The organism is Acinetobacter bohemicus ANC 3994 (assembly GCF_000367925.1).
Classification (GTDB): Bacteria; Pseudomonadota; Gammaproteobacteria; order Pseudomonadales; family Moraxellaceae; genus Acinetobacter; species Acinetobacter bohemicus.
Genome location: NZ_KB849168.1, coordinates 52,850 through 110,520, shown reverse-complemented (window position 1 = coordinate 110,520; position 57,671 = coordinate 52,850). Strand labels below are relative to the sequence as shown.

Annotated in this window: 56 protein-coding genes (1 of these 56 cut by a window edge); 31 read left to right on the top strand and 25 right to left on the bottom strand. The window is 40.3% G+C overall.

The window, feature by feature from the left end; all coding sequences use genetic code 11:
• The 8 genes from pilW to F994_RS08220 form a co-directional block, all read left to right on the top strand.
• Positions 1 to 535, top strand: partial view of a type IV pilus biogenesis/stability protein PilW gene (gene pilW, locus F994_RS08255; RefSeq protein WP_004649837.1) — the 3' portion only. The gene continues 245 nt to the left of window position 1, outside the view; the window shows 535 of its 780 coding nt (coding positions 246-780); the start codon falls outside the window, past its left edge; its stop codon occupies positions 533 to 535.
• Positions 526 to 1,314: a helix-turn-helix domain-containing protein gene (locus F994_RS08250; RefSeq protein ID WP_004649836.1), complete on the top strand. Its 789-nt coding sequence runs from the start codon at positions 526 to 528 to the stop codon at positions 1,312 to 1,314. The genes pilW and F994_RS08250 overlap by 10 nt, the downstream gene beginning before the upstream one ends.
• 24 nt (positions 1,315 to 1,338) lie before the next feature.
• A complete protein-coding gene (gene ispG, locus F994_RS08245; protein WP_004649835.1) occupies positions 1,339 to 2,454 on the top strand; it encodes a flavodoxin-dependent (E)-4-hydroxy-3-methylbut-2-enyl-diphosphate synthase in 1,116 nt (371 codons plus the stop codon).
• A gap of 7 nt (positions 2,455 to 2,461) precedes the next feature.
• A complete protein-coding gene (gene hisS / locus F994_RS08240; protein ID WP_004649834.1) occupies positions 2,462 to 3,757 on the top strand; it encodes a histidine--tRNA ligase in 1,296 nt (431 codons plus the stop codon).
• A 30-nt stretch (positions 3,758 to 3,787) separates the two neighbouring features.
• Complete coding sequence (locus F994_RS08235; RefSeq protein ID WP_004649833.1) at positions 3,788 to 4,489, top strand: YfgM family protein; 702 nt, start codon at positions 3,788 to 3,790, stop codon at positions 4,487 to 4,489.
• The gene (gene bamB / locus F994_RS08230) at positions 4,489 to 5,637 is read left to right on the top strand and encodes an outer membrane protein assembly factor BamB (protein ID WP_034696953.1); all 1,149 of its coding nucleotides are present in this window, start codon (positions 4,489 to 4,491) and stop codon (positions 5,635 to 5,637) included. Before F994_RS08235 ends, bamB begins: the two co-directional genes overlap by 1 nt.
• Before the next feature lie 169 nt (positions 5,638 to 5,806).
• Positions 5,807 to 7,216, top strand: a complete 1,410-nt coding sequence (gene der, locus F994_RS08225) for a ribosome biogenesis GTPase Der (RefSeq protein ID WP_004649831.1) — start codon at positions 5,807 to 5,809, stop codon at positions 7,214 to 7,216.
• 89 nt (positions 7,217 to 7,305) lie between these two features.
• Positions 7,306 to 7,953 carry a 4'-phosphopantetheinyl transferase family protein gene (locus F994_RS08220; protein ID WP_004649830.1) on the top strand — a complete coding sequence of 216 codons (648 nt, stop codon included), beginning with the start codon at positions 7,306 to 7,308 and terminating at the stop codon, positions 7,951 to 7,953.
• Positions 7,954 to 8,156: 203 nt separating this feature from the next.
• On the opposite strand, the gene F994_RS08215 is transcribed toward F994_RS08220, so the two are convergent.
• Positions 8,157 to 8,930, bottom strand: a complete 774-nt coding sequence (locus F994_RS08215) for an SDR family oxidoreductase (protein WP_004649829.1) — start codon at positions 8,928 to 8,930, stop codon at positions 8,157 to 8,159.
• Positions 8,931 to 9,051: 121 nt separating this feature from the next.
• Here F994_RS08215 and mazG point away from each other — a divergent pair, with 121 nt between their 5' ends.
• The 9 genes from mazG to yjgA all read left to right on the top strand — a co-directional run bounded on the left by mazG (position 9,052) and on the right by yjgA (position 15,705).
• A complete protein-coding gene (mazG, locus tag F994_RS08210; protein WP_004649828.1) occupies positions 9,052 to 9,813 on the top strand; it encodes a nucleoside triphosphate pyrophosphohydrolase in 762 nt (253 codons plus the stop codon).
• 61 nt (positions 9,814 to 9,874) lie between these two features.
• Entirely contained in the window at positions 9,875 to 10,231 is a 357-nt protein-coding gene (locus tag F994_RS08205) for a ComEA family DNA-binding protein (RefSeq protein WP_228128045.1), read from the top strand.
• Between the two features lie 136 nt (positions 10,232 to 10,367).
• Positions 10,368 to 11,828, top strand: coding sequence for a polynucleotide adenylyltransferase PcnB (pcnB, locus tag F994_RS08200; RefSeq protein ID WP_004649826.1), 1,461 nt, complete (start codon positions 10,368 to 10,370; stop codon positions 11,826 to 11,828).
• Positions 11,825 to 12,313 (top strand): 2-amino-4-hydroxy-6-hydroxymethyldihydropteridine diphosphokinase, encoded by a 489-nt coding sequence (gene folK, locus F994_RS08195; RefSeq protein WP_004649825.1) that lies wholly within the window; start codon positions 11,825 to 11,827, stop codon positions 12,311 to 12,313. Before pcnB ends, folK begins: the two co-directional genes overlap by 4 nt.
• Before the next feature lie 39 nt (positions 12,314 to 12,352).
• The gene (gene panB / locus F994_RS08190) at positions 12,353 to 13,162 is read left to right on the top strand and encodes a 3-methyl-2-oxobutanoate hydroxymethyltransferase (RefSeq protein ID WP_004649824.1); all 810 of its coding nucleotides are present in this window, start codon (positions 12,353 to 12,355) and stop codon (positions 13,160 to 13,162) included.
• A 2-nt stretch (positions 13,163 to 13,164) separates the two neighbouring features.
• Positions 13,165 to 14,010 (top strand): pantoate--beta-alanine ligase, encoded by an 846-nt coding sequence (panC, locus tag F994_RS08185; RefSeq protein WP_004649823.1) that lies wholly within the window; start codon positions 13,165 to 13,167, stop codon positions 14,008 to 14,010.
• Positions 14,011 to 14,048: 38 nt separating this feature from the next.
• Complete coding sequence (rapZ, locus tag F994_RS08180) at positions 14,049 to 14,900, top strand: RNase adapter RapZ (RefSeq protein ID WP_004649821.1); 852 nt, start codon at positions 14,049 to 14,051, stop codon at positions 14,898 to 14,900.
• Positions 14,897 to 15,166, top strand: a complete 270-nt coding sequence (locus tag F994_RS08175) for an HPr family phosphocarrier protein (protein ID WP_034696949.1) — start codon at positions 14,897 to 14,899, stop codon at positions 15,164 to 15,166. Before rapZ ends, F994_RS08175 begins: the two co-directional genes overlap by 4 nt.
• Before the next feature lie 2 nt (positions 15,167 to 15,168).
• Positions 15,169 to 15,705 (top strand): ribosome biogenesis factor YjgA, encoded by a 537-nt coding sequence (gene yjgA / locus F994_RS08170; RefSeq protein WP_004649819.1) that lies wholly within the window; start codon positions 15,169 to 15,171, stop codon positions 15,703 to 15,705.
• A 90-nt stretch (positions 15,706 to 15,795) separates the two neighbouring features.
• On the opposite strand, the gene F994_RS08165 is transcribed toward yjgA, so the two are convergent.
• Complete coding sequence (locus F994_RS08165; RefSeq protein WP_004649818.1) at positions 15,796 to 17,439, bottom strand: acyl-CoA synthetase; 1,644 nt, start codon at positions 17,437 to 17,439, stop codon at positions 15,796 to 15,798.
• Between the two features lie 649 nt (positions 17,440 to 18,088).
• Between F994_RS08165 and thrS the strand changes: the two genes are divergently transcribed.
• Together thrS and infC are read left to right on the top strand one after the other, a co-directional pair.
• The gene (thrS, locus tag F994_RS08160; protein WP_004649817.1) at positions 18,089 to 20,011 is read left to right on the top strand and encodes a threonine--tRNA ligase; all 1,923 of its coding nucleotides are present in this window, start codon (positions 18,089 to 18,091) and stop codon (positions 20,009 to 20,011) included.
• A gap of 5 nt (positions 20,012 to 20,016) precedes the next feature.
• The gene (gene infC / locus F994_RS08155) at positions 20,017 to 20,568 is read left to right on the top strand and encodes a translation initiation factor IF-3 (protein ID WP_081399747.1); all 552 of its coding nucleotides are present in this window, start codon (positions 20,017 to 20,019) and stop codon (positions 20,566 to 20,568) included.
• 112 nt (positions 20,569 to 20,680) lie between these two features.
• On the opposite strand, the gene F994_RS08150 is transcribed toward infC, so the two are convergent.
• Complete coding sequence (locus F994_RS08150) at positions 20,681 to 21,139, bottom strand: Hsp20 family protein (RefSeq protein ID WP_004649815.1); 459 nt, start codon at positions 21,137 to 21,139, stop codon at positions 20,681 to 20,683.
• A 309-nt stretch (positions 21,140 to 21,448) separates the two neighbouring features.
• On the opposite strand from F994_RS08150, the gene F994_RS08145 reads away from it, so the two are divergent.
• From F994_RS08145 to F994_RS08135, 3 genes are all read left to right on the top strand, one after another.
• Positions 21,449 to 22,072, top strand: coding sequence for a glutathione S-transferase N-terminal domain-containing protein (locus tag F994_RS08145; RefSeq protein WP_004649814.1), 624 nt, complete (start codon positions 21,449 to 21,451; stop codon positions 22,070 to 22,072).
• Between the two features lie 108 nt (positions 22,073 to 22,180).
• Complete coding sequence (locus F994_RS08140; protein ID WP_004649813.1) at positions 22,181 to 22,465, top strand: hypothetical protein; 285 nt, start codon at positions 22,181 to 22,183, stop codon at positions 22,463 to 22,465.
• 15 nt (positions 22,466 to 22,480) lie between these two features.
• A complete protein-coding gene (locus F994_RS08135) occupies positions 22,481 to 22,906 on the top strand; it encodes a YqaA family protein (protein WP_004649812.1) in 426 nt (141 codons plus the stop codon).
• Between the two features lie 33 nt (positions 22,907 to 22,939).
• On the opposite strand, the gene F994_RS08130 is transcribed toward F994_RS08135, so the two are convergent.
• Entirely contained in the window at positions 22,940 to 23,686 is a 747-nt protein-coding gene (locus tag F994_RS08130) for an energy transducer TonB family protein (protein WP_034696946.1), read from the bottom strand.
• Positions 23,687 to 23,789: 103 nt separating this feature from the next.
• Positions 23,790 to 25,049 carry an MFS transporter gene (locus tag F994_RS08125; protein WP_004649809.1) on the bottom strand — a complete coding sequence of 420 codons (1,260 nt, stop codon included), beginning with the start codon at positions 25,047 to 25,049 and terminating at the stop codon, positions 23,790 to 23,792.
• A gap of 236 nt (positions 25,050 to 25,285) precedes the next feature.
• Here F994_RS08125 and rpmI point away from each other — a divergent pair, with 236 nt between their 5' ends.
• Both rpmI and rplT read left to right on the top strand, forming a co-directional pair.
• Positions 25,286 to 25,480, top strand: a complete 195-nt coding sequence (rpmI, locus tag F994_RS08120) for a 50S ribosomal protein L35 (protein WP_004278281.1) — start codon at positions 25,286 to 25,288, stop codon at positions 25,478 to 25,480.
• An 11-nt stretch (positions 25,481 to 25,491) separates the two neighbouring features.
• Positions 25,492 to 25,851, top strand: a complete 360-nt coding sequence (rplT, locus tag F994_RS08115; RefSeq protein ID WP_004649808.1) for a 50S ribosomal protein L20 — start codon at positions 25,492 to 25,494, stop codon at positions 25,849 to 25,851.
• 288 nt (positions 25,852 to 26,139) lie between these two features.
• Here rplT and F994_RS08110 read toward each other — a convergent pair whose 3' ends face one another.
• From F994_RS08110 to lgt, 3 genes are all read right to left on the bottom strand, one after another.
• Positions 26,140 to 26,658, bottom strand: a complete 519-nt coding sequence (locus F994_RS08110; RefSeq protein WP_004649807.1) for a tetratricopeptide repeat protein — start codon at positions 26,656 to 26,658, stop codon at positions 26,140 to 26,142.
• A 714-nt stretch (positions 26,659 to 27,372) separates the two neighbouring features.
• Complete coding sequence (locus F994_RS08105; RefSeq protein WP_034696944.1) at positions 27,373 to 27,759, bottom strand: hypothetical protein; 387 nt, start codon at positions 27,757 to 27,759, stop codon at positions 27,373 to 27,375.
• Positions 27,760 to 27,954: 195 nt separating this feature from the next.
• Positions 27,955 to 28,767, bottom strand: coding sequence for a prolipoprotein diacylglyceryl transferase (gene lgt / locus F994_RS08100; protein ID WP_004649805.1), 813 nt, complete (start codon positions 28,765 to 28,767; stop codon positions 27,955 to 27,957).
• Between the two features lie 93 nt (positions 28,768 to 28,860).
• Here lgt and F994_RS08095 point away from each other — a divergent pair, with 93 nt between their 5' ends.
• Positions 28,861 to 29,643, top strand: a complete 783-nt coding sequence (locus F994_RS08095; protein ID WP_004649804.1) for an NRDE family protein — start codon at positions 28,861 to 28,863, stop codon at positions 29,641 to 29,643.
• 43 nt (positions 29,644 to 29,686) lie between these two features.
• Here F994_RS08095 and F994_RS08090 read toward each other — a convergent pair whose 3' ends face one another.
• The 4 genes from F994_RS08090 to F994_RS08075 form a co-directional block, all read right to left on the bottom strand.
• The gene (locus F994_RS08090; protein WP_004649803.1) at positions 29,687 to 31,705 is read right to left on the bottom strand and encodes a PhoX family protein; all 2,019 of its coding nucleotides are present in this window, start codon (positions 31,703 to 31,705) and stop codon (positions 29,687 to 29,689) included.
• Between the two features lie 214 nt (positions 31,706 to 31,919).
• Positions 31,920 to 32,690, bottom strand: coding sequence for a twin-arginine translocase subunit TatC (gene tatC, locus F994_RS08085; RefSeq protein WP_004649802.1), 771 nt, complete (start codon positions 32,688 to 32,690; stop codon positions 31,920 to 31,922).
• A complete protein-coding gene (gene tatB / locus F994_RS18000; RefSeq protein ID WP_004649800.1) occupies positions 32,687 to 33,127 on the bottom strand; it encodes a Sec-independent protein translocase protein TatB in 441 nt (146 codons plus the stop codon). Before tatB ends, tatC begins: the two co-directional genes overlap by 4 nt.
• Positions 33,128 to 33,139: 12 nt before the next feature.
• Positions 33,140 to 33,358 carry a Sec-independent protein translocase subunit TatA gene (locus F994_RS08075; protein ID WP_004649799.1) on the bottom strand — a complete coding sequence of 73 codons (219 nt, stop codon included), beginning with the start codon at positions 33,356 to 33,358 and terminating at the stop codon, positions 33,140 to 33,142.
• A gap of 154 nt (positions 33,359 to 33,512) precedes the next feature.
• On the opposite strand from F994_RS08075, the gene F994_RS08070 reads away from it, so the two are divergent.
• Positions 33,513 to 34,388, top strand: coding sequence for an AEC family transporter (locus F994_RS08070; RefSeq protein WP_034696979.1), 876 nt, complete (start codon positions 33,513 to 33,515; stop codon positions 34,386 to 34,388).
• 141 nt (positions 34,389 to 34,529) lie between these two features.
• Here the strand turns inward: F994_RS08070 and rdgB are convergent, their stop codons facing one another.
• The gene (gene rdgB, locus F994_RS08065; RefSeq protein WP_004649797.1) at positions 34,530 to 35,159 is read right to left on the bottom strand and encodes an RdgB/HAM1 family non-canonical purine NTP pyrophosphatase; all 630 of its coding nucleotides are present in this window, start codon (positions 35,157 to 35,159) and stop codon (positions 34,530 to 34,532) included.
• 128 nt (positions 35,160 to 35,287) lie between these two features.
• Here rdgB and F994_RS08060 point away from each other — a divergent pair, with 128 nt between their 5' ends.
• Positions 35,288 to 35,752: a GNAT family N-acetyltransferase gene (locus F994_RS08060; RefSeq protein ID WP_004649796.1), complete on the top strand. Its 465-nt coding sequence runs from the start codon at positions 35,288 to 35,290 to the stop codon at positions 35,750 to 35,752.
• Between the two features lie 13 nt (positions 35,753 to 35,765).
• Here F994_RS08060 and F994_RS08055 read toward each other — a convergent pair whose 3' ends face one another.
• The 10 genes from F994_RS08055 to F994_RS08010 form a co-directional block, all read right to left on the bottom strand.
• Positions 35,766 to 36,353 (bottom strand): tetratricopeptide repeat protein, encoded by a 588-nt coding sequence (locus F994_RS08055; protein WP_004649794.1) that lies wholly within the window; start codon positions 36,351 to 36,353, stop codon positions 35,766 to 35,768.
• Positions 36,350 to 36,943, bottom strand: a complete 594-nt coding sequence (gene metW, locus F994_RS08050; RefSeq protein WP_004649793.1) for a methionine biosynthesis protein MetW — start codon at positions 36,941 to 36,943, stop codon at positions 36,350 to 36,352. Before metW ends, F994_RS08055 begins: the two co-directional genes overlap by 4 nt.
• The gene (metX, locus tag F994_RS08045; RefSeq protein WP_004649792.1) at positions 36,943 to 38,103 is read right to left on the bottom strand and encodes a homoserine O-succinyltransferase MetX; all 1,161 of its coding nucleotides are present in this window, start codon (positions 38,101 to 38,103) and stop codon (positions 36,943 to 36,945) included. Before metX ends, metW begins: the two co-directional genes overlap by 1 nt.
• 102 nt (positions 38,104 to 38,205) lie before the next feature.
• Positions 38,206 to 39,903 (bottom strand): 2-isopropylmalate synthase, encoded by a 1,698-nt coding sequence (gene leuA / locus F994_RS08040; protein WP_004649791.1) that lies wholly within the window; start codon positions 39,901 to 39,903, stop codon positions 38,206 to 38,208.
• 285 nt (positions 39,904 to 40,188) lie between these two features.
• Positions 40,189 to 41,292 (bottom strand): alpha-hydroxy acid oxidase, encoded by a 1,104-nt coding sequence (locus F994_RS08035; RefSeq protein ID WP_004649790.1) that lies wholly within the window; start codon positions 41,290 to 41,292, stop codon positions 40,189 to 40,191.
• Positions 41,289 to 41,972, bottom strand: a complete 684-nt coding sequence (locus F994_RS08030) for a Fe2+-dependent dioxygenase (RefSeq protein WP_004649788.1) — start codon at positions 41,970 to 41,972, stop codon at positions 41,289 to 41,291. The genes F994_RS08035 and F994_RS08030 overlap by 4 nt, the downstream gene beginning before the upstream one ends.
• Before the next feature lie 114 nt (positions 41,973 to 42,086).
• Complete coding sequence (locus F994_RS08025) at positions 42,087 to 44,321, bottom strand: catecholate siderophore receptor Fiu (RefSeq protein ID WP_004649787.1); 2,235 nt, start codon at positions 44,319 to 44,321, stop codon at positions 42,087 to 42,089.
• A gap of 379 nt (positions 44,322 to 44,700) precedes the next feature.
• Positions 44,701 to 45,384, bottom strand: coding sequence for a Fe2+-dependent dioxygenase (locus F994_RS08020; protein ID WP_004649786.1), 684 nt, complete (start codon positions 45,382 to 45,384; stop codon positions 44,701 to 44,703).
• A 103-nt stretch (positions 45,385 to 45,487) separates the two neighbouring features.
• The gene (locus tag F994_RS08015) at positions 45,488 to 47,788 is read right to left on the bottom strand and encodes a TonB-dependent receptor (protein ID WP_004649785.1); all 2,301 of its coding nucleotides are present in this window, start codon (positions 47,786 to 47,788) and stop codon (positions 45,488 to 45,490) included.
• Between the two features lie 214 nt (positions 47,789 to 48,002).
• The gene (locus F994_RS08010) at positions 48,003 to 50,246 is read right to left on the bottom strand and encodes a TonB-dependent receptor domain-containing protein (protein ID WP_004649784.1); all 2,244 of its coding nucleotides are present in this window, start codon (positions 50,244 to 50,246) and stop codon (positions 48,003 to 48,005) included.
• 281 nt (positions 50,247 to 50,527) lie between these two features.
• Between F994_RS08010 and tig the strand changes: the two genes are divergently transcribed.
• The 4 genes from tig (at position 50,528) to F994_RS07990 (ending at position 54,888) form a co-directional block, all read left to right on the top strand.
• On the top strand, positions 50,528 to 51,862 hold the full coding sequence (gene tig, locus F994_RS08005) for a trigger factor (protein ID WP_004649783.1): 1,335 nt from the start codon (positions 50,528 to 50,530) through the stop codon (positions 51,860 to 51,862).
• A 191-nt stretch (positions 51,863 to 52,053) separates the two neighbouring features.
• Entirely contained in the window at positions 52,054 to 52,659 is a 606-nt protein-coding gene (gene clpP / locus F994_RS08000) for an ATP-dependent Clp endopeptidase proteolytic subunit ClpP (RefSeq protein ID WP_004649780.1), read from the top strand.
• Between the two features lie 27 nt (positions 52,660 to 52,686).
• Positions 52,687 to 53,997, top strand: a complete 1,311-nt coding sequence (clpX, locus tag F994_RS07995; RefSeq protein WP_004649779.1) for an ATP-dependent protease ATP-binding subunit ClpX — start codon at positions 52,687 to 52,689, stop codon at positions 53,995 to 53,997.
• 177 nt (positions 53,998 to 54,174) lie between these two features.
• Positions 54,175 to 54,888: a DUF2846 domain-containing protein gene (locus F994_RS07990; protein WP_004649778.1), complete on the top strand. Its 714-nt coding sequence runs from the start codon at positions 54,175 to 54,177 to the stop codon at positions 54,886 to 54,888.
• Between the two features lie 5 nt (positions 54,889 to 54,893).
• Here F994_RS07990 and F994_RS07985 read toward each other — a convergent pair whose 3' ends face one another.
• Together F994_RS07985 and F994_RS07980 are read right to left on the bottom strand one after the other, a co-directional pair.
• Complete coding sequence (locus tag F994_RS07985) at positions 54,894 to 55,442, bottom strand: DUF2059 domain-containing protein (RefSeq protein WP_004649777.1); 549 nt, start codon at positions 55,440 to 55,442, stop codon at positions 54,894 to 54,896.
• Between the two features lie 108 nt (positions 55,443 to 55,550).
• Positions 55,551 to 57,077: a fumarate hydratase gene (locus tag F994_RS07980; RefSeq protein WP_004649776.1), complete on the bottom strand. Its 1,527-nt coding sequence runs from the start codon at positions 57,075 to 57,077 to the stop codon at positions 55,551 to 55,553.
• Between the last annotated feature and the right edge of the window lie 594 nt (positions 57,078 to 57,671).

Here is a 57,671-nt window from a genome sequence, read left to right as displayed (position 1 = left end):
TATGGATAAAGCAGAAGCCTATTTTAAGCGTGCAATTTCTGCTGATCCTCAAAATGCACAAGCCCGTAACAACTATGGTACTTATTTGTATCAAGTTGAGCGTTATAATGATGCCATTGAGCAGCTTAATGTGGCAGGGACTACACTGGGCTATGATCAGCGTTATAAAGCTTTGGAAAATGTAGGGCGAATTTACTTAAAATTAGGCGATGTTGCGAATGCTGAAAAATCATTCAAACAAGCCCTGCAAGTGAATCGTGATTCCTCTATTTCAATGTTAGAGTTGTCAGAAATTTTTTATTTGAAACAACAGACCGCTGCTGCGACACAATTGTATGAACAATTCGTGCGCGCAGTCGGTCAGAAAAATCAAGGTGCGCGTGCGCTTTGGATTGGTATCCGGATTGCACGCGCAAATAGCGACACGATGGGAATGCAGGAGCTTGTGAATCAATTGCGAGCACTGTTCCCAGAAAGTCCAGAATACCAACGTTATCTGCAATTAAAGTACAGTACTGAGGCCGTATGGAAGTAAATCCTAATTCACAGCAATCGAATGGTTCAAGCGTAGTACCCAATGCATTAGGAAATATTCAGCGTCCAGGTGAGTACTTACGTCAAATTCGAATTGCACAAAAGCGTGAATTAAATGACGCTGCCAAAGATTTGAATATCCCGTTGAAAACTTTGACAGCTTTAGAGCAAGATGACTATAAGGCTTTACCTGAAGCAACCTTTATTAAAGGTTACTATCGCACCTATGCAAAATATTTAAAGGCAGATGCAAGCAGTATTATTCAGCGTTTTGATGAGATTTATCAAAATGATACAGGCTTGTTGCCCAACCACGCTTTAAACAATTCACCAATTAAAATTATGGGTAAACTCTCAGGTTCTAATAGTGATCGTAATAAAAAGTGGTTAAAGCGCTTGGTGATTGCTGGCGTGATTTTGGTGATTTTGGCTGTTGCAACGATGGCCATACAAAATTGGTCAGCCAGCAAAAGTGATAGTCGTGATGTTGCTCCAGCCGAATCAGATGTAGAAGTATTGAATTTAGATAATTCGGCAGCTGTATCTGGTGATCAATTGGAGCTAGAGTTTAGTCAACCAACCTCTGTTCATATTGTCGATTCGACTGGTAAAGTGCTCGCAACAGGTCGTCAATCTGCGACAGTGAAATTGAATGGTGAAACACCGTTCCAAATTCGCCTTGATGATGCATCGGCTGTAACCTTAACCTTGAATAATGAAAAAATTGCCTTGTCACCTTATACAGTGAATGGCAAAGCAGACTTCCGTTTGTCACGTTAATGGGTCAAGAGAAGAGCGATATTTATGATTCAAAATCCAATTAAACGTCGTCCCACGCGTAAAATTCGTGTTGGTTCAGTCTACGTGGGTGGCGATGCACCGATTAGCATCCAAAGTATGACCAATACTGAAACTTGTGATGTGGCTGCAACCGTTGCGCAAATTCAACGTTGTGCCGATGCTGGTGCAGACATCATGCGTGTTTCTGTGCCTTCAATGGAAGCAGCGGCCGCTTTTGGTGAAATTCGTAAGCAAGTGACGGTTCCTTTGGTTGCGGATATTCATTTTGACTATAAAATTGCTTTAGCCGTCGCGGATGCAGGTGCGGATTGTTTACGTATTAATCCGGGTAATATTGGTTCTGAAGCAAAAATTCGTGAAGTGGTTGCAGCAGCAAAATATCATGATATTTCCATGCGTATTGGTGTTAATGCGGGTTCACTGGAAAAAGATATTCAGAAAAAATATGGTGAGCCAACGGGTCAAGCATTGCTTGAGTCGGCAATGCGTCATATTGATATTTTAGATCGTTTGAATTACCAAGAATTTAAAGTCTCGGTTAAAGCATCAAATGTGTTTTTAACCATGGATGCCTACCGTCTGTTGTCTCAACAGATTGATAATCCGTTGCATTTGGGTGTCACCGAAGCAGGGATTTATCGTACTGGTTCAGTGAAATCTGCAATTGCATTAGGTGGTCTATTGATGGAAGGCATCGGTGATACGATGCGTATTTCATTGGCTGCTGACCCTGAAGAAGAAATCAAGATTGGTTTTGATATTTTAAAATCGCTGAGCTTGCGTTCCAATGGCATTAACTTTATTGCTTGTCCAAGTTGTTCACGTCAAGAATTTAACGTGATTGCTGTGATGCAAGCTTTAGAAGAACGTTTAGAAGATATTCGTACCCCAATGGACGTATCTGTGATTGGGTGTAAAGTGAATGGCCCGGGCGAAGCCAAAGAAGCCGATATTGGCGTTGTGGGGGCTGCACCGCGTTCACTGGTCTATCGTAATGGTGAAAAAAGCCATTTAATTGATACTAATCAGTTGGTTGATGAAATCGAAACGATGGTTCGTCAACGTGTAATAGAGCTTGAAGAAGCTAAATCTAAAGAAATTATTCGCACAAGTTTTTGAGTAGTTCATGAGTTCAATTGTCGCAATCAAAGGTTTTAATGATGTTCTGCCAACGCAAACTGCTGCGTGGAGACGTCTTGAGCAACATTTAGCATCACTTATGGATGCGTATGGTTATCAGCAGATTCGTTTGCCTATCGTTGAACAAACCAATTTGTTTAAACGCTCAATTGGTGACGCGACGGATATTGTCGAAAAAGAAATGTATACGTTTCTGGACAAAGGTAATCCACCTGAGTCTTTGACTTTACGTCCAGAAGGAACAGCGGGCTGTGTTCGTGCCATGCTTGAGCATAATTTGCTTCGCGGTGCGACCCCGCGTGTGTGGTATATCGGTCCAATGTTCCGTTATGAAAAACCACAAAAAGGACGTTACCGTCAGTTTCATCAGTTTGGTGTGGAAACATTTGGTGTGGCTACGCCTGACCAAGATGCTGAATTGATTCTGATGACCGCACGTTTGTGGAAACGCATGGGTGTTGCCGATAAAGTTCAGCTTGAACTGAATACTTTGGGTGAGTCGGACGAACGCGCAGAATACCGTGCTGCACTGGTTGAATTCTTGAATCAGCATAAAGCTGAATTAGATGAAGATTCACAGCGCCGTTTAACCACCAATCCACTGCGTATTTTGGATTCTAAAGACGCGCGTACACAACAAATCCTTGAAAATGCACCAAAATTGCATGACTTCATGGGTGAAGACAGCATGAATCACTTTGCGACCTTACAGCAGTATTTAACTGAAGCAGGCGTAGAGTTTGTGATTAACCAAAAATTGGTACGTGGTCTCGACTACTACAACAAAACAGTTTTTGAATGGACGACGACACATTTAGGTTCACAAGGCACCATCTGTGCAGGCGGTCGTTACGATGGTCTGGTGGGTCAATTGAAAGGCAAGGCCGATCAATCTGTACCTGCTGTTGGTTTTGCCATGGGGATGGAGCGTTTATTGCTTCTACTTGAGCAAGTTGAAGACCAGACATCAGTACGTGATTGCGAAGTGTTCTTATTGTCAGATGCTGCATTGCAAGGTAAGGCATTGGTTCTTGCAGAACAAATTCGTAACCAACTTGAAGCAGAAAATAGTCATATTCGTCTGAAAGTGGGTTCACAAGGTTCGATGAAGAGCCAAATGAAAAAAGCAGATCAGTCCGGTGCTATTTTTGCTGTGATTGTCGGTGAGCGTGAGTGGGAAGCGCAGCAATTAACCGTGAAAGAATTGGCGACTGCCGAGCAAACTGAAGTTGCTGTGGTAAATGTTGTACCATTCTTCATTCAAAAATTTTCTTCAAAATAAGCTTAAAAAACATAAGGAAAAGGTAATCACATGAACGCATTGAGTGATGATGAACAACTTGATAGCTTAAAATCTTTCACTAAAAAATATGGTTCTGCCATGATTAGTGGGATTCTAATTGCGTTGATTGCCTTTTTCGGTTGGGAATATTGGCAGAAGAAAAATTTGGCTGAATCACAAATGGAAACAGCTAAAGTTCAACAGTTGATGGATGACGCGAAGAATGCACAAGGCAATGCCAATGTATTTAATGCACTATCTGCAACTGCGGACAAAATTGTCAAAGACGCGCCCGATTCTGCACAAGCTATTCAAACGCAATTGCTCATGGCGAAATTGGCTTATGACAAAGCGGATTATGCACATGCAGAACGCGCATTGAAAAAAGTTGAAAATTCTAAGCTAAATGATACTGGCTTGGTTCAAGTGGTTAAATTGCGCTTGGCGTATGCTCAGCTTGCTCAAAACAAATATGATGAGGCCATTAAAACTTTATCTTTGGTGACCGATCCTGCTTTTAAAGCGACAGCCGATGAAGCACGTGGTGATGTGTATGTTGCTAAAAATGATATCGAAAATGCGAAAAAATCTTATCAAAGTGCATGGGATGCACTGGTTGAACGCCAACAAGAACGTCAAATTTTACAAATTAAACTCGAAAGTGTCGGCGTTTTAGTTGATGATCCTGAAGTTGAACGCCCAATTTTAGAAACACAAGTGGATGAGTCATGATGGATAGAAAATATAAAATACCTTTTGCGCTAACAATTTTAACCTTTGCACTTGTTGGCTGTTCAACAAATAAAATTAAAGTGGAGAAGGTTAAACCCAATCCATTACCAAAACTCGCCCAAGCAAAAAGCCTTGTTCCTGTATTTTCTCAGAGTGTTTCTTCAACCAGTGAAGAAGACCCATTACGTCTGCGTTTAGATGTGGACAATGGGGTGGTTTTCGCCCTTGATCCTAAAGGTGAAGTGAGCGCTTACCAAGGAAAACAACGTCTATGGGAAAAACAAGTTTCTAAACAGGGCTTAAGCTCTGGTGTAGAAGCAAGTGAAGGGACGGTTGTTGTTGGTAACAAAAAAGGTCAACTCTTTGCACTTGATCAAGCCACAGGTGAGCAAAAGTGGACAGCGCAGTTGTCAGGTGCGCTATTGTCGGCTTCATTGATTCAATCTGGTCGCGTGATTAGTGTCACCAATGACGGTACTGTTTATGCTCATGATCTGGCGACAGGTCAGCAAGTTTGGACATACAACTTGCCGAATGTACAATTTAGTTTGCGTGGCATGGCATCACCTGTTGCACTGGATTCGCGTACAGTCTTGATTGCTTCATCCAATGCTTATGTTTATGCGCTTGATGTGTTAAGTGGCATTCCGCGTATGCAGCGCCGCGTTGCCGTCAGTGAAGGTCGTTCAGATATTCAACGTCTGAATGATATTGATGGTGATCCAGTGGTTGCAGGACAACTTCTGGTGACGACCAGTTTTCAAGGACAAGTCACTGTGACTGACTTAGCTTCACAGCAAGTGGTGTGGAGTGAAGATGCGAGCAGTATTTTACGTCCAGAAGTGTTTAATAACACCGTTTATGTTGCTCAAGCCGATGGCAAAATCACAGCTTATGCACTGACAACGGGTGAACAATTATGGCAAAACGACAGTTTGCTGAATCGTCAATTAAGTAATCCTGTTGTACTTGGACAAGACCTTGTAGTGGGTGATTTAGATGGTGTATTACACTTAATCGATCCGACTTCTGGACAACTGATTGGTCGTTCAAAAACCAGTGGTGAAGTGCGTTCATTACGTGTAATTGATAATCAGCTGTATGTTTCCACTCGAAAGGGTGCGTTAAGCGTTTGGCAGAATCGTTAATTTTGTTCTAGCTTATGTTAAACTAGGCGAAATCCGTATTTTTTGAACACGGGGTATTTGAAAATTTTCAATGCCCCGTGTTTTATTTAGTTATTTATATTTTATTTTCTTCCATTGTTTCTGATGTTCAGACCAGTCTCACTGGCTGATTTTGAATAAAGGTTAATCTATGAAACCCGTAATTGCGCTCATTGGTCGTCCGAACGTCGGAAAATCAACGTTATTTAATCAGATTACCAAGAGCCGTGATGCACTCGTTGCTGACTTTGCCGGTCTTACCCGTGACCGTAAATATGGCGATGCCGTTTTCCAAAATAAATCATTTATTGTTGTCGATACTGGTGGTATTGGCGAAAGTGAAGCTGGTATTGATGCCTATATGGCAGAACAGTCTAAAACAGCCATCAATGAAGCCGATATTATTGTTTTTGTTGTCGACGCACGCGCAGGACTACTTGCATCTGATGAACAGATTGCCCGTGAAATTCGTACTTTAGGTAAAAAAGTTTACCTCGTGGCGAATAAAGTCGATGGCGTTCATGCTGAAGCTGCTGTGGTTGAGTTTTATCAACTTGGCTTTGGTGAGCCATTACACGTTGCGGCCAGTCATGGTCGTGGTGTGGCGCAGATGCTTGAGGAAGTGCTTGAAGACGTTCCTGAAGATGCTGATGAAGCTGAACACGATAAAGCAACAGGTTTACGTTTAGCGGTCATTGGTCGCCCTAACGTCGGTAAGTCGACTTTGGTGAACCGTTTACTGGGCGAAGAACGTGTTGTAGTTTTCGACATGCCTGGAACCACGCGTGATTCTATTTATATTCCGTATGAACGCAATGAAAAGAAATATACCTTGATTGACACTGCGGGTGTGCGTCGTAAAGGTAAAGTAGATGAAATGATTGAGAAATTCTCAATTGTTAAAACTTTACAAGCGATTAAAGATGCGCATGTTGTGGTGGTGGTCTTGGATGCACGTGAAGGCGTGGTTGAGCAAGATCTCCATTTAATCGGTTATGCTTTAGAAGCCGGCCGAGCAATGGTGATTGCCATCAATAAATGGGACAACATGTCGGACTATGACCGCAAGCAATGTAAGCTTGACGTTGATCGTCGTTTTGACTTTATTCCATGGGCAAAAGTGCATTTGATTTCTGCATTGCATGGTACGGGTGTGGGTGAGTTATATCCTTCAATCCACCGTGCTTATGATTCTTCGCATTTAAAAGTTTCACCTGCGAAAATCACGCAAATTTTGAATGATGCGACTGAAGCACATCAACCGCCTATGATTAGCGGTCGTCGTATTAAAATGCGTTATGCGCATATGGGTGGACAAAATCCACCAACGATTGTGGTGCATGGTAATAAGGTGGATAAAACCCCAGCAGATTATCGCCGCTATCTTGAAAACGTATTCCGTAAAGTCTATAAACTTGAAGGGACACCAGTTCGAATTGAGTTTAAAACGTCTGAAAATCCATTTGAAGGTCGTAAAACGCAAATTGATGAACGCGTGGCAGCACGTAAACGTCGTTATGTGCAGAAATTTAAAAAGGCTGCTAAGAAATATAAAAGCTAATTGATCTGCTCTGGATTGAACAAAGCCCGAAGTTTACTTTGGGCTTTGTTCTTTTAAGATGTGATTCTATTTTTGATCAGGTGATTCATATGACCAGACTGATACGCGTAGATGTGGATACACTGGAACATATTGTACCGTTATCTCAAACATTGGATCGTAAGGCTAAAATTCAGCTGCAAAAGCAGGCCGTCTATGATTATCGCAATCAATTGTTGTCCAAGCAATTACATATTGTGCTGCAACAAGATGATTTTTCTAAGACCGAGTATGGCAAACCGTATTTAACCAATTTCCCCAAATTTTATTTCAATCATAGTCATAGTCAAAAACATTATGCTTTGGCAAGCAGTACGCAGATGCACGATTTAGGTGTGGATGTTGAAGACTTAGACCGCAAAGTGCGCTTTGAAGCTTTAGCAGAGCATGCTTTTCATGCCAATGAATTACAACACTGGCATGCGCTAGAACAAGACCGAAATTATTGGTTTAAGGTCTGGACCACCAAAGAAGCGGTCTTAAAAGCCGCAGGCCTAGGGGTGCGTTTGAACTTAAAGGAATTAGAAACGCGGGTACATCCAATCCATGATGGTGGATTATGTCATCATCCCTTAATTGGTACATTTGCCTATCAAAACTTCCATTTAGCTCAGGTCATGCTTACGGTTGCATGGCGTTCTGAAGCATCCTGTCAAGGCTTTGCTTTTCCCAAAATTCAAATTATTTCTGCGCTATAGTGTGTTAATCATCATTTAAATGGGATGGTTGTTAAAATGTCTAATCGAAAAAGATGGAAACGATGCAGAAGTAAATTATTGCAATGTTAAATATGATGTTGGTTGTGTGTTGCTAAAGATGAAGTTTATTGCATAGGGTTTTGTTGACTAAAGTTTTATAGAATACAAAAGCCTATCGAAAGACAGGCTTTTTTTGATGGAACTTATTTTCTTTTGGCCAGTATACGATTGCCGATTCGATTGACAAACTGCGGACTCATGCCAGACAGTGTAAAGAGCAGTTTGCTTTTCAAGCCTACAGGCTGGTGCGTTGGTGTAAAGAGGTTATCTTGGCGTTGCACCAATTGATAAATCTGTTCTGCGACATCATGGGCACTTAAATGCACGCCCATATTTTGAATACTGCCGGCATCCATATCTTTCACCATGGCTGTTTGTACAAACAGCGGCATTACATCCAAAACGCGGATGCCATATTTTTGCCATTCAATGTCTAATCCTTCGGTAATACCACGCACGGCAAACTTACTGGCAGAATAAGATACCAAATCGGCTTGTCCATAAATGGCCGAAGCAGAAGAGAGATTAATCACCCGAGCAAACGAGGCTTGTTTTAAAAAGGGCAAGGCCGCATGGCAACCATTTAAAACCCCTTTGACATTAATGTCGATGGTACGATGATGCGCAGCAATATCGGTCTGTTCAAAAGCACCTGAATATAAAATTCCTGCATTATTGACCAACACATTAATTTCACCTGCCCAAGCCTGAAATTCGTTTAGGGCCTGTTGCCATTGGCTATAATTGGACACATCAAGTAAACCTGCTTTTGCCTGTGGTCCCAATTGTTGCGCCAGTTTTTGCGCTTGAACAGCGTTAATATCATAAATGCCCACTTTGTAGCCATGCTGATAAAACAGCGTTGCAATTGCAGCGCCAATGCCTTGTGCTGCCCCACTAATAAATATACTGTGCATGTCATTTTCCCTGTTTATTTTGTTTTTGTTGCGCTTTGGTTTTTCATTTATTTGGCTTGAGCATAACAAATATAAACAGTGAAAAGCTAAGTTTATATAACGTGATTGGAGTGATAAAAACGTGGATGAATTATTGGCAGTGATGCGTGAGTTACGTGAAAAATGTCCATGGGATCAACAACAAACACCCCAAAGTTTAACCAAATATGCCATAGAAGAGGCTTATGAAGTGGAAGCCGCAATTCGAGAGGGCAACGCCGATGAAATTCGAGATGAACTTGGCGATCTGTTGTTGCAAGTGGTTTTTCAAGCGCAAATGTTTAGCGAGCAGGGGGCATTTAATTTTGATGATGTCGTACAGGCGATTACTGAAAAATTAATTCGCCGTCATCCACATGTCTTTCAAGCAGAACAATTTTCACAATTGAGTTCGGCAGATGTTGCGGTGCTGTGGAAACAAATTAAACAACAAGAAAAACAAGGCAAACTACAATCTCGCTTAGATGAGATTAAACATGGGCCTGCGCTTCAACAAGCGGATGAAATCCAAAAAAATGCAGCACAAATTGGTTTCGATTTTGCTGCTGTTGCCGGCGCTTATGGAAAATTAAATGAAGAATTGGCCGAATTACAGCAGGCCATGCAAAAGCAAAATTCCGACGAAATATTCGACGAATTTGGTGATTGTTTATTTTCACTGATCAATGTTGGACGTAAACTTGGCGTGTCTAGTGAAATGGCACTTTTAAGTACCATTCATAAATTTAGAACACGTTTTGCTTTCATTGAAGATCAGGCTCGGCAACAACAGCAAAAAATTGAAGCGCTCTCTTTAGCAGAAATGGATCAATTGTGGGAGCAAGCGAAACAACAATTAAAATAATAGGTGTCCAATGAAAAAAATAAAACAGCTGCTTCAGCGCATTTTTCATTTGTGTATATTCATGTCATTGTTGGGCGGATCGACTCTGTATGCGCAACAATTTGACCAACAATATTTAAAATGGAAGGCTGAACAAGATGCCCAAGATGCACGTTTAAAAATTCCACGCGTCTCCACCAGCAAGAATCATTATTTGGCCAAACCTGCTTTACAACCATCCAGCGCTACTAAAATAAGTTTAAATCAAGCCACGTTAGCGCAATTACAAGAATTATCTGGCATTGGGTTAAAAAAAGCAGAAGCGATTATTGCCTATCGTCAAAAAAATGGAAAATTTAAAAACATTGAGGAATTGCAGCAGGTGAAGGGCATTGGGCCTGCTTTATTTGCCAAGAATAAAGACCGATTAGCGCTGTAATTTATGCTTTAAGCGACTAAGACGGGCTGAACAATCTATCCAGCATTGAGATAATCAAATTGCCCTTTGATTGTGTTAGATATATGATTAGCGTCATCTTAGATATTTTACGTTCAGACGTAGGAGACAGCGTCTTTTGCAAACTTTGCACGCGTCAAAATGTGGTTTATCAACCGCTCAATTACCTTCTTACATCCTAGATGTTATCGATGCCTTAACCAAGGCAGGCTTTGAAGCGTATATCGTTGGTGGTGGTGTTCGTGACTTAATGTTGGGTCTAAATCCTAAAGATTTTGATGCCGTCACCAATGCGACACCTGCTCAAGTGAAAGAAGTTTTCGGACGACGTTGTCGTATTATTGGACGACGTTTTGAGCTTGCTCATGTTTATTCCGGTCGAGAACTGGTCGAAGTTGCGACTTTCCGTGCGCCACCGAAAAAAGCGGTCACCTCTGCTTCAGGCATGATTTTACGAGATAATAATTGGGGCACGATTGAGCAAGATTTTGCTCGCCGTGATTTTTCGATTAACGCGATGTATTATCAACCGCGTAAAGGCATCGTGCTCGATTTTTGTCATGCCATTGATGACATAAAAAATAAAACTTTACGCTTATTGGGCGATCCAACTTTACGGTTTGAAGAAGATCCCGTGCGTATGCTGCGTACTTTACGCTTTGCAGCAAAATTGAATTTTAGTATTGCACCTGACATTTTAGAGGTTTTTACCCCTGAAATGACCCAGTTGTTACGTGATATTTCTCCGCATCGTTTATATGATGAATCGCAGAAATTATTCACCATGGGGCATTTGAATCGTGTGCTGCCGATGCTGATCGATTTTGATATTTGGCGTCAGCTCTTTGCAGACATCGACCCAAAGATCTCGACATTTATTGAACGTGCGGCCATCAATACCGATCAACGTATTCAAATTGGTAAAACCATCAATCCTGCATTTTTTTATGCCGTTTTGTTATGGAAACCTTTTTTAGAGCGTTGTGAATTTTATTTAAATAAAGGTATGGTTGCTGCGGAAGCGCGTGCACAAGCGGGTCTAGATGTTTTAAAACGTCAAGCCACGCGAACCATTATTCCACGTTTTGCTGAAACCTTTATTCGTGAAGTTTGGGAAATGCAAACTCGTTTGCTCAGCCCTAAACCACAGCAAATTCAAGCCTTATCTACCCATGCACGTTTCCGTGCCGGATTTGACTTTCTGTTGCTGCGTGAGAAGTCTGGTGATCACAGCACACAAGGTATGGGAACGTGGTGGGATGCGTATCAGCTGATGAGCACCGATGAAAAAGAACGTGCCATTAGTCAATACAACCGCCAACGTGCAAAAAGCCGTCGTAAAGCCCACACAGATGATGTCCTTGAGCCTAAATCGGTGTCTGTTGATATTGAGCCTTTGGTTCAAGAGACGGCACCACGCAGTCGTCGTGAGCGTGAACGCAAGGACAGAAGTCGACCTGAAAGACCTGTTCAAATGGTGACTTCAGGGGGTTCTGAGATTCGCGCAGATCACCCGATTTTAAAACGTAAACGAGTCAAACGTGATTTAAACCAAGTGGTTTTTGGACCGACACAATGACCACAGTAACCTATATTGGCTTAGGCAGTAACTTGGGTGATTCACGGCAAATTTTAATTGAAGCTGTGCAAAAACTGGCGACACTTGGAACAGTGAAAACATCGAAGTTATATCAAAGCCCACCAATGGGACCACAAGACCAACCGAATTATTTAAATGCGGTGGTGCAGTTGCAAACCGATTTAGCCCCTTTGGCTTTATTAGATCAATTGCAAAGTTTTGAACAAGAGTCTGGTCGAGTACGTTTGCGCCATTGGGGTGAACGGACTTTAGATTTAGACTTATTGGTTTATGGTCAGCAACACATACACAATGCGCGTTTAACGGTGCCACATGTTGGACTGTTTGAGCGTGATTTTGTGGTGATACCTTTGCTAGACTTAGATGCAAATATAGAAATTAAAGCACAACGATTAAAAGATTTACCCGTGGTACAACATCCGACAGTTGCTGTTTTGGATGATGACTCTTGGTCAAATATTTAATTTAGACATGTTCTTGGAACGTGTTAGAGGAACATCTTGATGATTAGTCTCAGCGACTTAAGACAATTTAAAACCAATGGCCGCAAATTTTCTTGTTTGACTTGCTACGATGCCAGTATGGCAAAAGCAATGGAACTTGCAGAAGTTGACACTATTTTAATTGGCGATTCTTTGGGGATGGCGATTCAGGGACGTGATTCAACGTTACCTGTGACTGTAGAAGATATGGCTTACCATACAGCAGCAGTACGCCGTGGTAATCAGCATGCTTTTATTATGACTGACTTGCCATTTATGAGCTATGCCACTTTAAATGATGCTTTAAGCAGTTCAAAAACTGTGATGCAAGCGGGTGCGCAAATGGTCAAAATGGAAGGCGGTGCATGGTTAAGTGAAACCGTCACTGTTTTGACCCGAAATGGTATTCCAGTCTGTGTACACTTAGGTTTAACCCCACAATCGGTGCATGTCTTTGGTGGCTATAAATTACAAGCACGTACCCGTGAAGCCGCGGATCAATTGATTGCCGATTGTAAAGCGGTGGTTGAAGCCGGTGCTGCTTTATTATTATTAGAATGTGTGCCTGCACAATTAGGCAAAGAAATTAGTGAATTGTTCCCTCATGTTCCCGTGATTGGCATTGGGGCGGGTGTGGATACGGATGGTCAAGTACTGGTTGTTCAAGATATGCTTGGCTTGACCTTTGGTCGCGTGGCTAAATTTGTGCGTAACTTTATGAAAGAACAAGCGGGAGAAACTGCAATTTTGGATGCTTTTAAAGCCTACCATGCTGCGGTGCTAGATAGCTCTTTCCCTGCTAAAGAACAAACTTTTCAAGTCGAGCTGTAAACATGAAAACAGAAACCACCATTCAAGGATTATCGGCTTCACTGACTCCAGCTCGATCAGCGCGAAAAATTATTGGTTTTGTTCCGACCATGGGGAATTTACACGAAGGTCATTTAAACTTGGTGCGTGAAGCACGTAAGTTATGTGATGTCGTGGTGGTCAGTATTTTTGTCAATCCCATCCAATTTGGCCCAAATGAAGATTTTGAAAATTACCCGCGTACTTTAGAGCACGATAGTCATTTGTTAGCCGATGTTGGTTGTGACATTGTTTTTGCGCCTAGCGTTGAACAAATGTATGGCAACAAACCACGTTTCACCAATATTAGCGTGTCTGATATCACCAATGATTTATGTGGTTTACAGCGTCCGGGTCACTTTGATGGCGTGGCAGTGGTTGTGACAAAATTGTTTAATATTGTACAGCCGAATTTTGCGTTCTTTGGCCAAAAGGATTATCAGCAACTGGCGGTGATTCGTCAGTTTGTACGTGATTTGAATATTCCTTTAGAAGTGATTGGTGTGCCGATTACGCGTGCAGAAGATGGTCTGGCACTCAGTTCACGTAATGGCTATCTAACTGAAGAACAGCGTAAAATAGCACCGAGCATTTTCCAAAGCTTAAAAGCGGCTGAACAAGAACTTCACAATGGTGTTAGTCTGGTCGAAGTGTTAGAAAATATTCAGCATACGTTGACACAAGCTGGTTTTATTGTGGATTATGTGGAAGCACGTACACCTGAATTGCAAAAAATAGAAGCATTTAATCAAAATGTTATTCTATTTGTTGCAGCTAAATTAGGGACCACTCGACTGATTGATAACGTGCAGGTTAAATACACTGCATAGTTTTAAGCAAACAGCATAAGCTAAAGGACAGCCTTGCCATGAAGCGTATTTTAATCGTTACAGGACAATCTGGATCAGGGAAATCATCTGCCTTGCAGGTGCTTGAGGACCTAGGTTACTACTGTATTGATAATTTACCTCTGGCCTTGCTGCCTGAAATCGTGGCTAAGCTGGATCGTGAAAATAATCTAGAGCAATTGGCTTTAGGGGTGGATGTCCGCAGTACTCGCGCAGATTTGCAAGAATTTGACCACGTTTTTGAACAATTGCAGAAACATGGTTCGGTTGATATTATTTATTTGACCACGCAAGACCAAGAATTGATTTCTCGTTTTAGTGCATCACGGCGTCCACATCCTTTGGCCAGTCGTTTTAAAAGTTTGACTGAATGTATTCAGGAAGAAAAAACATTATTACTTCCGATACAATTACGTTCAACAGTACATATTGATACCACCGATAAAAGTGTGCATGATTTAAAGCACACTTTATTGTCCAAACTTGGGCAATCGGATAACTTAATTTTAATTTTACAATCTTTTGGTTATAAACACGGTATTCCACTTGATGCTGATTATGTGTTTGACGTACGTCATTTGCCTAATCCACATTGGGATTTGGAATTGCGAAAATATTCAGGTTTAGACTTGCCTGTACAACAATTTTTGCTACAAAGTGAACAAACCAATGAGATGTTCCAAGATATTTACCATTTTTTAGATAAGTGGTTGCCTGCCTTTGCCGAAGGTCACCGTCACTATATGACAGTGTCGATTGGATGTACGGGAGGGCAGCACCGTTCAGTATATATCGTGGATAGACTTAAAAAAGCCCTTGAGGAAAAATGGTCTATTCAGGTCTTACACAGGGAAATGAAGCACTGGTCATGATTGACACAACTGTTGACGTAATTAATAAACTAGGTTTACATGCGCGTGCGTCTGGAAAGCTAATCGAAGTCACCACCAAATTTCGTTCATCGATTCAAATTGGTAAAGGTGATAAATTGGTTGATGCAAAAAATATTATGTCCTTGCTCATGCTTGGTGCAGGCAAGGGCACAACTTTACGTTTAGTGCTTGATGGTGCAGATGAAGAACAAGCTTTATCTGAAATTCAGGCATTATTTGCAGCAAAATTTTACGAGGCAGATTAATCGTGGCACGTCGACCGCAACAGCGTTTTACTGAAGATGACTTTGACACTTTAGAAGGGCGTGCAAGCAAAACCGAACAAAAAAAAGCAGTGCAACGTATGGCTGCTTTAGGTGAACAATTGGCTGAATTGAGCCTGAAACAAATTCAGAAACTTCCAGTGGAAGAGCGTTTAATTGATGCTTTGTTGGATGTGCGTAGTATTACTTCACATGAAGCACGTCGTCGCCAATTTTTACGTATTGGTAAATTGTTGCGTAATGAAGATGAAACGGTGATTTTATCTTATTTAACGCCACAGCAAGGTGCGAAAAAAACAGCACAATTGAACCGTTGGGTAGATCGTATGATTGCTCAGGGTGATCCTGTGATTAAAGAATTTATGAAAGCGCATAATGCGGCAGAGCATCATCCAATTCGTCAGCATATTTTGCGTATTCATCGTGATATTGCAAAACAATTGCCGGAAGATGAATTGGCAGCGTCGAAGCTCAAATTGTTTAATTACATTCAACAAGTGGCTTTAATTTCAGACAATTAATTTGTTTATCTTTAAAGTAAAAAAGCGGCTCTTGTGAGCCGCTTTTTTTATCGCTAAAAACCGTCTTTATGTGCTGAAGGTTGTAGAGAATTAATTAAATTCACTGACGGCACGTTCTTTTGCCCAATCACGTAAGATGAATTTTTGTAGTTTCCCTGTCGAGGTTTTTGGAATTTCGGTAATGATAATATCTTTCGGTACTTTAAAACGTGCTAAATGCTGCTTGCAGAATTCAACCAGTTCTTCAGGCGTTGCTGTTTTACCGTTTTTAAGTTCTACAAAGGCACAGGGAACTTCTTGCCAGCGTGGATCAGGTTTAGCAACCACGGCGACAGTGAGTACGGCAGGATGTTTATATAATATTTCTTCGACTTCAAGTGACGAAATATTTTCACCTCCTGAAATAATCACGTCTTTGGAGCGATCGGTAATTTTGGCATAACCATCGGGTTGGCAAACAGCCAGATCACCAGTATGGAACCATCCACCAGCAAAGGCTTCCGCTGTTGCTTCGGGGTTCTTTAAGTAGCCTTTCATCACAATATTGCCACGGAACATAATCTCGCCCATGCTTTGTCCATCATGAGGTACTTCCTGCATGGTTTCAGGATCAAGTACTTTCATGCTGTCTTGCAGCGGATAAGGTACGCCTTGACGTGAATGGAGTTGTGCTTGTTCCTGAATGGATAAATCACTCCAGCCTGCCTGTGAGGCACAAAGTGCAGAAGGACCATAGGTTTCCGTTAAACCATAAACGTGAGTCACATTAATACCAATATTCCGCATGCCTTCAATGGTGGTTGCAGGGGGTGCCGCTCCTGCAACCATGACCTCGACACGGTGGTCAAAGGCTGCTTTTTTATCTTCTGGGGTATTAATGAGCATAGATAAGACAATAGGTGCACCGCAGAAATAATTGACTTTATGTTCAGCAATTAATTTGAAAATGAGCTCCGCATCGACTTTGCGTAAACAGACATTGGTGCCACCGTTGGCTGCCATGGTCCATGCAAAGCACCAGCCATTACAGTGGAATAGGGGAAGGGTCCATAAATAGGTTGCGCGAGGCGTCATACCGCAAGCAATGATATTACTGGCTGCGTTGATGTAAGCACCACGGTGATGGTAAACCACACCTTTTGGATTGCCTGTGGTTCCAGAGGTGTAACTTAAACTGATCGCATCCCATTCATCTTGAGGTAAATGCCATTCAAAATTTTCGTCGCCGTCAGTCAGCCAGTCTTCATATTCAATTTGACCAATCGGGGTCGAAAATCCATACTCATATTCAGCATCATCGACATCAATCACATAGATGTCTTGTGGAACCAGTGCAAGCGCTTCTGTGGCAACTGCGGCAAATTCAGGGTCGACCAATAACACTTTAGTTTCCGCATGTTCCAGCATGAAAGCTAAAGTCTTGGCATCTAGACGTGTATTTAAGGTATTGAGTACAGCACCCGCCATAGGGACAGCAAAGTGCGCTTCAATCATGGCCGGAATGTTGGGAAGCAGTGTAGAAACGGTATCATTTTTACCGATGCCGAGTTTTTGGAGTTGGCTAGCAAACTGGCGGCAACGATTATATGTTTCACGCCAAGTAATACGGCGCTGACCATAAATAATCGCATGTTGATTTGGATAGATATATGCCGCACGATCAAGATAGCGTAACGGTGACAACGCTACAAAGTTTGCGGGAGTACGCGGTAATTCATCGTATGCGCTAACCATTTTTAAACTCCATTCTATATTTATTTTAAAACCCTGCTGAAAAGATATGCACTTCTAAAGTGTCTTGCATTTAGGCTTTAGTCGAGTGTTTTTTTAAAACTTATAAGATATTGAATATTAATAAAATTATTTTATTGTACTTGGTCTTTTTGAACGCACGGGTTCCCACCTTTGCTTTTTTAGTTATTTTACTCTAATCGGGAAATTAAAGTGAGATCAGTCGATGAATAGTAGTGAAAATATAATAGGCGAATAAAAGATGAAGCCATGGGGCAGAAGGTCAAAAAATATTCGTCTCTAATTTTCTAAGCTAGATATGTGTTTGACTGACAAAAATAGTGCAATCACCGATATAAATTCGTACCGTCGGGCTGGTCATTCGTTTGGTGCAGTTGTAAGCCCAAATAAAAAATCAGTTTTAAGCAGGGTTGCCACTGTTTTAGGCAGCAGTGACTAGGCAAAAAATGACAAATCTATCCCAGATCGAGTTTTTTCCTGCGAAAAGGTTTAATCGAAGGGTTAAGACGTGTAAAATTCTAATCGATTTTTATTTATCCACCGTTTTTATCTTTTGAGGTTCTCCTCGATCATAATCTCGCGGTGATATGCCCCATGGTACGGGGCATCACTCCTTAAGGATTTTTTATATATGCCAATTATCACTTTGCCAAATGGCGATCAAAAACAATTTGATCAAGCCGTATCTGTGATGGACGTTGCGTTAAGCATTGGTCCGGGTCTTGCTAAAAATACAGTAGCAGGTCGTGTAAACGATCGTCTAGTCGATGCATCAGACTTGATTACTGAAGATGCAACCATACAAATCATTACACCGAAAGACGAAGAAGGTGTAGAGATTATTCGTCACTCTTGCGCGCACTTGGTTGGTCATGCTGTTAAACAATTGTTCCCAGAAGCAAAAATGGTCATTGGTCCAGTCATTGAAGAAGGTTTCTACTATGACATCTGGATGCCACGTCCATTCACTTTAGATGACATGGCCGCGATTGAAGAGCGCATGAAAAAGCTCATCGATCAAGATTATGATGTGGTGAAAAAAATGACACCGCGTGACGAAGTGATTGCAGAATTCACCGCACGTGGCGAAGAATATAAATTACGCTTGATCGCAGACATGCCTGAAGAAACACAAATGGGCTTGTACTACCATCAAGATTATTTGGATATGTGCCGTGGTCCGCACGTACCAAACACTAAATTTTTAAAATCATTCAAGCTGACTAAAATCTCTGGTGCTTACTGGCGCGGCGATGCGAAGAATGAACAATTACAACGTATTTACGGTACAGCTTGGTCAGACAAGAAACAACTTGCGGCGTATATCAAACGTATTGAAGAAGCGGAAAAACGTGATCACCGTAAAATTGGTAAAGCTTTAGACTTATTCCATATGCAAGAAGAAGCACCGGGTATGGTGTTTTGGCATCCGAATGGTTGGACCATTTACCAAGTGCTTGAACAATACATGCGTAAAGTTCAACAAGACAATGGTTATCAAGAAATTCGTACACCGCAAGTGGTTGATTTCACCCTTTGGGAAAAATCAGGACATGCTGCAAACTATGCAGATAACATGTTTACTACACATTCGGAAAACCGTAACTATGCGGTAAAACCAATGAACTGCCCTTGCCACGTGCAAGTCTTTAACCAAGGTTTAAAATCTTACCGTGATTTGCCTATTCGTTTGGCTGAGTTTGGTTCATGTCACCGTAACGAACCATCGGGTTCATTACACGGCATTATGCGTGTGCGTGGCTTTACCCAAGATGATGCGCATATTTTCTGTACCACTGAACAGATTGGTAAAGAAGTTGCTGATTTCATTAAGCTCACTTTAGATGTGTATAAAGATTTTGGCTTTGAAGAAGTGCAAATGAAATTATCAACACGTCCAGAAAAACGTGTTGGCGATGACAAACTTTGGGACATGGCGGAAAAATCTTTGGCAGATGCTTTAGATGCAGCAGGTCTGGCTTGGGATTTACAACCGGGCGAAGGTGCATTCTACGGTCCAAAAATTGAATTCTCATTGAAAGACTGCTTAGGTCGTGTATGGCAATGTGGTACTATTCAGTGTGACTTCAATTTACCAGAGCGTTTAGACGCCTCTTATGTGACTGAAGACAATGATCGTGATCAACCTGTTATGTTGCATCGTGCAATTCTTGGCAGTTTCGAACGATTTATTGGTATACTAATTGAACACTACGCTGGCTTCATGCCACCTTGGTTAGCACCAGTACAAGCGTGTGTAATGAATATTACAGATTCACAAGCTGAGGCATGTGAGTCAGTGGTCGCAAAACTTAAAGAAAGCGGTATCCGCGCGATTTCAGACTTGAGAAATGAAAAAATCGGCTTTAAGATTCGTGAACGCACTTTAGAGCGTATTCCTTATTTATTGGTTCTTGGGGACCGAGAAGTAGAGGAAGGTACAGTCAACGTACGTACCCGCTCAGGAACAAATTTAGGTACTATGTCAATCGATGCCTTCGTTGACTTAGTGAAAGCAGCCGTAGCCGAACGCGGCCGGTACATTGTGGAGTAACAGCGATTAAACAGCCTGACCGTAATCAACAGGGCGGTAATAAATCAAACCGTCCTGCTTTGAATGATGAAATTCGTGCAAAAGAAGTCCGTCTTGTAGACGAAAATGGCGAACAAAAAGGCATCGTAAGCTTGGCTGATGCCTTACGTGCTGCTGAAAGCGTTGATCTTGACTTGGTTGAGATTGTTGCAAATGCAGAGCCACCAGTTTGTAAAATCATGGACTTCAACAAGCATTTGTTTGATCTTAAGCAAAAGCAAAAAGAAGCGAAGAAAAAACAGCATCAAGTCCAGGTGAAAGAAATCAAGCTCCGCCCTGCGACTGATGTTGGTGATTACAACGTAAAATTACGTGCAATTATCAAGTTCCTTGAAGAAGGCAACAAGGTAAAAATCACCTTGCGCTTCCGTGGTCGTGAAATGGCTCACCAACAATTAGGTCTTGCTCAATTACAAAAAGTTGAAGCAGATGTAATTGAATACGGTACAGTCGAACAAGCACCAAAAATGGAAGGTCGTCAAATGGGTATGCTACTTGGACCGAAACGTAAAAAGTAAGCACTCATTGATCAAAAAAGCACTGCATATGCAGTGCTTTTTTATGTCTGTTTGTTGATGGGACTGATATTGGAAGTTAAAAAAGACCAGTCGATGACTGGTCTTTTTTAACTTACTTCGCTTCGGGTGAAGCAAGCCGTTGTGTTGCTTTTTGGCCAATTGGAATATGCCGCGGTAATTTTTCTTCAGGAATAATACGCTGCAAGTCTATTTTCAATAAACCATTTTCATAATCAGCGCGTTGTACCTCAATATGTTCATCTAAGCGTAAAGACAGTTTGAATGAACGATTGGCAATGCCTTTATGCAAAAATTCAACGCTGGTATCCGATTTTTCTTCAACCGATTTACCCGTAATGGTGAGGACTTGATTTTCAAGATGAATCTCAAGTTGATCTTGATTAAATCCAGCGGTTGCAACGACTATGCGATAGTTATTGTCACCGGTTTTTTCAATATTATAGAGCGGATAATTCGGTGTATCGCTTTGCATTGCATAATCGAATAAGTCATTGAGTCGGTCAAAACCAATGCTACGACGGAATAATGGACTAAGACTGAAGTTGCTCATTGATAGAACCTCCTGAAATTAGCAAAGTTTTATAAACAAGTTTTTGATTGCTGTATTCGCAGTATCTTAAGCAATTTCCTTAAAAGATCATTGCTGTATCTTAAATATAGGATTGCTTTTGTAGATTTCAACAATAAAATTTAAAAAAAAGTAAAAAATCTTCATTTGATAATTGCTTGCAAAATTTTGTGTTCAATCAGGGTATTTGCTACATGAAGTTGTACTGTTTGTTGCCATAAAACATGCTATAACTAGGGGTAAATCTCAATAATGTGATGTAAAAAATGAGAAAGGTGGAAGGTAGATAACATGATTGATCTATATTATTGGGGTACACCCAATGGTCATAAAATTACAATAGCATTAGAAGAAATGGAGTTGGATTATCAAATTTTCCCCATTAATATTTTGGAAAATGATCAGTTTCAACCCGACTTTTTACGTATTTCTCCCAACAATAAAATTCCAGCCATTGTGGATCAAGACGGCCCTCGTGGCGAAGCGATTTCAGTGTTTGAGTCAGGCGCAATTTTACAATATTTGGGACGTAAAACAGGTTTGTACTACCCAACGGATGAACAGCAACGCGTTGAAGTAGAGCAATGGCTGATGTGGCAAATGGGCGGTTTAGGTCCGATGCTGGGTCAGAATCATCATTTTAATAAATTTGCACCTGAAAAAATTCCGTATGCGATAGATCGTTATATGAATGAAACCAAACGGCTTTATGGTGTGTTGAATAAACAACTAATCGGTCAAAAGTATGTGGCAGGTGAATACTCCATTGCCGATATGGCCATTCTGCCGTGGATATTACGTTATGAGTGGCAGCAGATTCAGTTAGACGATTATCCCTATGTAAAAGAATATATTGAGCGTTTAACCGCACGTCCCGCAGTGCAACGTGCATTAGCGCTTAAAGTGGTAACTTGATTGCAAAAAATAGCGCATGTTTTTGTGCTAACATCTCGTGATTATACCGCTTAAATTTCGCAGAAATAAACCACCCATTGCGGTGGTTTTTTATTGGATGACATGATGATGAAAGATTTTTTCTTAAATTTAACGCGTATTATTGAAACCAATGCGAAGATTTATTGGGCGATTATCTTTGGTATTGCATGTTGTTTGTTGCTTTATATTGCTGAAATAATTCATATGCAATCTTTGGCGGAAATGCTAAAAGCGAGTGCAGCATCGGCATCGGGCGAAGTCTTTGGCGTAATTGCACGACGTTATAATTTAGCCCGTGGATTGGTGATGGTGTTATTTATTGTTTGGTCTGTCTATGAGTATAAGACAACCAAGAAAAAGCTTGGGCTTTAACTCTGTATTTGCCGCATGTGGTCTTATGTTTTATTGTTTATTTCGGCTTTTGGTGCAGCAACTTTATTGCCATTGCAGTCCGAAGCCGTTTTATTGGCATTATTTGCTGAAGGCCGTCATTCGGTCATTGCGCTACTGTTTGTTGCCAGCTTAGGAAATATTCTGGGTTCTTGTGTGAATTGGTGGCTCGGTTTTAAAATTGAACACTATAAAGATCAAAAGTGGTTCCCTGTTTCTGAAGCTAAAATGTTGAAAGCACAAACTCTGTATCAAAAATATGGTTACTGGTCATTGCTGCTCAGTTGGGTGCCGATTATTGGCGATCCGATTACCCTCATTGCAGGTTTGCTCAAAGAAAACTTTGTACGGTTCTTATTGATGGTAAGCCTTGCGAAAGTAGGGCGTTATGTCTTTATCTATTGGGCTTTTTCCATGTTTTAAAAAAGAGATGCATGTGCATCTCTTTGATGCTTTTTATTCTGGACATTGATTGAGATCAAATTTGATTTCATCTTTGAAACTTGATTTTTTATAGAGCCATAATGTGCTGGCTGTACGCTTCACAGAAATTTGGCTCTGTGAAACGGCCTGAACAACCGCTTGGTCTACCGCATAAAGACCTGAACCTTTTTTCACTTTAACTTTCTTTACATCACCGTGTTTATTCACTTTAAAGCTGAATTTTACCGCGCGGTTATGTTCATTTAACTGCTCAGAATCGAGCGCTAAAGTCGGTTGGCGACGATATGAAAAGGCTGTTTTTTTATTTTGCTGCTGAGCCTGCCAATTTTTAGAATCAAATTGATACTGGCAAACTTCTCGGTCTTCATCTGGGCTTAATTTTAAGCTGAAGGTTTGGTAGCCAATCACTGGCGTTGCGGTATCCTTTTCAACATGCGGTTTTACATGTGCTTCACGAACCGCTTGCACTAAAAGATTATCTAAATGCGTTAAACCGGTACTTTCTTGTACCCGAGCTTCGGCAATGTTGCCCGTTTCATCGGCATAGATCCGAATAATGGCACTTCGATTTTGATCTTTTAAATCTTCATTTTTATACTGTGGGCGCGGAAATTTGTTCCACTGAATGCGTGTAGTCAAGTGCGCGGGAAGGGCTGCGCTTTTCTGAATGGAAAGTTGTTGTGTGGCTTTAGGTTCAGCACTATAAGCAGCACTTAACGGTAAGCTGATGAGTAGAGAAAAACACAGGATTTGTTTCATAAATATTATTTCTTTAATCAAATCAGAGATGGCAGCGGTAGCGGAGCATTGTAAGTGCGCAGTATTTCCTGAATTGAAAATACTCGCAAGTCTAAAAAATAAATTAATGTCTCTGATCATTGCCTTGACTAATATCTACACCAAATAAATCTTTGGTTTTGATCCAGCTTATGGTCACCACAGCCATGGTCATACAGCCGCCAAATACCGTGGCCATGATGGTTCCCATGTATTTTGCTGCTAAGCCAGATTCAAATGCACCCAGTTCATTGCTGCTAGAGACAAACATGCCATTCACTGCGGCTACGCGTCCACGCATATTTTCAGGCGGATAAATTTGTAGAATAGTTTGTCGCACGACCACTGAAATACTGTCACAAGCCCCCGTCATGGCTAAAGCGAACAGGGATAGCCAGATGTTATTTGAAAAAGCAAACAACAACGTGAATAGACCAAAACCTGCGACTGCAAGCAGCATATTGCGCCAAGCATTTTGTGTAGGGGGCAACTTGGTTAAGGCAATCATGGTGATGAGTGCACCAATAGAAGGTGCTGCACGTAAATAACCTAAACCTTCAGGGCCAACTTTTAAAATATCTTCAGCAAAAATAGGCAGCAGTGCAATCACACCCCCAAACAGTACAGAAACCAAATCCAGAGAAATCGCCCACAGCACAATTTTAGTTTTCCAGATAAAACGAAAACCATCACCTAAACTTTGGATTAAGTTATCCGTTTCAATTTTGGGGAAACTGCGTTTTTGCAATAAGTTAATTAGTATAAAACAGATGGCCAGTAATACAGCCACTGTGAGTAAACTGCTTTCACGACCTAAAAATGCCAGCATAAAGCCGCCCAGCATTGGGCCAATAATCACGCCACTTTGCCAACCAATGGTGGTCCATGTTGCGCCATTGGCATATAGCTCGCGTGGAATCAGGAACGGTTTAAGCGAGGTTGCGGATGGATTATAAAAACCACGAATTGTGCCTAAGCCAAAAATCACGGTATAAATTCCCCAAGACAGTGTATTGACCGTGATATGACCTAATCCATAGCGATGAAACAGCCACCATAAAACCAAAGGTAAGGGGACTGCAAAGAACAAACAGATTTTCATGATGGTCTGTTTGTTAAAGCGGTCGGCAAAATAACCACCCCATAAAGACAAAGCGATAAATGGAATTGCTTCGGCTAAACCAATCAAGCCTAAGGTCAAAGGATCTTTGGTAATTTGATAAAGTGAATAGGCGACAATAATTTCTTGAATTAAAATAGCAATCGTTAGACAGAACTGATTCATCGTGACGATAGAAAAATCGCGATAACGCAGTGCTGCAAAAGCATCCGGTGCAGGGTTCATATGGGTCCAGTATTCTTATGTTGTGATAATTATAAGGCCGAATAGTGGGTTTTTAATAAAAATAGAGCACTTTTTGTATTCAAAATAAGACTAAGCCCCGCAGATAATCAATCGGTATATTTAAGCATCTTTGCTTTTGTTTTAAACAAAGATGCTTTAGAATATCGGCTCCCTTACCTGCAGGTCGTTTTTGCAATGGTGCAGACGTTCCGAACAGGTGTTCAAAAGAGGTTGTTATGCCTAAGATGAAAACTCGCCGTGGTGCAGCTAAACGCTTTAAAGCGACTGCTAACGGTTTTAAGCGTAAACAAGCGTTCAAACGCCACATTTTGACCAAAAAATCTGCTAAGCGTATTCGTCAGTTGCGCGGCTGTGTAATGGTTCACGTGAGTGACGTTGCTTCAGTTCGTCGTATGTGCCCATACATCTAAGGAGATTATAAATGGCTCGTGTAAAACGTGGTGTACAGGCTCATCGCCGTCATAAAAGAATTCTTGCTCGTGCTAAAGGTTACTACGGCGCTCGTTCACGCGTATATCGCGTAGCGTTCCAAGCAGTAATCAAAGCTGGTCAATATGCTTACCGTGACCGTCGTCAGAAGAAACGTCAATTCCGCGCTTTGTGGATTGCTCGTATCAATGCTGGTGCGCGTTTAAACGGTTTGTCGTACAGCCGTATGATTGCTGGCTTGAAAAAAGCGCAAGTAATCATCGACCGTCGCGTACTTGCTGACATCGCTATGCATGATGCAGTTGCATTTGCTGCTATCGCTGAAAAAGCGAAAAGCGCATTAGCTGCTTAATCATCATAGATGATTCAAAAAAAGACCGCTTTTAGCGGTCTTTTTTTATTGTAGATCATTTTTTTAAATAGATAATAATTAGAGATCAGAGAATTGTTGCATATCTCTCAGATGCAAAAAGAAATATCTCAAACAGTGCGGCAGAACTTGCTCGAAATTTCCGAGATATTGAAAAAAATATCGTCAAAATGAAAGAACGATAAAAGGAAATGCAAAGCTCAGCCTAAGCAAGATCGAGGTATGGATTTTATGTGGTAATTTAACTAATGGTTCTGGTCTTCTTATTTTTTAAGTTAATTTATTATCCCCGATTCGGGTTAAATTAGTTTTTATATCCAAAAATTGGTTTTCCCAATATTTTGCTATATCTAAATCTCTTTTAACCCCCCAACCATTAGAATATAGAGTTACTAATCGTTGTTGTGATTCCTTATGTTTATTTTGAGCAGCAATAACAGACCATTTAAAAGATTTAGCAAAATTTTTGGGGGTATTAAGTCCAAGGAAAAAAATTTCACCTAATTTATTTTGCGCCACGGCATCACCGTTTTCTGCCAAATTTTCTAAATCTTGTATTTTCCAATTTTGTTGGATATTAGCGTAATTTTTATTTATTAGTTTTTTTTCATGTACTTGGTTGTCATAATTTTTGATGTGATTAAATACTTTAAATGTACTTTTTGCGGCTGTAATAGAGCCAAAAGGTAAGGTTGAAAGTAGTTTTGTTATAAGTGAGATAATTAAAGAAATTATAGCAATAACGCCAAATGTCTGAATTAGTAATATAAGGATTTTTGCTATAATCATAATGAACCATCTTTATTAAGTTTTAATTAATTTGTTAGCTATTTATGAGGGGCTATGCTTAGTTATGGCTATATCAAGTAAGTCATTAGAATAAACCAATAACTTAAACCATGGAATAATTTTCTTAAGTAGGATTCCTGTTAATTATATAGTTTTGATTTATTAATAAGAGAGCTTTTTCGCTCATTTCAAAATGAGAATTTTCAACTATTGATCGGAATATTGAAAAAATATTGTTTTAAATAAAATGAAAATCCATCTAAATTTAAATGCTTAGATGGATTTTTGTTAAATTCAGTGGGTGCAGTTATTTGATGCTACCAAGATCAATTAACGAAAGATCGGCAGAGCTACCAACTCATACTGATATTCACCTTAAAGGCTAGTCCCCCTATTTGTTTTAAATAAAAGAATCAATTTGACAAGCCGCCTAATTTGAAACTTTTCGTTAATTCAGTTGGTTAAACCATCAAATAAGTAACTTTAGGCTGATCTACTTCTGTGCATCCTTTTAAAGGTCGATATGTGGTGTATGTGGAGGGAATAAGTGTCACTGATGCATCGTAGCGATAGTCGAAAGGCTAAACCGTTACAGGAGAATCACAAAAGCGGAGCGTTGAGAGTAGTGGTATTGGTTTAAGTTGTATGTTGGGAAAATACACACCATCAGTTTAATTTGACGAGTACATCTGTCCGAATACCAAAACTGCAACATTATTTCTGCTCATCCGCAATGTCGTTTTTATTGAGTAACGATAATGGCGAGAATAAACAAATGGCTAAAGCCATAAAGCCAATCCCTTGTGCACCGGGAATTAAAATTTCCCCATCTTGCATATGCATAAAAATGAGTGACATTAATAGCGCAATCGGAATCCACGTCAACAGTCGATATAACAAACCTGTTGGATTTTGAGCGGCAAAATGAATTTTGCAATAACGACAAATCAGAAAAATGATGCCTGTACCTAAGAACATGAGTATTGCATCAAGTTTGAGTGGTTCCATCCAATAAAGCACGCCTGTAGCAATCGCGATGACAATAAAAATCATAAGCTTACGGAGAGTTGATACTTGAGGGTTAAACCAAAATTCGAGCATAGGCTTTGGGTAACGAGATGAGAACTGCAAGTACTTTAGCATATGAACTAAAGTGAAGCACGGCTTCAGCACATTAGCCGCTCATCTTAAATGAAGCGGAGCGGGATGAGTGATAAAGAAAAAGGAGACTCTATGGTCTCCTTCATTCTGTGTGGAATATATAGTTTATTGCTTTAGATCAAAGCATTTTGTAAGTTAGCTATTTTTTAATGGGCCCCAATCATAGATTTTCTTTTGGTAGGCATACCACATCATCCATAGACCAATCAAAATCATCGGTACAGTGAGGAATTGACCTTTACTCATCCAGCCAATAAACAGTTGTCCATGATCTGGTTCGCGGAAAAATTCCACCACAAAGCGTGCAATGCCGTAGCCAATCAAGAACAGGGCTGAAACTGCCATACGTGGGCGTGGTTTTGAACTGAACCACCAGAGCACAATAAACAGAATGAGACCTTCTGCTAATGCTTGATAAAGTTGCGATGGATGACGAACCAATTGTAGCGGATCGGTCGGGAAAATCATCCCAAGGGCAAAGTTTGGATCGGAGACCTGACGACCATACAGTTCACCACCAATAAAGTTCCCAATACGACCGAACATTAAGCCTGTCGGTACGCAAGGAGCAATAAAATCGAGGGTTTGAAACCACGTCATCTGGTATTTTTTACACCAGAACAGCATGGCAATCATCACGCCCAAGAAGCCGCCATGGAAGCTCATGCCCCCAGTCCAGACTTGGAATAACCACAATGGATTGGCAAGGAATTGCTCGAAACCATAAAAGAACACGTAGCCTATACGACCCCCGACGACGACCCCTAAAGCACCATAGAAAATCAGGTCAGAGACCATATCGGGTGTCCAACCATCACGCTGTTTGGTTCTATAGGTGGCAAGCCCCCAAGCAAATAAAAATGCCAATAAATACATCAGTCCATACCAATGTACTTGTAAGGGTCCCAGTGATACGGCAACTGGATCAATATTTGGATAGGTCAGCATTCCTGTTCCTTGTCATTATGTTTTGCACAGATTTTAGCTGAATGTGATGAAAAATGTTGTACATTCAATGTGTAAAGATAATGAGCACGGATTATGTGTATTGTAGCTTTAGCTTGGCAGGTGTTGCAGGATACGCCGTTATGCTTAATTTCAAATCGTGATGAGTTTTATCAGCGTCCGACCAGTGGTTTAAAAACTTGGCAAAATAGCCCGATTATTGCCGGACAAGATTTGCAGTCAGGTGGAACGTGGATGGGGGTGACTGAATCGGGCAGATGGGCTGTAGTGACCAACTTTCGAGATGCTACCGATCAAAAACAATATCCGACTTCACGTGGGCGCTTGATTCAACGTTTTTTAGAATCAGATTTAACCCCGATCAGATTTGCTCAAGCATTAGAAAAGCAACAATGTGATTATGCAGGTTTTAATTTATTTGTTGGCGATCAGCATCAAGCGGTCTATATGAGTAATCGAGGTGAAGCACCACAAGTCTTGGCTCAAGGGGTATATGTGGTCTCTAATGGTTTAATGACCGAACACTGGGAAAAGACCAAGCATCTACGCAAGCGCTTTACCCAAGAATTTTTACCCATGTTGCAACAGACCACGACAGCAGAAGCAGACTTGGAATTCACAGTATGGGATATTTTAGAAGATGAACGTAAGATTATTGCTGAATTACTGCCACAAACAGGAATTAGTCTAGAAATGGAAGCGCTACTCTCTTCTACTTTTATTCAAAGTCCAATTTATGGCACACGTTGTTCAAATTTTTTAAGAATGAAAAATCGGACATGGTTGTGGCAAGAAAAATCCCAACAAGGCGAGACTCAAGGGCAAATCATTCAGCTTGATTTTGCTTTGAGTCCATAAAAAATGCCGACGTGAAGTCGGCATTTTGTTAAGTTTTTTTCAGCTATTTTGGAGTATCAGTTATTTTTTTAACGATGGATGGCATTGGGTCTGCGGTGATGTAGCCCACTGATGCTGCATAACCATCGTTATAATTTGCATTAATTAAGGGCGTGAGAGCAGTTTTGACGACATTATGAATACCACCCCAATCACCTGCGTGCTGGAAGTTGCTCATAATATAGGTCCAACCATTAATGGAATCGACTGCATGTAAGCCTGTTGCTTCTGCACCTGCGGGTGTAGAAAGAATACGATCAAGGGATTTCGTATCAACATTGTAAGCCCAAAGGAAGTTATTCACATGGTTACCGCTGTCTTCACCAATAAATAATGTGCGCAGGGTTTCAGAGAATTTTAGGTTGTCTGGGCTGGCAATATTATTTGGATTGGCAGTATTGCCTAGGCTGTCAGCAGGAATATCTTCGCCCATACGTAGCATATGGCTTTGATATGGAACCCAAGCACTGTCAATCAGGCTATTTCCAGTATCGACAAGGCTGCCTTTTAAGTCATGCGCCATAATGCCGCCAGCTTTAACAACTTTGCTGAATTTGATGTTATGTGAAGCGACCCAGCCAGTTTGACCTTGCACCATAGAGCCTTGAATGTTAGCCAACGCAGAGTAAGCAACTTTATCTTTAATGTTGACAGTTGTGCCTTCCATCTTTGTAAACGCCATACTGCCGCCTTTTAAAGCTGCGTAACGGTGGGTTTCAAGGAATGCTGCTGCCAGTTCAATTTCAGTTTTACTGAAGCCATTATTGGCTTCTTTGAGTTTGACCCAAAGTGTTTTGCCATCTAAAACAATTTTGGTATAGCCTGTTGTATCTGCTGGAGCAGTGACTAAACTTTCCATGATATTTTCAGCTTTAATACCACGGACATTGACTAAATCTTCAATGCTTTTGCTATCTGAATGACCGAGTTTGATCCATTCAATGCCAGCAGTTGATGTTTCATTCAGCTCATTCTTGTATTTAGCAACATACAGTGAGCCAGCAGATAAGTCTTTTTCTTTGTCTGCAACGAACATGAAGAAGCCGCCATTGGTATAGTCGTCGCCCATAATGGCAGTACGATTATCTGGCATGACTTGAATCAATTCATGTGAAATACGGCCTAAGCAATAATGTTTCTTTGCCGTTGCACCGCCTTTACCATCTAAAACAATTTCAGGCATATGGCCATAGTTGTATGCATTGGCTTGAGTTTCATTACCGTACAAATATGAGCTATATGCTTTTAAGGTGCTGAGTTTCGTACCAATCTGATCGAATGCATCAGGTTCATATTCTTCACTGGAAAGGTGGGTGTTCCATGGTGACATGCTTGCACCACAGGTAATCCATAAGCCATGAACTTTTGACATATCGACATTAAAGTATTTTTTGAGTTCTAAATGACCGGTAGTCTGATTTTGATCTAAAGTGAGTACTGCGATTGGAGAGGGTAATTTGCCATACATATCCTGTTTAGCCAGATTTTTAGATGCATATTCAAATTGAACAACATGAAAAACAGGCTTATTGACGCCAGAAACATTGGCACCTTCAATATGAATCAGTGAAGAACCATCTGGGCAGTCTGAGAAAAATTGACGCGATGTTCCAGCAAGAGATGTATCTAAAATGGGCTGATTGTGAATGTCATAATAACCACCTGCTAAAATTTTTCCACCAGCTAAGTTGTCGACTTCTACACCGGTGTTAAAGAAAGCTTTATAACCGAGTTGGTATTCAGTTTGGGTATTGTTATCCCATTCAATGGTTAACTTAGACGCAACCGTTGTTGTCGCCATCGCTGCTGCATTGCTTAGATCTGGCGCAGCCATTGGCGTGAATTTAGCATTTTTTAAATTGGCTGGTTTGGTTGGTGGTGTAATCACAGCAGCAGTATTGTCACTGTCGTTACATCCGCTAAGTGCTGCGGCTGTACTCATTGCCCCCAAAGGTAAAAATGGAATTCCTGCAAACCATTTAAGCAGATCACGGCGACTTGGCTGATTAGAAGTGGCTGTCATAATAAATCCGTATAAAGTAATAAAAGTATTATTTAGTTCGTTATCGTGAATGATTGTATAAATAGTTGGTGACAGTTCTTTTACATTTTGAAGTCAGTTTAAAGACAGGTTTTACTTTGCTAGAAAGCGATTTGATTTTTTATATTTATAAATAAAAACAATAATATGTGCTTTTAAAAGCACATATTATTGTGTGAAAAGTACATCTCATTATTTAGGTTGCTTTTCGCTTTTCTAATAGTTTTCCTAGCAGTAACCCGAGTTCAAATAACATCCACATCGGTACAGCCAACATAATCATTGAAATGGCATCAGGTGGTGTCACAAACATCGCAATGAAGAAGCAACCAACGACAATGAAACGGCGTTTTTCAACCAGACTTTGGGTAGTGACAGCACCAATTAAAATTAAAATCAGGGTAATGATGGGAATTTCAAAAGTCAGACCGAACACTAAAAAGAGTTTGAGACAGAAACTTAAATAACTGTTGATATCCGTCATTGGAGCAACTGTTTCAGGCGATACACTAATAAAGAAATGAAGAATACTGGGCAGCGTAATAAAATAGGCAAATGCGATACCTAAATAAAATAATAAGATGCTACCGAACAATAATGGGACTGCAAGAAAACGTTCTTTTTCATACAGTGCAGGGCGTACAAAAGACCACAGTTGATAAATAATAAAAGGCATGGCCAACATCAGTGCGACAAATAAATTGAGCTTAAATGGCGCCATAAAGGTCGCAGTGACATCCGTTGCAATCATCGTAGATGTTGCTGGAAGTTGCTGTCTTAAAGGATCTGAGAGTAATTGATAGGTATAATTTCGAAAGGGTAATAAACAAAAAAACAAAAAAAGGATTACACCGACAATCTTAAAAAGATAGCGACGTAATACTACTAAATGTTGCATCACGGGCATTTGTTCTAAATTTTCAGCTCCAGATTTCACGGAAGCTGTAGGCAGTTGGCTTTGACTCATACGGCAATCTTCAATTGAATAGGTGCAGTTCGGGTTTCTAAAGGAGTCAGTAATTTTTTCCAATGACGTTGAATATAACCTTTAGAAAATGGAGCGAAGTCACTTCTTTCTAAGCATTGATAACTGTTGATTTGCTGTTCTTTGCTCTGCTGATCTTTAGCTGTATTGTTGTCATCCGTACTTCGAATTGCATCCAGTTGTTGCTGCATCCGACGTTCAAGTTCGGTGATTTTATCAATTTCTTTTTGCATTTCTTCACGAAATTCAGAAAGGCGTAATTCTCGGTCAATTTCATTTTGAACATTACCAATGAATTTTTTAATTTTGCCATACCATTTTGCAGCAAAACGTGCGCCTTCAGGAAGTTTATCTGGGCCAAGAATTAACAATGCAATGATGGCAAAGCAAAGAAGTTCGGTCATTCCAATGTTCAGCATGAGGGAGTGCTCTTAGCTTTTTATCGAGTTTTCAGCATTTTTTACTTGAGCATCAATGGTGAGTGGCTCTTTAAGCTTAGCTTGTTCAGCTTCATCTTCCTTAATCGACTTTTTAAAATCTTTAACAGCACCACCGACATCTTTACCTAAGTTTTTGAGTTTAGATGTACCAAATAATAAAATCACCACAATTGCGAAAATCACAACGTGCCAAATTGATAATCCTGCCATGTTCTTTACTCATTTTTTATTGAGTTCCATCTGAACATTTTGCCATGACAGCAATGTGACTGAAAAATTGCAGTTTAAAGACAAAAGGCATTTAATCTGCTGTTGTGCTTGATTCAGTGCTAGCATATTTATGTTACGTATTGAGGATGATGTTGTGGCTTTGCTGTTACCACTTTTTGGCTTTTTATGTGGCTGGGGGCTGGCGTCAAGCCAATTTTCAACACGTCTAAAAGCACTGTTTGCAAGCCTATTGGCACGGATTTTTATTCCCATCGTGATTATTTATAACATGGTGTTTTATCAAGCTGGCAGCTTGAGTTTGATGCTCTTTAGCTTTGTGGTTGCGGTATTGCTGTTCTATTTTTTCCTTGCGCTGTTTAAAGACCAATTAGGGGCTTTATGTTTTAGCTATGTGAATATGGCATGGCTAGGCTTTCCTTTTGCGATTGCTTTATTTGGTCCTGAAATTAGTGCACCGATGGTGGCTTTATATGTCGGGGGTTCTATTTTTGGTAATATTTGGGCCGTCACTTCCGTCACTTCAGACAAACAGGCCAGCTCGGATATTGCAAAAAAAGTCATGCAATCGCCTCCCATAATGGCATTAATTTTGGCATTGATCTGTCGAATATTGGGTGTGCAGCATTTTGAACAACATCAATGGATAGATCTCATCTATAGCCTAGCTAAAATTGGCATGAGCTTTACCGGAATGTGTATATTGGGTATGTGGTTGCAGCAAACCAAAGTGTATAAAAAAGATTTACTGCGCAGTAGCCGTGTTGCAGTATTAAAACTGAGTTGTGGCGTTGTGTTGTGTGGACTGACCTATTGGCTGATTCCGATTCCGAATATTGAACAATATATTGGGGTAATGTTCTTACTGTTCTGCTTACCGCCAGCGGCCAATATTGTGGCGCTAGAAACTCACTATCAAGGCACGGGGACTTCAGCAAAAGATATTGCATCGGGGACGATAGTGAGTTGTGTCGTGGTGATGCTATACGGTTTGGTATTGCATTTTTTTTAAAGCTCAATCTTTCATAATGCTGTTCACCTAAGAGTAATTAATGATTACTCATTTAGAAATCTCCCCTCTTGCGAAGCAATGCTTCTCATCTTTGAAAAAGGATGAGAAATACTATTTCGCAAGGGGAGGATTTAAAAATGCTTAATGATTTTTCAAACTTGCTTTAAACAACTGCATCGCTTGCCCGCGATGGCTGATTTTATTTTTATCTTCTTTCGACATTTCTGCACTTGAGATTCCCAGTTCAGGCAACCAGAACAAAGGGTCATAACCAAAACCATTTTCACCACGCGCTTGTTCTAAAACTTCGCCGGTCCAAATGCCTTGGAAAATTTGTGGTAGAGGATCTTCGGCATGTTGCACCAAAGCCAATACACAGACGAACATGCCTTCAATCGCTTCGCCATCTTTACGCAGTGCTTTGAGGTCTGCTAACAGCTTTTCATTATTGGCAGCATCATTACCATGCTCACCAGCATAGCGTGCAGAGTAGATGCCCGGTGCACCACCCAGTACCGGCACACAAATACCTGAGTCATCGGCAATGGCAGGTTTACCTGAAATGCGAGAGGCATGGCGGGCTTTAATAATGGCATTTTCAACAAAGCTTAATCCGTCTTCGATGGCATCATCAATGTTTAACTTACCTTGAGCAATCACCTCAACAGGAAGATTAAGCCCAGCAAATAATTTTTCAAATTCAGCAATTTTCCCTTTGTTATTGCTGGCAAGGACTAAAGTCCCTTGAGATAACCATGCATTTGCAGACATTGTATTTGTGCTCATGAGTTGAAAATGAAGGTCTATATTTTAACTGAATTAGATTGTATAAAAGCAGCATAATCCATGAAGATTAAAGCCAGCAGCTTACTTCGAATAAGAACAACAGAGAAATGAACATGATTCGCCTAGCCACCCATGCAGATTTAGAGCAAATTGAGAGATTAATTCAGCCTTATATTGCTGACTTTGCTATTAGCCGTGAAGGTGAAGAAAAATTTTCTTCAGCGATCATTTTAAGATTATTAAACACGCCACAGGTTCATTATTATGTGTATGAACAGCATGAAACAGTTTTAGGTATTATTGCTTATAAAGAACCCGCCCATATCGTACATTTTTTTGTAGATACCGCCGTACAGAAGCAGGGCATTGGTCGAAAGCTATGGAACTATGTTACAGCTGAACTACAGGAAAATATCACTGTGATAAGCGTGAATTCAAGTTGTTATGCGCAGCCTATTTATCAAAAATTTGGCTTTAAAGCTGTATCGGAGGTTATTGAAGCACATGGCTTAAGGTTTGTGATGATGCAAAAAAACAGAACTGCCCAAAATAAAAAAGCACCCGAAGGTGCTGTCTAGAGTCAGTGCAATCTTATTGCGCTTGAATCCATTTGTCGGCACGGTCACGCGCCATACGAATTTGGTCTTGGCTTAAGTTTGCGGCTAAAGCGGTTTTTTTACCTTCAGACAGTGAAATGACTTTGTTGTCGAGCATGCCATCACGGGTTGAAAGTTCATACCATTGGTATGCACCCACGTAATTTTTCTTTTGCTCTTCCATCATTGCGAGGTTAAAGCTGGCACGGTTGTCACCGTGGCTGGCTGCTTTTTCAAAATATTTACGGGCTAACGTTTCATCTTTTTTGGTGCCAACACCATCAGCCAACATACGACCGACATTCAATTGCGCCGCAGAAAGACCTTGATCCGCAGCGGCTTTATACCAAGTAAAGGCTTGGTTTTCATCTTGTTGAATGTCTTTGCCGTGTTGGTATTTGGTCGCCAAATAGAATTGTGCACCTGCTTGACCAGATTTAGCGGCTTTAATCAGACTATTAATATCCATTACAGAATATTGGGCAGCCTGACTCGAAACAGAAGGTGTAGATGAAACATAATCTGCATGGGCTTGAATGCTAAAGAATCCAAGCAATAGTGTGCTGAGTAATATTTTTTTCATAGTGCGCTCACTCGATAAATAGCGACTTCACCAAACAGATTCGGAACATGTTTACTCAGTAAACTACCTTGTTGGTTCCCATTCACGGCGAGTCGATTAATAATCCGAATGTCATTTTCAGCACAAAGTGCTTCAAAATCACGGAAAGTACATAAATGGATATTGGGTGTGTTATACCACATATAAGGTAAAGCATTTGAAACAGGCATCATTCCCTTTAAAGCCAAGAAAGAACGCGTCTTCCAATGGGCAAAGTTAGGAAAGGTAATAATGGCTTGTTTCCCGACACGCACCATATCACGCAATAATACGTCTGGTGCATCTACAGCTTGCAAAGCCTGTGCCATAACCACGTAATCAAATGACTGGTCTGCAAAACGACTTAAACCAAGATTTAAGTCTTGTTGAATAATATTTAACCCTCGACTGACCGCAATTGCAATCTTTTCTTGATCGATTTCTAATCCATATGCACGAATGTTGTGCTTTTTTCCCATATGTGCTAGCAGTTCGCCATCACCACAACCGAGATCGAGCACGCTAGAGTCCGGTTTAATCCATGTTTCAGCAAGTTGATGGTCGATACGCATTACACAGTCTCCTTAGGTGTTGCTTCGAGGTGTTCTACGCCACCTAAAAATGCACGTAATGATTTCACGTAAAGCGGAATAGGGAATAAGAATGAATCATGACCTTGTTCTGCATCAATATCGACATAGCTGACCGGTTTATGATTGCTAATCAGCGCATCGACAATTTCTTGTGAACGTTGTGGGGTGAAACGCCAATCTGTGGTGAATGAAACCACCAAGAAACGGCATTTGGTGTTTGCCATTGCCTTGGTTAAAGACAGCTCATATTCACGTGCTGGATCAAAATAGTCCAAGGCTTTGGTCATAATCAGATAAGTATTGGCATCAAAGTTACGGCTGAATTGCTCACCTTGATAACGCAAATAGCTTTCGACTTGAAATTCAACGTCAAAACCATACATAAATTTACCCGACTTTAAGTCGCGGCCAAATTTTTGTTTCATGGCTTCTTCTGATAAATAAGTGATATGACCGACCATGCGCGCCAAAATTAAGCCGCGTTTAGGATAGCTGTCATTTTCTAGATAACGTCCGTTATAGAAGTCGGGATCAGATAAAATGGATTGCCGCGCAACTTCATTAAAAGCAATATTTTGTGCAGAGAGTTTCGGTGCACTGGCAATAATGACACAATTTTTTAACCGGTCAGGATAATCCACCGACCATTGCAAAGCCTGCATACCGCCCAGTGAACCACCAATAATGGAATACCAAACCTTAATGCCTAAACGATCGGACAATAGCGCTTGAGTTTTAACCCAGTCACGCACTGTCACCAATGGAAAATCTGGACCATAAGGACGATTGTCATTTTCAGGGTTGGGCGATATTGGACCCGTTGAGCCACTGCAACCGCCAATATTATTTAGTGCCACCACAAAGAATTTAGACGTATCAATCGCTTTGCCCGGACCAATACAGGCATCCCACCAGCCTGCTTTTTTATCATCATCATGATGATAACCTGCCGCATGATGATGCCCAGACAGCGCATGGCAAATCAGAATCGCATTAGATTTATCTGCGTTGAGCGTACCGTAGGTTTCAACCATGATTTCGAAACGTGGCAAAATACGACCACATTCAAGCTCTAAAGGCTCTTCAAATTGGAACTTTTGTGGGATAACGATGCCCACTGAGTCAGCTGGAAAAGACACAGGAATAATTCACCTTAAATCTTTAGAATGTATAAATAAAAGGATACCACTTGAGTGGTATCCTTCTAAAGTCATTTTAGTGCTAAATATTATTGCTAATATTTATACCGCAGCTGCAATCACTTGCTCGGTGTTAAGTACACTTTGCTCAATCAAGCGGTTAGTACAGGCAATAATCGCTTCGATTGAAGACGTCACGATGTTGTCATGTACCCCAGCACCAAATGCAGATTTACCTGTACCCTTGACTTGAAGTTCGATCAAGGCCAAAGCTTTGGCATGTGCGCCAGAACTGATGCTACGCTCTTCATAACTTAATACGTCAATCGGCAACTGAAGTGCATTTAAGATCGCAGAAATTGGACCATTGCCTTCACCGCGCAATTGTTGAGTTTCGCCATTCACTTCAACATCAAGTGCAATCACTTGGCAGCCATTTTCATCTGACAAGCGATAGTTTTTCACCGAATAATATGCATCTTTGGCAGCAACATAATTTTCTTTGAACAATGCCCAAATATCTTGTGCTGTGACTTCTTTGGCTTGTTCATCAGTGACTTGTTGCACTGCTTGCGAGAATTCAATCTGTAAACGACGCGGCAACACCACGTTGTAACTAGATTCTAACAAGTAAGCGATCCCGCCTTTGCCCGACTGTGAATTGACACGAATCACTGCGTCATAGTCACGACCTAAATCTTTCGGGTCGATTGGCAAGTAAGGCATATCCCACATGTCTTGGTTCTTTTGGAATTCAAAGCCTTTTTTGATGGCATCTTGATGTGAACCAGAGAATGCAGTGAACACCAAGTCGCCAGCATATGGATGACGTGGATGCACAGGCAAGCCAGTACATTCTTCAATGGTGGCAATGATTTCGTTAATGTTAGAGAAATCTAAGTTAGGTGCAACACCTTGGGTATACATATTTAAAGCAATTGCGGCAACGTCGACATTACCCGTACGTTCGCCATTACCAAACACACAACCTTCGACACGATCCGCACCGGCCATAATGGCCAATTCAGAAGCTGCAATACCACAGCCACGGTCGTTATGACAGTGCACAGAAATGATCACGCCATCACGACGTTGAATGTTGCGGTGCATCCATTCAATTTGGTCGGCATACACATGCGGGCCTGAAACCTCAACCGTTGCAGGCAAGTTTAAAATCACTTTATTCTCTGGAGATGCTTCCCAAATTTCAGTAACCGCATCACAAACATCTTTCGCGACTTCTAATTCAGTTGCAGTGAAACATTCAGGGCTGTATTGGAAAATCCAGTCCGTATTTGGATATTGTGCTGCATATTCTTTAACTTTTGTCGCCGCATTCATGGCTAATTTTTTGGCACCCGCCACATCTACATTCAAGACTTTTTCACGGAATGTTGGTGAGTTTGAATTGTAAATATGCACGATGGCACGTTTTGCACCAACTAAAGATTCAAAAGTACGCTCAATTAAATGATCACGGGCCTGAACCAAGACTTCGATATAAACGTCATCTGGAATATGATCTTCTTCAATCAATTTACGGGTGAAGTCAAAGTCAATTTGTGATGCAGAAGGGAAACCAATTTCAATATGCTTAAAGCCAATTTTCACCAACATCTGGAACATTTTAAATTTCTGTTCCATATCCATCGGTTCAAAAATCGCTTGGTTACCGTCACGAAGGTCTGTGCTCATCCAAATAGGCGCTTGATTAATTTCTTTATTCGGCCATTGACGATCTGGCAAGTCTACACGTTGATACATGCGACGATATTTTTTACTTGGATCAGCTAACATCATGAGGTAACTCCTTGTGCAGCATAGGTTGCTCGTATCTTGGGTAAAGGCAACTGCTTACTACTTATATAGATGGTGTCTATTGTATCGATTTACAAGTAATTTTCGGAGAATTTTCACCTAAAGTAGCATAAGTCTTATACGGTGGATTAAACACCTCATAAGCTTAAACACGCTTATCTTGTAAATGGATTAACTTGACCCTAATTCTAAAATAGAGTGCTTGGAAATAATTTCCTTATTTTGCAGTGTATGATTGGATTAAGAAAAAAAATTCCTTTAAAGGTTTTATTTATGCAAAATATGTTCTTGATTAATGTCATTGACGGTGGCTGTTCCCATTAAAACCATCGTAATCTCAAATTCTTCCTTTAAAATTTTAAGCACATGTGCCACGCCTAAAGCGCCTGCGGTTGCCAATCCATAAATATAAGGACGACCAATGCATACAGCTGTTGCACCCAAAGCAATCGCTTTAAACACATCAGAACCACGGCGAATACCGCCATCTAAAATTAAAGGGAAATCTGTAGGAACGACTTTCTTGATCAGTTGCAGAGCCGTGAGCGGGGAAATACAGGTATCTAAGACTCGCCCCCCATGATTAGAAATAATCAGTCCTTGCACACCGTATTGCAGGGCCAGCTTGGCATCTTGAGGATGCACAATACCTTTTAAAATCACAGGCAGGGAGGTGTGTGCAATGATCCATTCAATATCCGCCCATTTCGGTGCAATCTGCATTAAGCCATTAAATACAGGATGTTGATTTTCATCTATTTCAGGCAATGGAATATGCGTTGGTATATGTGGATGCTGCATGCCTTCAGGTAACTGAAAAAATACCCGTCGTTCACGATCCCGAATGCCTGTATGCGGTGAATCAACGGTAATGACCAGAGCTTTAAAATTTTGTTGTTCTGCCAGTTGAACCAAGGCCAAAGACTTTTCACGATCACCTTGCCAATACAATTGAAACCATTTGTATGGATTGTCTGCTTTTAGACTACGCATATCGGTATTGCTAAAATTACTTAAAATGAAATTGCTTTCCAGCACTTCAGCAGCCAAAGCCGTAGCCAGTTCTGCTTCAGGATGAAATTGTTGCTGATGTCCAATCGGGGCTAAAAAAATAGGATGAGGAAACTTTTGTCCTAAAATTTCACAGGCGGTATGACCTTGGGTCAGGTCATTTAAATGCCTTGGAATCAGTTGTATTGTTTTAAATTGATCCAGATTCGCTTGCACACTCAGTTCATCCATTGATCCGCCCTGTAAATAGTGCCAGACCATAGTTGGAAGATGCTGTTGGGCTTGTTTTTCGTAATCGGCAATGGTTTGTAAATGAGCAGGAATTTGTTTTAAGGGTGCGAGAGGCGTAAAAGCGTTCATAGGTCGCCCCATTGGCGTAATAAATTATGATAATGACTGGTCAAATGGATGATTTCTTCTGAATCACCGACCTGTTGGCGTAGTTTCATAATGGTCATATCAAGGTTAAACAACATGCTACGTTGCCAATCATCTTTTACCATGCTTTGTAACCATGTAAATGCAGCCACCCGCTTGCCCGCAGTGACCGCTTCAACCCGATGTAAACTGGTGGCAGGGTAGAGAATGGCATCACCTGCGTCTAACTTGACGTCATGGCTACCATAATGATCTTCCACAACCAGTTCGCCGCCTTCATATTCATCGGGTTCAGATAAAAATAGGGTGATGGAGACATCAGTCCGAATGGCTTGTCCTGTTGCTGTTGAATATTGCACCGCGCTATCGACATGGTTGCCATAACTACCATCATGTTGATAACAATTAAATAAGGGCGCGAGAATATGTTTTGGTAATGCTGCTGATTTGACCAGAGGGTGCTGCTGTATAGCATGCAATATTTTTGGGGAAAGGGATTGATAAATGATGCTGTTCACATCAATTTGTAGATTATGTTTAATTTTTTGAGCCTGAATACCCGCACTGTGTTGTCCATGAACCCATGCCTGACTGGCATCTAATTGCTGACGTAATTCAGTCACTTGTTGTTTGGTCAAAACTTCAGGAATATGTAACATCATTAGGCTTATCAACCTTCCTTAAATGGGTTGAACTTAAAAATAAAAATGTAGTGCATTACGCATAACACACTACATTTATACTCAATTTTGTCAGCTTAATTAAGCTTAGGTGGCTTAAAACTTATAATTAAACGTCAGTGCTGCCGAACGTGGTTGACCTAACACGACACGACCACCGCCATTGTTTAATGTACTGATGTAGTCTTTATCTGCCAAGTTATAAACATTGAGGTTTACAGAAGCATTTTTATTGATGCTATAGCCAGCCATGGCATCAAAGACCACATAACCTGGAATATTTGGCATTTGGGCAGGTGTAGTGTCTGTAGTCACGACACGTTTTTGTTCATCAACATAACGTGCACCTAAGCCCAGCTTAAAACCAGCAATGTCATAGGTTGACCATAAACTTGCAGTCCATTCTGGTGACCAACGTTCTGCTACAGTCGTCGCCGTTGCAGTACGTTGATTTAACTGTTTCACTTTCATGTGTGCTACACCAGCTGAAACATTCCATGCTTCAGTGATTTGTCCTACAGCACTCAGTTCAACACCATCGACGCGTTTTTTAGCTTCTTGCACTGATAATTGTGAAATTGGATCAATAGTAAACTGATTTTCATTTTCAGTGCGATAGACAGCACCATTTAGTGCTAATTTACCTTCCAGTAAGTCCCATTTGGTGCCGACTTCGTAATGATGAGTTTCTTGTGGTTTTGCCGCTGAGCTATTTGCACCCGTATCTGAAAGGGTGAAATTTGCACTTCCCGGAGGCGTTAGAGATTTTGCATAAGAAGCATATACGCTGCTAAAAGAGGTTGGCTTAAATAAACCACCCAATTTCCAACTGACTAAAGTATCGTGTGCGCCTAATTTTGATGGAACTAATACACTGCTATTCGATGGAAGCGTTAAAGCATCATATTCAGTGTCATAATAATCAACACGTACCCCACCATTGAGTTGGAAACGCTCGCCAAATTTTAGAGTATCAAATAAATAAGCTGCCGCTGTTTCCGATATACCATGAGTATAACCACCGTTATACATCAGTGCAGGAACTGCCGCATTACGATCTGGGTGATAAAGATTTGCCCAAGAGGTTACCGCCGTTTGACCCGGCATTTGGGTGGCTAAAATTTTTGTATCTTGTTCTTCTTTTAAAAATTCTAAACCTGCGACAACGTCATGTTCAATTGCACCAGTTTTAACATTCCAGTTTAATGTAGTTTGGTTGGCTAAAATTTTATTATCCTGATCCAGACCTTGGCGTGAGCGGTTAACTTCCCAGTCTTTTGGATTATTTGAACCATTGGTTCTTAAACCAGCCGAACCGGTATTCATTCCTGTTAGAACGCGGTTCATACTGGTTTTACCCAAGCGTGTAATATTGGTTAGTTTTAAATTTTTTGCTAAATCACTTTCAATTTTAGCCGTGAACATATCGGCATCGACATCTTCATAGTCATTAACGTTACCGTAATAATTTTCACGGTTCACTTCTGGTGCTGCATTTAAAATTGAATTGGTATTATAAAACCCTTCCATACCAACAGTTGGAATACCACCATCTGGAATATTACGTTGACGCACGTGTTGTGAATAGAGGTACAGACGCGTATCGGTATTTAAACCAAAAGCAATCGAGGGTGCAATTGCCCAACCCTTGTTTTCAATAAAATCACGACCTTCAACACCGCCTTCTTGCCCCATTGCATTTAAGCGAATTGCAACATTGTCATTGATGGCTTGGTTAATATCGGCAGTCAAGCGTGAATGTTCCGCAGTATTATAGGTTGCAGAAACTTCACTTGAATTTTCAGTTTGAGGAAGTTTAGTTACTAAGTTGATATAACCTGAAGCTGATCCACGGCCTGCTTCAGCACCAGATGGTCCTTTGACCACTTCAATTTGTTCTAAGTTAAATACGTCACGCGTGACTGCTCCTAGATCACGAATACCATCGACATAAGTCGAGGTTTGAGTAGAAAAACCGCGCATTTGGAATGCATCACCCGCGCTGGTATTGCCGTTTTCGCCCAATTGCAAAGTAATCCCAGGCGTATTACGCAATGCTTCTGTTAAAGAGGTTGCCCCTTGTTCTTTTAATAATTCTTTTTTAATGACTGAGATTGTTTGCGGGGTATCGACCAGTGGTTGAGTATATTTCGGTGAACTGACGGCATCTGCTTTATATTTATTTTCGACTTCAGATTGAACTGTAATTTTTGGTAGAACCGTTGTCTCATCTTGAGCAGGTGTTGCCGCATGGGTCATGAGGGGGAGAGATGCAGCTAAAGCAACCAATGGAGCTGTTCTATTGTGTTTACGGCTTTTAATCTGTGCCATTGTGGGTAATCCCTAATATCGTATATGACCGAATTTCCTTACTGCCTGCAACTTTTGAAATGATGCAAAATGGCAGTAAATATGGAGGTATTGTTATAGCGAGTAACAATTGATGCGAATTCTAGTGATAATAGTTATCATTAACAATATTATTTGTTTGAAATAGCCCGATTTGATGATGGAAATAATGTTTAAATGAGACTTGGTGATTTAAGAAAACAATCGTGATAGGTGAAAGGTAAACTAAATTTTATATAGGAATAAATCGAATGGTAAAATATATAAAAACCAATATCTTAGTAAGTTTATGAAAAGAAATTGAATATTCTGGAGTTAATGAAAATAATCTCCAGAATTGGATGTGTTAAATCATTTTTTCTTAAAGTTCTGCCCATTTTCGCATCAGGTTGTGATACAGATTGGTGAGTTTGACCACTTCCTCGTGTTGATCACCCAACTGCATACGCAGGCTTTGAATAGATTGGTCTAAATTAAATAACATATGGCGTTCAGCATCATCACGAATCATGCTTTGTACCCAAAAGAAAGAAGCAAATCGTGTCCCACGAATAATACTGCTCACTTCGTGTAAGCTGGTTGCAGGGTAGAGGACGACATCGCCAGCAGGTAGTTTGACTTCATGATATCCATAGGTATCTTCGATGACTAAATCGCCGCCTTCGTATTCTTCAGGCTCACTTAAGAAAAGTGTACAAGATAGATCTGTTCGCATTTGCTGGGCAGTGCCACGAATCAGTCGAATGGAGTTGTCGACGTGAAAGCCAAAACTTTCATGCTTATCATAGCGGTTAAATAGCGGTGGAATAATCTGGCATGGCAGTGCAGCAGCTTGGAAAACTGGATGCTTCCAAATGGCCTGAATCACCAGCTCGCTTAAATGATGCGTCAAAGGATCTTGTTCGGAGAGTTGCTGGTTTTGCTTCACTGAAGCGGAAAGGGTTCCTGCTGTAACTTTTCCTCCAACCCAGTTTGCTGTTTCCATCATTTGACGAAATTCAGCCACTTGCTCTTTCGATAATACATTTGGAATGTGATGAATCACAGAGAACATCCTTTTGAATAGATTTTATAAAAAAATAGCCTCTTTAAGAGGCTATTTTATAGGAATTTCCATAAATCCCATAATTTAATTATGGGATTTTATTTTAATATTTGAAGTTAATTGCAAGAACCGCGTTGCGGCCATTACCTTCAAATGCATAGTGCGCTGCATGTGCACTGGTAAAGTATTGTTTGTCAGAAATGTTATTCACATTTAACTGAACATTTACATTACGGTTTACATCATATTTCGCCATGGCGTTGTAAATGGTGTAAGTCGGTAAGTATTTCGGCGCAGTTGTATTTACAAATACTTGGTCACGGTATTCGGCACCAGCACCCAGCGTTAAATTTGGTAGAACTTTATATGTTGACCATAAAGTAGCACTGTTTTTCGCCACAAATGGAAGTGGTTTACCTTCTTGAGCAATTGCTGTGTAGGCTGCTTTGGTGATTTCGCTGTCGAGATAGCTATAACCTGTAGAGACTTCCCACTTGTTGGTAATTTTACCGTTTAAGCTTACTTCGAAGCCATCAACTTTACTTTCTCCTGCATTTGCAGTCGTCGTCGAGTCAATTTGAATACGTGTATTTTGCTTCTCGGTACGGAAAATAGCGGCCGTTAAGTTAGCACGATTATTAAATAAGTCCCACTTTGTGCCAATTTCAAAGGTACGTGCTTCTTCTGGCTTAAGCGCATTAATAATATCGGTTGTACCAAGTGCATTGTCACTGCTATCACCTTCAGCCAGTACGCCAACAGGGTTTGCAGAGGTTGCAAAACTTGCGTAAATGCTACCATTTTCAGTTGGTTTGTAGACTAGACCGGCTTGATAAGTGAAAAAGTCTGAGTCACTTTCGTATTTTGTACCTTTAGGAATGCTGATTGTTGAGTTGTAGGCACCAGCAGTTGTTGCGTAGACATCTTGATTGTATTTTTTCTCAGTTTCGAATTTATCCCAACGTACGCCTAAGCTTAAGAGCCATTGAGGAGTAAATTCAATGCTGTCTAAGGCATAGATAGATGCTGTCTGGCTGCGAGTCGTAGACTGCCCGTTAATACTTCCGACAGTATCGGTAAATGCGCCATTGCCTGGATTATTTAAACTGGTACACCAGCCATTGAGGGCAGCGGCAGTTGAGTCACAAGAATTGATACTAGAGTTTAAAATTGTGGAGGTTGTTTGTCCTGCCGCATTGGTGAAGGTATACATCCCCTGATCTGTTTTTTGTAAGCTCCATTCAGTCCCGACATTAAAAGAATGTTTTAATGCACCCGTGTTGAATTTACCTCTTAAAGAAAGTTGATCGCTATAAGCATCTGTATCCAAGATACGGCTTAACGCACGGCGAGCTACAGTCCCTCTATAAATATTCCCTTTAGAGTCGTCTGCATTGGTATAGATATAATCAGACTTAGATTTGTTATAAGTGGCAATATTAGATAGCGTTAGGTCTTCATTGAAGTCATGTTCTAACTTGAATGTCGCAATTTGGTTTTCACGTTTGTCAAAATCACGTGCTTTCCAACCGTAGTAAGTGCCTGCTTTAACACTGACTGGTTTACCATCACCCGGTGTTACAGTTACCCCAGGAGGTGGGGTCGTTGGGGTTGCGTTGTTAAATGGAATACCTGCATCTGGTTCATCATTGCTACGCAAGTAGTAATAACCGACAGAACCACGCGTATCAGAACCAAGACCAAATGCTAGGCTGGTTGCAATACCTGCGCGAGCATATTCTGCACCGTCACTTTGTCCTGCTTTTTCATTTTCATGTCCCATCACGACAACACGACCGGCCATTCCGTTGCCGAAATCTTTATTTGCATCGAGTTGAATATGACGATAGCTATCTGTACCGCCTTGTACACTTCCTTGATAGGTATCACCTTCATGTGCCACTTTAGGAATCAGGTTGATACTTCCACCAACGCTACCGCCGCCACCAAGGGCAGAAGATGATCCTTTAATGACTTCAACTTGTTCAATCGCGAACATGTCTCGACTTTGTGAAGTGGTATTACGGACTCCATCAACATAAATAGATGATTGACCACTATAACCACGAATATAAGGCATATCTGTAAATGGTGTACCACCTTCACCAGCACCTAAAGTAATGCCGGGTTCATAACGCAATGCTTCTAATAATGTATTTGAGTTGGTTTCTTTAAGTAATTTTTGCGAAAGAATAGAAACGGATTTTGGGGTATCCAGAAGGGGAGCTACAAATTTAGAATTCGCAGATTGATCTACTTTTAAACTTTGTTCTGTTGTAGCTTGAGTGTGAATAGTATCAAGTTGAGCAACTTGATCTTGTGCAATTGCATTACCAGCGATAACTGAAAGTGATGACACAATCGCAGAAGATACGAATTTTTTGCGTGTTTTAATGAAGGCCATTTCTAACTCAAAATGTGTACTGTGAAAATGTATGAGAATAATAATGATTCTTATTTTTTATCACTATTGATATGAATTGGAATTGGCGATTATTAATATGAAGTAAAATGGGATATTAGATGAAATAATGTAACAAATTGTAATTAAGTGATTGATTCTGTTGCTATATAGGAAAACCCTGCATAAGCAGGGTTCTTTATGGGGATTTTAAATCTTAGAAATCATAAGATACAGATAACCAGTAATTACGATCAGGTATGTAAGTTCCAGCTATTCCACTGGTTGTTTTTGTATATAAAAAGGCGTTGGTTAAGTCTCCATCGGCATTAATGAAGGTGTTATATTCACCAAAATCTTGGTTGAGCAAATTATTAACACGACCAGATAAAGTAACTTGATTATTTACTTTATATGATGCACCGATATTAAATAACTCATAAGCTTTTAACTCATTGTTGGTTACTTCTACTTCTCTAATTGTATTAACGTTTAAACTAGGATTTTCAAAACGTTTTCTCTTTGACTTATATTCAGCTTCTAACCATGTTGTAAATTGATCATTTATATACCAAGTACCTGTCAGATTTGCTGCATGTCTAGGGGTATTTTCAATAGCTTGTCCTTTATTTGTACCTTCTGTAATTTCAGATTCTATCCAAGTGTAGTTTGCTTTTAGATTAAAACTTGAAGAAATATCATAGCTAGTGGCTAATTCAATACCATAGCTTTCTGCTTTATCTGCATTACCTTTAAAGGTAAAATTTTGTTGATTGTCAAAATTACCAACAGTCATACAATTTGCTGCTGGGGGTTGGCCTACTGGGCGACTTGCCCATATGCAGTTTTCGAAAACACTTGCATCCGATGTAATAATGTCTTTGAATTGAGTGTAGAAACCTGTTGTTGTAATATTAAAATTATTTAGATTATCGAATGTAAAGCCTATTTCATAATTTGTTGTTTTTTCAGGCTTTAAATCTGGATTGCCTAAAGTAACATTTTTTCCTTGGTTGCTAAAACCATTAATTCCACTATGTAAATCATTTGCTGTTGGAACTTTATATCCAGTACTTACTCCGCCTTTTAAAGTAACATAATCGTTAGTATTCCATACTAAGTAAGCTCTAGGGGTAAAGTGACCTCCAAATGCACTATGATCTTCATAGCGGCCACCAAATGTAAATGCAAGAGAGTCTGCAAGACGCCATTCATCTTCAACAAATATTGACCATGAGTCTTGAGCAAACTTAACGCCATTCCCTGCAGAGTTGTCGATGGTTTCACCATCTTTGTACTCAATACCTGATGTTAATTTGTGATTTTTGATAGAAGCCACAATACGAGAATCAATGGTTAAATCTGTATTTTCAAGTTCACGGTTTGCTGTACCATCTGAATAATAGTTATAAGCAGGTGCATTACCAATAGGCAAACGGCGTCCTTCTTGTTTCGACTTTACTTGGCTCGCAAATGTTTTCCATGTTCCAAAACTTAAGTCGGCATCAACACCAGCAGAAACACGATCTCTTAAAAACTTAATTTCATCTTTATAAGATCCGACCCCTGTGATAGTGCCATTTGTTCTATGGTACTCATATAGCTCACCTAATCGAGCATCACTATTATCAAATCGCTGTTCTGAGTGATCAAAATCAAGCCAAGACGTTAAAGAATCATTCATTTTGTATGTGAGCTTTGAACCAATCGAATAGTTATTTGCTTCTACAGTACGAGGATCACGTCCTTGGCTTCCTTGATTAATTGATTTTGCAGGATCAACGAGACGTTCAGAATTATTTCTATGAAAAAACTCCCCGCGTAATTGCATGCCTAAAACATCTTGAATGAGTGGGCCGTTTACAACAGCGCTGGTTTTCCAACTGTCCCCAATATCAGAGTTTTCTTGGACAGTTTGTTCTAAAGATATATTTCCTGTCCATTCGTTACTTACTTTTTTAGTAATGATATTAATAATACCACCCATTGCATCTGATCCATACAATGTTGACATAGGGCCTCGAATGACTTCAATACGTTCAATCGAAGCAAGAGGAGGCATAAAGCTTGTTGAAAATTCTCCAAAGCCATTTGGCCCAATTGAACCAGATGTATTTTGTCTTTGGCCATCAATTAAAATAAGTGTATACGCTTGATTAAGCCCACGCATTTGTATATTTAAGCCACCTGTTTTCCCTTGACCATTACGAATATCAACACCCGGTACATCACTTAGAGCATCTGCAATTGTGGTTATGCCTTTCTTTTTAAAATCTTCTGCTGTAATCACGGTAATAGAAGCAGGGGCATCTTTAATTTTTTGTTCATAACCTGCCGCGGACACCACAATGGTCGCAAGCTGATGTTTGGAAGAAGAAGCTGTTTCAGTATTTGCAAAAATAGAAGTGGATGTCATTCCTAGAATAGCGATGCTAAGCGGACGAAGGTTGAACTTACTCATAAAATAGAATTCCAAAGATGGACGAGATAAATAATTGAAAATAAATAAGATAAAAAACAAACAACTTAATAGTAATGATAAAGTTTATCATTTGCAATAAAAAATATACAAAAGTGCCACTCATGGATAAAGAAGGAGGTTTTGTTTACATAAAACGTAGATTTTATCGAGGGAAAAGGTAAAAATAGTGGTTAAATTATCCTACTTTGTATATCTTGCAATGTTGTCATATAATATGGCACTTTCAAAATTGCAATTACTATTTCTATATCGAGGAAGCCATGCAAGTAACTTCTGAAGCGGTTTCGGGCGTTGCCCGTCGTTTAAATGTATCTGTACCGACGAGCCGTGTGAACGAGCAATTTGAAGCTCGTTTAAAACGCACTGCCAAAACTGCGAAGATCAACGGCTTCCGTCCAGGTAAAGTGCCTTTAAATGTTGTACGTCGTGAATATGGCGCAGGTATTTACCAAGAAGTTGTGAACGATGTTATTCGTGACACAGTTTTCGAAGCAATTCAGCAAGAAAAAATCAATGCTGTTGGTATGCCAAACATTGATAAAGTTGAAAACAAAGACGACGCTCTTGTTTATCAAGCAACTGTAGAAGTTTATCCAGAAGTTGAAGTAAACGCATTTGACGCTTTGGAAATTGAACGTAAAAAATCTGAAGTTAACGACAAAGACGTTGACCAAATGATTGAAAATCTTCAAAAGCAACGTGCATCTTGGACTGAAACAAAAGGCATGGCTAAAAAAGACATGCAAGTAACTTTTGATTTCGAAGGTACTGTTGACGGTGAAAAGTTTGAAGGCGGTACTGCTGAAGACTTTAAACTTGTTTTAGGTTCAGGTCGTATGATTCCTGGCTTCGAAGACGGTATCGTTGGTATGAAGAAAGGCGAAGAGAAAGTGATTGACGTTACTTTCCCTGAAGACTACCAAGCTGAAAACCTTGCAGGTAAAGCTGCACAGTTTAAAATTACTGTTAAGCTTGTTGAAAAACAAAAACTTCCAGAAATTGATGCTGAATTCTTAAAAATCTTTGGTTTAACTGAAGAAGAAGGCGTTGAAAAATTAAAAGCTGACGTTCGCAAAAACATGGAACGTGAAGTAATGAACGGTCTTCGTAACCAAGTTAAAGCTGCAACGTTTGATGCACTTGTTGCTGCGAACGAAGTTGAAGTTCCTGCTGCTATGTTGGCTCAAGAAATTGACCGTCAACGTCAACAAATGATTCAACAGTTCACGCAACAGTTTGGTGCTCAAGGTGCGCAAGCATTTGACAGCAGCATGCTTCCAGATGACTTGTTCAAAGAACAAGCTGAGAAAGCCGTTAAACTTGGCGTATTGGTCAGCAAAGTTTTAGCTGATGCTAAAATTGAAGTTGATCCAGCGCGTGTTGAAGCATATATCAACGACATGGCTTCTTCTTATGAAGACCCAACTGAAGTGATTGAATACTTCAAAAATGACAAACAACAACGTGCTCAAATCGAAGCTGTTGTATTAGAAGATCAAATCGTTGATCACATTTTAGCTGCTGCTAAAGTGACTAATACAGATGTTAGCTACGAAGAATTATTGAAAGAACAACAAGCTCGTCAACAAGGCTAAGCTTAGTTAATCTAAAAAAAGGCGCATCATGCGCCTTTTTTTATGTATGGCTTTATCTAAACATGGCCTGAATTCACAATGTTTATATAAAAAATATCTGTTATTTAATTGGGAATATTTTGCAATTTCGGCAATTATCCCTCATATTGTGATTATGAGTTGAGTAACAAAAATTTAGGAATAAATAACGTATGTATGTTCCAACAATTGATAACGCTTTAGTACCAATGGTCGTAGAACAATCCTCTCGTGGTGAGCGTTCTTTTGATATTTTCTCACGTCTCTTACGTGAACGCGTCATCTTTTTGACTGGTGAAGTTGAAGACAACATGGCAAATTTAATTGTTGCTCAGATGTTGTTTTTAGAAGCAGAGAACCCAGATAAAGATATACACCTTTACATTAATTCACCAGGCGGGTCGGTCACTGCGGGTATGGCGATTTATGACACCATGCAGTTTATTAAACCGGATGTTGTGACTTACTGTATGGGACAAGCGGCATCAATGGGCGCTTTCCTGCTTAATGCAGGGGCAAAAGGTAAACGTTATTGCTTAGAAAATGCACGTGTCATGATTCACCAACCACTCGGTGGTTTCCGTGGTCAAGCATCAGATATTGAAATTCATGCACGTGAAATTCTATTCATTAAAGAACGTTTAAATCGTTTAATGGCTGAACATAGTGGTCAAGACTATGAACGTTTAGCGCAAGATACCGATCGTGATAACTTTATGACAGCTCAGGCTGCGAAAGAATACGGTCTCGTGGATGAAGTGTTAAGCAAACGTCCATAATTTTCAGATTTTAATATTGGAGTGAATATGTCCGAACATCCTCAAGGACAAAAGCATTGTTCATTTTGCGGTAAAACGCAGTCTGAAGTCGGGAAACTGATTGCAGGTGAGGACGCGTACATCTGTAATGAGTGTGTGGACGTATGCTTAGATTTAGTTCAAACCAGTCAACAAGTTGAATCGAGTGATTGGGCAACTAAGCCTTTGCCTAAACCACATGAAATTCGTGCTGCGCTCGATCAATATGTGATTGGGCAAGATGTCGCGAAAAAAACATTGTCAGTTGCGGTGTATAACCATTACAAGCGTTTAAAAGTCACCAATTCAGGTCATAAACCTGATGATGCTGTAGAACTTGCGAAAAGTAATATTTTACTTGTAGGTCCAACAGGTTCAGGTAAAACTTTATTGGCCCAAACTTTAGCGCGTCTTTTAGATGTTCCTTTTGCAATGGCCGATGCAACGACTTTAACCGAAGCGGGTTATGTCGGTGAAGACGTTGAAAACATTGTACAAAAGCTTCTACAAAAAGCAGATTATGATGTAGAGAAAGCGCAAAAGGGCATTATCTATATCGATGAAATCGACAAGATTACGCGTAAGTCTGAGAACCCATCAATTACCCGTGATGTATCGGGTGAAGGTGTGCAGCAAGCGTTATTGAAAATGATCGAAGGTACGGTGGCTTCAATTCCTCCTCAAGGTGGTCGTAAGCATCCGCAACAAGAGTTCATTCAAATTGATACGTCAAATATCCTATTTATTTGTGGTGGTGCATTCTCTGGTCTTGAGAAAATTGTGCAACAACGTCAGGAAAAAGGCGGTATTGGTTTCACTGCCGATGTGAAGAAAAAAGACGAAACTAAAAAATTGTCTGATTTATTCCGTCAAGTGGAAGCCAATGACTTGGTGAAATTTGGTTTAATTCCAGAATTCATTGGTCGTCTACCTGTGATTGCAACATTGGAAGAGTTAGATGAAGAAGCACTCATGCAGATTCTAACTGAACCTAAAAATGCCTTAACACGTCAATACCAATATTTATTTGGTATGGAAAATGTTGACCTTGTATTTGAAGATTCGGCATTACGTGCTGTTGCGAAAAAAGCATTAGAACGTAATACCGGTGCACGCGGTCTGCGTTCAATTCTGGAAAATTCTTTACTTGAAACCATGTATGATTTACCAAGCCGTACCGATGTGGGTACTGTGGTGGTGAATGATGCGGTGATTAATGCTGGAGAAAAACCAGAATTAAAACCAGAACGTCAGCCAAAAACAGAGACTGAAGCTGCGCCTAAAGTAGATTTAAAGGTGATTAACTCTAAATCTGCTTAACTCGCTATTCGTCTGAAACGTGCGGAAAACTTGAGTTTTCGCACGTTTTTTATTTCCAAAAATAACATCGAGTGTTAATCTCAAGTGCTAGGCGTGGATGCCTAAAGACAATCAATTTATCGAAAAATTAATTGCTTAATTCGTACAAAAATAAAAAATACGCGGTGAGGGAAAATCATGCGTGCAGTCTGTATAGCCATTTGTGCAAGCTTTATTTTACTGGGATGTCATGGTAAATCTGCTATTGAACATACTCAAGCAACATCAACTTTAAAACCTGTGAATACTGAACATGAGCCGGGTATGTTGGAGCAATACCGTTTTGGTCTGTTTACCATCGGTGGTTGGGTCAATCAAACACCCGGACAGCGCTTCCATCCTGTACATGCACAAAACGATCAGGCTGCAATCGTGTATATGTACCGTCCCGATAGCAAATGGAACCGTCAAGAAATAGTTGCGTCTAGTCTTTTTATTAATAGTGAACGTATTCCCAGTTTATTAAATAATCATTATTACTGGGTTGAATTGCCTGCAGGGACTTATCGTTTGTCGACCAGTCGTCCGCTGGGGGTGCAACATTTTCAAAAGCCGAAATATTTAGATTTTACTGTAGATGCGGGACAAACTTATTTTATTAAATACGATGAGGAAAACCTTAGTACGCGTCGTGAAGTTTCAGGTCCTTTAATGATTGTGCCTGAAAAAACAGGTTTAAATGAAATCGCATTTACCCAGTGGAAATCTGAAAGTTTTAACTTTGTGGCGAATGATCAAGATACTGGAAAAGTGCGCAAAAAAGCGCAAAAACTTAAACCGGTAAAATATGATCCAGCGGATGATGTACAGTTGACACAACCGTTTAAAATTTGGAACCCCACAACATGGTGATGGGGTTATTTTGAGTGCTCATTTTGTTTAAACAAAGGCTTTAGAATTTTTTCAACGCGTTGATTCATTTCTTTTTGCGTTGTAGGGTCTTGCATCATTGCTGTAGACATTTCGATACTGTTACGCATGATTTCAGCCATCATTTTGCTACTTTTTTTGTTAATAGACTGCCCAATTGGGGTTTCTAAAAATTGGATGTTCGCCAAAACTTCTTCTTCTGTGAAGGTTTGCATATAAACCCTTTTTAGCATTTGTACAAATTTAGGGTCGGAAATGAGTTTTTGACTAAAGGAAGCCGTAACATCTGCAATTTGTTTGGCTGCTTTTTGTTGTTCAGCATTCAACTGTTGTATTTTAAAAATGTTTCTAATCACTTCTTCGGCTTGCTGGTCATAGATTGGACGCATGTCTTGTTGTGATTGTGCCAATGTCCCGCTAATGTCACTCAGTTTGAGGGCTTTTTCGACCGATGCTTCTGTGGCGGGTTGAGCAAATGTGGTGAAACTTAAACTACATAAAGCAATGCTACAAAGCAGTTGATTGAATTTTTTCATCGTATTTTTAGTATCTATTGATTGGAAAGTATAAAAAATCAGGCAAAAAAACACCCTTAACAAGACTTTAGCATGTTAAGGGTGTTTAAAAAAAGTAAAACTTATCGCTTAGCCTGCTGCAGCATCTACCACAGGGATTTTACCAATTTTTGCTTGCCAGATTTTTGGTGCAGTAGCATGGATAGACGTACCATTCACGTCAACCGCAACCGATACAGGCATATCTTCAACCACAAATTTGTAGATTGCTTCCATACCCAAGTCAGCAAAAGCAACAACTTCAGCTTGACGTACTGCTTTAGAAACTAAGTAAGCAGCGCCGCCAACAGCCATTAAATAGGTTGCTTTATTGTCTTTAATCGCTTCAATCGCTGTAGGACCACGGTCTGCTTTACCAATCATGCCATACAAGCCAGTTGCTTCTAAAACTTGACGGGTAAATTTGTCCATACGTGTCGCAGTTGTTGGGCCAGCAGGACCTACCACTTCATCACCAATCGGGTCGACTGGACCGACGTAGTAAATGAATTTACCTTTAAGATCCACAGGAAGTTCTTCACCGTTATCTAACATTTCACACATACGTTTATGCGCAGCGTCACGACCAGTATAGATCGTACCGTTAAGCAATAAAGTATCGCCCGGCTGCCAAGAATTCATTTCTTCTTGAGTGATATTGTCTAGATCAACACGCTTAGAGGTTGAAGAATCCCAAGTCACAGCAGGGTAGTCATCTAGTTTAGGTGCTTGAATATGTGCAATACCTGAACCATCTAACTGGAAGTGTGCATGACGCGTTGCAGCACAGTTCGGAATCATGCCGACTGGTTTGCCCGCAGCATGGCAAGGATAATCTTTAATCTTAATATCAAGAACAGTGGTTAAACCGCCAAGACCTTGTGCACCAATCCCCAAAGCATTTACTTTTTCGAAGATCTCGATACGAAGCTCTTCCATTTTGCTTTGTGGGCCACGACGAAGCAATTCGTCCATGTTGATTTCTTCCATCAATGCTTCTTTGGCAAGCATCATGGCTTTTTCAGCAGTACCGCCAATACCAATACCCAACATACCCGGTGGACACCAGCCTGCACCCATCGTCGGAACAGTTTTAAGTACCCAATCCACGATTGAGTCAGATGGATTCAACATCGCCAATTTCGATTTGTTTTCTGAACCGCCACCTTTAGCAGCAACAGTAATATCGACTTTGTTACCCGGTACGAGTTTGTAGTGAATCACAGCAGGGGTGTTGTCTTTGGTATTTTTACGACCAAAAGCAGGATCAGCTAAAACAGATGCACGAAGAATGTTCGAGTTTTCTAAGTAACCCTGACGTACACCTTCGTTAATCGCGTCATCTAGGCTCATGGTTAAATCAAATTTAACATCTAAACCCACTTCAAGAAATACGTTAACAATCCCTGTATCTTGGCAGATTGGGCGATGACCTTCTGCACACATACGAGAGTTAATTAAGATTTGTGCAATAGCATCTTTTGCGGCTTTGTTCGCTTCACGATCATAAGCACGGCTCATCGCTTGGATGAAGTCTTGTGGATGATAGTAAGAAATGAACTGAAGCGCATCTTTTACTGATGTGATCAAGTCATCTTGCTTGATAAAAGTTGTCATATCAAATATCTCTTGAGCGGGCTGTTAGCTAGCGGGCTAAATTATAAGATAAAAAGCAAGTTTTGTGGGCATTTTGGCGGCTTTTTGGGCGAAAGTTTAATAGGCAATTTCAACTGAAGATTAAGATCATTTTTGTGGTGTTTTCTGGCATAAATATGACAAAAGAGGGTCATATTTTAGAATGTAGCTGGCATTTAAAGCAGAAGTTGAGATATTAAAAATGTATAAATATTTATAAGTAATTGAAAAATATTAATTAAAATAGATATTTGAGGTTGTGTTTAATATGACAAGATTGTCATTATTTTGTCATAAAACTTTTACATAATGACCTCATTCAATCTAGAGTGCAAAATACATGATTACAGCAGTTGTTTCAGTGCTTGGTTTTTCACTGTTTATCGCAGCAACGTGGTTCTACGGTCAACAAGAAGATCAGGCTTAAGCTTTATCTTCTTTTTTTTGTTTAAAATAATTCAAATATATTTGATTCTCTATCTTCAAATCTTCAAATCTTCAAATCTTCAAATCTTCAAATCTTCAAATCTTCAAATCTTCAAATCTTCAAATCTTCAAATCTTCAAATCTTCAAAT

Bases quoted from the DNA above. Each gene is read 5' to 3' on its own strand.
- F994_RS08250 (WP_004649836.1), top strand. From the start codon at position 526: ATGGAAGTAAATCCTAATTCACAGCAATCGAATGGTTCAAGCGTAGTA.
- ispG (WP_004649835.1), top strand. From the start codon at position 1,339: ATGATTCAAAATCCAATTAAACGTCGTCCCACGCGTAAAATTCGTGTT.
- hisS (WP_004649834.1), top strand. From the start codon at position 2,462: ATGAGTTCAATTGTCGCAATCAAAGGTTTTAATGATGTTCTGCCAACG.
- F994_RS08235 (WP_004649833.1), top strand. From the start codon at position 3,788: ATGAACGCATTGAGTGATGATGAACAACTTGATAGCTTAAAATCTTTC.
- bamB (WP_034696953.1), top strand. From the start codon at position 4,489: ATGGATAGAAAATATAAAATACCTTTTGCGCTAACAATTTTAACCTTT.
- der (WP_004649831.1), top strand. From the start codon at position 5,807: ATGAAACCCGTAATTGCGCTCATTGGTCGTCCGAACGTCGGAAAATCA.
- F994_RS08220 (WP_004649830.1), top strand. From the start codon at position 7,306: ATGACCAGACTGATACGCGTAGATGTGGATACACTGGAACATATTGTA.
- F994_RS08215 (WP_004649829.1), bottom strand. From the start codon at position 8,930: ATGCACAGTATATTTATTAGTGGGGCAGCACAAGGCATTGGCGCTGCA.
- F994_RS08205 (WP_228128045.1), top strand. From the start codon at position 9,875: ATGTCATTGTTGGGCGGATCGACTCTGTATGCGCAACAATTTGACCAA.
- folK (WP_004649825.1), top strand. From the start codon at position 11,825: ATGACCACAGTAACCTATATTGGCTTAGGCAGTAACTTGGGTGATTCA.
- panB (WP_004649824.1), top strand. From the start codon at position 12,353: ATGATTAGTCTCAGCGACTTAAGACAATTTAAAACCAATGGCCGCAAA.
- panC (WP_004649823.1), top strand. From the start codon at position 13,165: ATGAAAACAGAAACCACCATTCAAGGATTATCGGCTTCACTGACTCCA.
- rapZ (WP_004649821.1), top strand. From the start codon at position 14,049: ATGAAGCGTATTTTAATCGTTACAGGACAATCTGGATCAGGGAAATCA.
- F994_RS08175 (WP_034696949.1), top strand. From the start codon at position 14,897: ATGATTGACACAACTGTTGACGTAATTAATAAACTAGGTTTACATGCG.
- F994_RS08165 (WP_004649818.1), bottom strand. From the start codon at position 17,439: ATGGTTAGCGCATACGATGAATTACCGCGTACTCCCGCAAACTTTGTA.
- thrS (WP_004649817.1), top strand. From the start codon at position 18,089: ATGCCAATTATCACTTTGCCAAATGGCGATCAAAAACAATTTGATCAA.
- F994_RS08150 (WP_004649815.1), bottom strand. From the start codon at position 21,139: ATGAGCAACTTCAGTCTTAGTCCATTATTCCGTCGTAGCATTGGTTTT.
- F994_RS08145 (WP_004649814.1), top strand. From the start codon at position 21,449: ATGATTGATCTATATTATTGGGGTACACCCAATGGTCATAAAATTACA.
- F994_RS08140 (WP_004649813.1), top strand. From the start codon at position 22,181: ATGAAAGATTTTTTCTTAAATTTAACGCGTATTATTGAAACCAATGCG.
- F994_RS08135 (WP_004649812.1), top strand. From the start codon at position 22,481: ATGTGGTCTTATGTTTTATTGTTTATTTCGGCTTTTGGTGCAGCAACT.
- F994_RS08130 (WP_034696946.1), bottom strand. From the start codon at position 23,686: ATGAAACAAATCCTGTGTTTTTCTCTACTCATCAGCTTACCGTTAAGT.
- F994_RS08125 (WP_004649809.1), bottom strand. From the start codon at position 25,049: ATGAACCCTGCACCGGATGCTTTTGCAGCACTGCGTTATCGCGATTTT.
- rpmI (WP_004278281.1), top strand. From the start codon at position 25,286: ATGCCTAAGATGAAAACTCGCCGTGGTGCAGCTAAACGCTTTAAAGCG.
- rplT (WP_004649808.1), top strand. From the start codon at position 25,492: ATGGCTCGTGTAAAACGTGGTGTACAGGCTCATCGCCGTCATAAAAGA.
- F994_RS08110 (WP_004649807.1), bottom strand. From the start codon at position 26,658: ATGATTATAGCAAAAATCCTTATATTACTAATTCAGACATTTGGCGTT.
- F994_RS08105 (WP_034696944.1), bottom strand. From the start codon at position 27,759: ATGCTCGAATTTTGGTTTAACCCTCAAGTATCAACTCTCCGTAAGCTT.
- lgt (WP_004649805.1), bottom strand. From the start codon at position 28,767: ATGCTGACCTATCCAAATATTGATCCAGTTGCCGTATCACTGGGACCC.
- F994_RS08095 (WP_004649804.1), top strand. From the start codon at position 28,861: ATGTGTATTGTAGCTTTAGCTTGGCAGGTGTTGCAGGATACGCCGTTA.
- F994_RS08090 (WP_004649803.1), bottom strand. From the start codon at position 31,705: ATGACAGCCACTTCTAATCAGCCAAGTCGCCGTGATCTGCTTAAATGG.
- tatC (WP_004649802.1), bottom strand. From the start codon at position 32,690: ATGAGTCAAAGCCAACTGCCTACAGCTTCCGTGAAATCTGGAGCTGAA.
- tatB (WP_004649800.1), bottom strand. From the start codon at position 33,127: ATGCTGAACATTGGAATGACCGAACTTCTTTGCTTTGCCATCATTGCA.
- F994_RS08075 (WP_004649799.1), bottom strand. From the start codon at position 33,358: ATGGCAGGATTATCAATTTGGCACGTTGTGATTTTCGCAATTGTGGTG.
- rdgB (WP_004649797.1), bottom strand. From the start codon at position 35,159: ATGTCTGCAAATGCATGGTTATCTCAAGGGACTTTAGTCCTTGCCAGC.
- F994_RS08060 (WP_004649796.1), top strand. From the start codon at position 35,288: ATGATTCGCCTAGCCACCCATGCAGATTTAGAGCAAATTGAGAGATTA.
- F994_RS08055 (WP_004649794.1), bottom strand. From the start codon at position 36,353: ATGAAAAAAATATTACTCAGCACACTATTGCTTGGATTCTTTAGCATT.
- metW (WP_004649793.1), bottom strand. From the start codon at position 36,943: ATGCGTATCGACCATCAACTTGCTGAAACATGGATTAAACCGGACTCT.
- leuA (WP_004649791.1), bottom strand. From the start codon at position 39,903: ATGATGTTAGCTGATCCAAGTAAAAAATATCGTCGCATGTATCAACGT.
- F994_RS08035 (WP_004649790.1), bottom strand. From the start codon at position 41,292: ATGAACGCTTTTACGCCTCTCGCACCCTTAAAACAAATTCCTGCTCAT.
- F994_RS08030 (WP_004649788.1), bottom strand. From the start codon at position 41,972: ATGATGTTACATATTCCTGAAGTTTTGACCAAACAACAAGTGACTGAA.
- F994_RS08025 (WP_004649787.1), bottom strand. From the start codon at position 44,321: ATGGCACAGATTAAAAGCCGTAAACACAATAGAACAGCTCCATTGGTT.
- F994_RS08015 (WP_004649785.1), bottom strand. From the start codon at position 47,788: ATGGCCTTCATTAAAACACGCAAAAAATTCGTATCTTCTGCGATTGTG.
- F994_RS08010 (WP_004649784.1), bottom strand. From the start codon at position 50,246: ATGAGTAAGTTCAACCTTCGTCCGCTTAGCATCGCTATTCTAGGAATG.
- tig (WP_004649783.1), top strand. From the start codon at position 50,528: ATGCAAGTAACTTCTGAAGCGGTTTCGGGCGTTGCCCGTCGTTTAAAT.
- clpP (WP_004649780.1), top strand. From the start codon at position 52,054: ATGTATGTTCCAACAATTGATAACGCTTTAGTACCAATGGTCGTAGAA.
- clpX (WP_004649779.1), top strand. From the start codon at position 52,687: ATGTCCGAACATCCTCAAGGACAAAAGCATTGTTCATTTTGCGGTAAA.
- F994_RS07990 (WP_004649778.1), top strand. From the start codon at position 54,175: ATGCGTGCAGTCTGTATAGCCATTTGTGCAAGCTTTATTTTACTGGGA.
- F994_RS07985 (WP_004649777.1), bottom strand. From the start codon at position 55,442: ATGAAAAAATTCAATCAACTGCTTTGTAGCATTGCTTTATGTAGTTTA.
- F994_RS07980 (WP_004649776.1), bottom strand. From the start codon at position 57,077: ATGACAACTTTTATCAAGCAAGATGACTTGATCACATCAGTAAAAGAT.